This window comes from Nocardiopsis alba (assembly GCF_000710955.1).
GTDB classification, from domain to species: Bacteria; Actinomycetota; Actinomycetes; order Streptosporangiales; family Streptosporangiaceae; genus Nocardiopsis; species Nocardiopsis alba.
Genome location: NZ_BAZE01000009.1, coordinates 114,299 through 171,969, shown reverse-complemented (window position 1 = coordinate 171,969; position 57,671 = coordinate 114,299). Strand labels below are relative to the sequence as shown.

43 protein-coding genes (2 of these 43 running past the window's edge) are annotated in these 57,671 nt (G+C 69.3%); 17 read left to right on the top strand and 26 right to left on the bottom strand.

The genetic code is table 11. The annotated features are described in order from the left end of the window. From TR33_RS17475 to TR33_RS17455, 5 genes are all read left to right on the top strand, one after another. Window positions 1–926: the 3' portion of an outer membrane protein assembly factor BamB family protein gene (locus tag TR33_RS17475; RefSeq protein WP_234305872.1), read on the top strand. The gene continues 280 nt to the left of window position 1, outside the view; 926 of the gene's 1,206 nt are visible here — the last part of the coding sequence; its start codon lies off the left edge, out of view; it ends in the stop codon at window positions 924–926. Between the two features lie 488 nt (window positions 927–1,414). Continuing rightward, entirely contained in the window at window positions 1,415–1,762 is a 348-nt protein-coding gene (locus tag TR33_RS17470) for a hypothetical protein (RefSeq protein ID WP_042284184.1), read from the top strand. A 216-nt stretch (window positions 1,763–1,978) separates the two neighbouring features. Next, window positions 1,979–3,058, top strand: coding sequence for a VldE C-terminal domain-containing protein (locus tag TR33_RS17465; protein WP_234305871.1), 1,080 nt, complete (start codon window positions 1,979–1,981; stop codon window positions 3,056–3,058). A 187-nt stretch (window positions 3,059–3,245) separates the two neighbouring features. After that, window positions 3,246–4,103 carry a type IV toxin-antitoxin system AbiEi family antitoxin gene (locus TR33_RS17460; RefSeq protein ID WP_234305870.1) on the top strand — a complete coding sequence of 286 codons (858 nt, stop codon included), beginning with the start codon at window positions 3,246–3,248 and terminating at the stop codon, window positions 4,101–4,103. A 188-nt stretch (window positions 4,104–4,291) separates the two neighbouring features. Continuing rightward, a complete protein-coding gene (locus TR33_RS17455) occupies window positions 4,292–5,107 on the top strand; it encodes a hypothetical protein (protein ID WP_042284180.1) in 816 nt (271 codons plus the stop codon). A 91-nt stretch (window positions 5,108–5,198) separates the two neighbouring features. Here the strand turns inward: TR33_RS17455 and TR33_RS17450 are convergent, their stop codons facing one another. The 6 genes from TR33_RS17450 to TR33_RS17425 all read right to left on the bottom strand — a co-directional run bounded on the left by TR33_RS17450 (window position 5,199) and on the right by TR33_RS17425 (window position 14,829). Beyond that, complete coding sequence (locus TR33_RS17450) at window positions 5,199–6,296, bottom strand: pectate lyase family protein (protein ID WP_042284178.1); 1,098 nt, start codon at window positions 6,294–6,296, stop codon at window positions 5,199–5,201. Between the two features lie 305 nt (window positions 6,297–6,601). Further along, window positions 6,602–8,305, bottom strand: a complete 1,704-nt coding sequence (locus TR33_RS17445) for an ABC transporter family substrate-binding protein (protein ID WP_042284176.1) — start codon at window positions 8,303–8,305, stop codon at window positions 6,602–6,604. A gap of 77 nt (window positions 8,306–8,382) precedes the next feature. After that, the gene (locus TR33_RS17440) at window positions 8,383–10,608 is read right to left on the bottom strand and encodes a dipeptide ABC transporter ATP-binding protein (RefSeq protein WP_042284174.1); all 2,226 of its coding nucleotides are present in this window, start codon (window positions 10,606–10,608) and stop codon (window positions 8,383–8,385) included. A gap of 16 nt (window positions 10,609–10,624) precedes the next feature. Continuing rightward, a complete protein-coding gene (locus TR33_RS17435) occupies window positions 10,625–11,554 on the bottom strand; it encodes an ABC transporter permease (protein WP_014912607.1) in 930 nt (309 codons plus the stop codon). Window positions 11,555–11,657: 103 nt separating this feature from the next. Continuing rightward, window positions 11,658–12,638, bottom strand: coding sequence for an ABC transporter permease (locus TR33_RS17430; RefSeq protein WP_014911571.1), 981 nt, complete (start codon window positions 12,636–12,638; stop codon window positions 11,658–11,660). A 637-nt stretch (window positions 12,639–13,275) separates the two neighbouring features. Continuing rightward, window positions 13,276–14,829 (bottom strand): glycosyltransferase, encoded by a 1,554-nt coding sequence (locus TR33_RS17425; RefSeq protein WP_042284172.1) that lies wholly within the window; start codon window positions 14,827–14,829, stop codon window positions 13,276–13,278. Between the two features lie 543 nt (window positions 14,830–15,372). On the opposite strand from TR33_RS17425, the gene TR33_RS17420 reads away from it, so the two are divergent. Then, the gene (locus TR33_RS17420) at window positions 15,373–15,927 is read left to right on the top strand and encodes an ATP-binding protein (RefSeq protein WP_014911680.1); all 555 of its coding nucleotides are present in this window, start codon (window positions 15,373–15,375) and stop codon (window positions 15,925–15,927) included. Between the two features lie 46 nt (window positions 15,928–15,973). Here TR33_RS17420 and TR33_RS17415 read toward each other — a convergent pair whose 3' ends face one another. After that, a complete protein-coding gene (locus TR33_RS17415; protein WP_014912461.1) occupies window positions 15,974–16,162 on the bottom strand; it encodes a hypothetical protein in 189 nt (62 codons plus the stop codon). Between the two features lie 357 nt (window positions 16,163–16,519). On the opposite strand from TR33_RS17415, the gene TR33_RS17410 reads away from it, so the two are divergent. Further along, entirely contained in the window at window positions 16,520–17,725 is a 1,206-nt protein-coding gene (locus TR33_RS17410; RefSeq protein ID WP_042284170.1) for an MFS transporter, read from the top strand. A 49-nt stretch (window positions 17,726–17,774) separates the two neighbouring features. After that, entirely contained in the window at window positions 17,775–18,608 is an 834-nt protein-coding gene (locus TR33_RS17405; protein ID WP_042284168.1) for an aldo/keto reductase, read from the top strand. Window positions 18,609–18,724: 116 nt separating this feature from the next. On the opposite strand, the gene TR33_RS17400 is transcribed toward TR33_RS17405, so the two are convergent. Continuing rightward, complete coding sequence (locus tag TR33_RS17400) at window positions 18,725–21,982, bottom strand: efflux RND transporter permease subunit (protein ID WP_042284167.1); 3,258 nt, start codon at window positions 21,980–21,982, stop codon at window positions 18,725–18,727. A gap of 629 nt (window positions 21,983–22,611) precedes the next feature. After that, complete coding sequence (gene cmtR, locus TR33_RS17395) at window positions 22,612–22,953, bottom strand: Cd(II)/Pb(II)-sensing metalloregulatory transcriptional regulator CmtR (RefSeq protein ID WP_187294466.1); 342 nt, start codon at window positions 22,951–22,953, stop codon at window positions 22,612–22,614. 125 nt (window positions 22,954–23,078) lie between these two features. Between cmtR and TR33_RS17390 the strand changes: the two genes are divergently transcribed. From TR33_RS17390 to TR33_RS17370, 5 genes are all read left to right on the top strand, one after another. Next, complete coding sequence (locus TR33_RS17390; RefSeq protein ID WP_042284165.1) at window positions 23,079–23,990, top strand: cation diffusion facilitator family transporter; 912 nt, start codon at window positions 23,079–23,081, stop codon at window positions 23,988–23,990. A gap of 194 nt (window positions 23,991–24,184) precedes the next feature. Continuing rightward, entirely contained in the window at window positions 24,185–25,627 is a 1,443-nt protein-coding gene (locus TR33_RS17385) for a TrkH family potassium uptake protein (RefSeq protein ID WP_202421612.1), read from the top strand. Window positions 25,628–25,683: 56 nt separating this feature from the next. Then, complete coding sequence (locus TR33_RS17380; protein WP_042284163.1) at window positions 25,684–26,364, top strand: potassium channel family protein; 681 nt, start codon at window positions 25,684–25,686, stop codon at window positions 26,362–26,364. 86 nt (window positions 26,365–26,450) lie between these two features. Beyond that, a complete protein-coding gene (locus TR33_RS17375) occupies window positions 26,451–27,425 on the top strand; it encodes a metal ABC transporter substrate-binding protein (protein WP_042284161.1) in 975 nt (324 codons plus the stop codon). Between the two features lie 339 nt (window positions 27,426–27,764). Further along, entirely contained in the window at window positions 27,765–27,998 is a 234-nt protein-coding gene (locus TR33_RS17370; protein WP_014909954.1) for a DUF397 domain-containing protein, read from the top strand. 215 nt (window positions 27,999–28,213) lie between these two features. On the opposite strand, the gene TR33_RS17365 is transcribed toward TR33_RS17370, so the two are convergent. Both TR33_RS17365 and TR33_RS17360 read right to left on the bottom strand, forming a co-directional pair. Next, window positions 28,214–29,050, bottom strand: coding sequence for a helix-turn-helix domain-containing protein (locus TR33_RS17365; protein ID WP_042284160.1), 837 nt, complete (start codon window positions 29,048–29,050; stop codon window positions 28,214–28,216). A 269-nt stretch (window positions 29,051–29,319) separates the two neighbouring features. Then, a complete protein-coding gene (locus TR33_RS17360; RefSeq protein WP_017535604.1) occupies window positions 29,320–29,817 on the bottom strand; it encodes an ATP-binding protein in 498 nt (165 codons plus the stop codon). Between the two features lie 311 nt (window positions 29,818–30,128). On the opposite strand from TR33_RS17360, the gene TR33_RS17355 reads away from it, so the two are divergent. Then, the gene (locus TR33_RS17355) at window positions 30,129–30,887 is read left to right on the top strand and encodes an SDR family oxidoreductase (protein WP_042284158.1); all 759 of its coding nucleotides are present in this window, start codon (window positions 30,129–30,131) and stop codon (window positions 30,885–30,887) included. 35 nt (window positions 30,888–30,922) lie between these two features. Here TR33_RS17355 and TR33_RS17350 read toward each other — a convergent pair whose 3' ends face one another. The 10 genes from TR33_RS17350 to TR33_RS17305 form a co-directional block, all read right to left on the bottom strand. Further along, window positions 30,923–31,864 carry an LppW family protein gene (locus TR33_RS17350; protein WP_042284156.1) on the bottom strand — a complete coding sequence of 314 codons (942 nt, stop codon included), beginning with the start codon at window positions 31,862–31,864 and terminating at the stop codon, window positions 30,923–30,925. Between the two features lie 159 nt (window positions 31,865–32,023). After that, on the bottom strand, window positions 32,024–32,650 hold the full coding sequence (locus TR33_RS17345) for an energy-coupling factor transporter transmembrane component T family protein (RefSeq protein ID WP_042284154.1): 627 nt from the start codon (window positions 32,648–32,650) through the stop codon (window positions 32,024–32,026). After that, entirely contained in the window at window positions 32,647–33,345 is a 699-nt protein-coding gene (locus tag TR33_RS17340) for an energy-coupling factor ABC transporter ATP-binding protein (RefSeq protein WP_014910212.1), read from the bottom strand. The genes TR33_RS17345 and TR33_RS17340 overlap by 4 nt, the downstream gene beginning before the upstream one ends. Continuing rightward, window positions 33,345–33,980, bottom strand: coding sequence for a biotin transporter BioY (locus TR33_RS17335; protein ID WP_042284152.1), 636 nt, complete (start codon window positions 33,978–33,980; stop codon window positions 33,345–33,347). The genes TR33_RS17340 and TR33_RS17335 overlap by 1 nt, the downstream gene beginning before the upstream one ends. Window positions 33,981–34,213: 233 nt before the next feature. Continuing rightward, window positions 34,214–34,861 carry an RraA family protein gene (locus tag TR33_RS17330; RefSeq protein WP_042284149.1) on the bottom strand — a complete coding sequence of 216 codons (648 nt, stop codon included), beginning with the start codon at window positions 34,859–34,861 and terminating at the stop codon, window positions 34,214–34,216. A 50-nt stretch (window positions 34,862–34,911) separates the two neighbouring features. Next, window positions 34,912–36,327: a TRAP transporter large permease gene (locus TR33_RS17325; protein WP_042284147.1), complete on the bottom strand. Its 1,416-nt coding sequence runs from the start codon at window positions 36,325–36,327 to the stop codon at window positions 34,912–34,914. After that, window positions 36,324–36,905, bottom strand: a complete 582-nt coding sequence (locus tag TR33_RS17320; RefSeq protein WP_042284145.1) for a TRAP transporter small permease subunit — start codon at window positions 36,903–36,905, stop codon at window positions 36,324–36,326. The genes TR33_RS17325 and TR33_RS17320 overlap by 4 nt, the downstream gene beginning before the upstream one ends. Then, window positions 36,902–38,017 carry a C4-dicarboxylate TRAP transporter substrate-binding protein gene (locus tag TR33_RS17315; RefSeq protein ID WP_042284144.1) on the bottom strand — a complete coding sequence of 372 codons (1,116 nt, stop codon included), beginning with the start codon at window positions 38,015–38,017 and terminating at the stop codon, window positions 36,902–36,904. The genes TR33_RS17320 and TR33_RS17315 overlap by 4 nt, the downstream gene beginning before the upstream one ends. Window positions 38,018–38,020: 3 nt before the next feature. Further along, entirely contained in the window at window positions 38,021–38,821 is an 801-nt protein-coding gene (locus TR33_RS17310) for a carbon-nitrogen hydrolase family protein (protein WP_017535597.1), read from the bottom strand. After that, window positions 38,821–39,567, bottom strand: coding sequence for an HpcH/HpaI aldolase family protein (locus TR33_RS17305; RefSeq protein ID WP_042284142.1), 747 nt, complete (start codon window positions 39,565–39,567; stop codon window positions 38,821–38,823). The genes TR33_RS17310 and TR33_RS17305 overlap by 1 nt, the downstream gene beginning before the upstream one ends. 113 nt (window positions 39,568–39,680) lie before the next feature. On the opposite strand from TR33_RS17305, the gene TR33_RS17300 reads away from it, so the two are divergent. Then, window positions 39,681–40,355: a GntR family transcriptional regulator gene (locus TR33_RS17300; protein ID WP_084570270.1), complete on the top strand. Its 675-nt coding sequence runs from the start codon at window positions 39,681–39,683 to the stop codon at window positions 40,353–40,355. Between the two features lie 73 nt (window positions 40,356–40,428). Here TR33_RS17300 and TR33_RS17295 read toward each other — a convergent pair whose 3' ends face one another. Both TR33_RS17295 and TR33_RS17290 read right to left on the bottom strand, forming a co-directional pair. Continuing rightward, window positions 40,429–41,628, bottom strand: coding sequence for a lactonase family protein (locus TR33_RS17295; RefSeq protein WP_042284136.1), 1,200 nt, complete (start codon window positions 41,626–41,628; stop codon window positions 40,429–40,431). A 108-nt stretch (window positions 41,629–41,736) separates the two neighbouring features. Continuing rightward, complete coding sequence (locus tag TR33_RS17290; protein ID WP_234305868.1) at window positions 41,737–42,558, bottom strand: SDR family NAD(P)-dependent oxidoreductase; 822 nt, start codon at window positions 42,556–42,558, stop codon at window positions 41,737–41,739. Between the two features lie 492 nt (window positions 42,559–43,050). Here TR33_RS17290 and TR33_RS17285 point away from each other — a divergent pair, with 492 nt between their 5' ends. Together TR33_RS17285 and TR33_RS17280 are read left to right on the top strand one after the other, a co-directional pair. After that, window positions 43,051–43,539, top strand: coding sequence for a globin domain-containing protein (locus TR33_RS17285; RefSeq protein ID WP_017535595.1), 489 nt, complete (start codon window positions 43,051–43,053; stop codon window positions 43,537–43,539). Window positions 43,540–43,594: 55 nt separating this feature from the next. After that, window positions 43,595–44,335 (top strand): pyridoxamine 5'-phosphate oxidase family protein, encoded by a 741-nt coding sequence (locus TR33_RS17280; protein WP_017535594.1) that lies wholly within the window; start codon window positions 43,595–43,597, stop codon window positions 44,333–44,335. Between the two features lie 50 nt (window positions 44,336–44,385). Here TR33_RS17280 and hrpA read toward each other — a convergent pair whose 3' ends face one another. The 3 genes from hrpA to TR33_RS17265 form a co-directional block, all read right to left on the bottom strand. After that, a complete protein-coding gene (gene hrpA, locus TR33_RS17275; RefSeq protein ID WP_042284131.1) occupies window positions 44,386–48,372 on the bottom strand; it encodes an ATP-dependent RNA helicase HrpA in 3,987 nt (1,328 codons plus the stop codon). A 225-nt stretch (window positions 48,373–48,597) separates the two neighbouring features. Next, a complete protein-coding gene (locus TR33_RS17270) occupies window positions 48,598–54,744 on the bottom strand; it encodes a type I polyketide synthase (protein ID WP_042284128.1) in 6,147 nt (2,048 codons plus the stop codon). 85 nt (window positions 54,745–54,829) lie between these two features. Further along, window positions 54,830–57,671: the 3' portion of a type I polyketide synthase gene (locus tag TR33_RS17265; protein ID WP_042284126.1), read on the bottom strand. It continues 476 nt past the right edge of the window; 2,842 of the gene's 3,318 nt are visible here — the last part of the coding sequence; its start codon lies off the right edge, out of view; its stop codon occupies window positions 54,830–54,832.

Below are 57,671 nucleotides of genomic sequence, written 5' to 3'. Positions count from 1 at the left end.
CGGGGCGGGTTCTCGCCGAACACGAGGATGGTACGGGTGAGATCTTCCAACGGACGGTGGAGCTCACTTCGGACGCGGCGATCGTCGCCTCGAAGGAACCTGGAAGTCCGGTGGAGACCTTCTCCCTCATGGAAGGGGAACGGCTCTGGTCCTTCGAACCACCCGAGCGCGGGGCGGGGGTGGTCGTCGAGAAGGTGCTGAGCTTCGAGGACACCGTCGTGCTCATCATGGCCTACAACGACGGCGGCCTACGGGACGACTCGGTCGACACCAGCGAGCAGGGGATGCTCGTGATCGGGTTGGACGCGACCACGGGAGAGCCCCGTTGGGAGCTGGAGCAGGGGTTCACCGACACGGTTCGCCGTGTGGCCGACCACGAGCTCGCACCGAACGGTAGGGCGCTCCTTCTCCAGGTGGGTTCCGGGAATCAGCGTCATGAGTTCCTCATCGACCCGGTCACGGGCGAGGAGATCGAGGGTGAGGCCTACCGGGTACAGGAGCGGGACCCGGTCGGGTTGCTCGACGACGGTTACGTGGAGACCTCCATCGACGATGACGAGTCCACGGTCGACTACTGGTACACGTCCTTTACGGGTGAGGAGGTGGCCCACTTCGAGGTACCGGAACGCCCTGGCGAAGGCGACGACATCGGTCGGGGGCTTCTCCTGGAGGAGGGTGTGCTCCGACTGGATCCGCTGACGGATCCGGACCTGGAGCGAGGGCCGGTCGGGGTGGAGTTCGCACGGTGGGAGGGCTCCGAGACCCCTGTCCATCTGGACGCGGACCTGACCGTGAACGAGGAGATACGCGCTGTTCCGGAGGGGGCCGTCGACTCTCCCTACCTTCCGGTGGCGACGCTCATGCCGGGCGCGGTCGTGGTCACCGAGAAGGACCCCGGGTTCTGGGGCGTGGTGGGGGTGGTCTGAGGGGGTTCGGGGAAAGAGGGGACGCCTCGCCGGGAGGACGTCCCCCACTTGCGCGGCGTCGGGCTCTAGGGTGATGCGGGATGGTGGCGAAGCGCCGCCGTCGATTCCGTCGACCCTTGCACGGAATCCATCACCATTTCGGTTCCGGACCTGGTGGCCTGGCCGCCGGGTTCGGTTCTGAGTGCTGCCCGAAAACTGGCTCTGGATACCAGGTTGGCGTCTGCACTGGTCAACCCACATCTCTAACCTGGCCACCAGGTCGCCAGGTCTTCTCGCCGCCGCCCTTCAGGCACTCACGAGATACGGCCGGCCAATACGAAGGTATGGACACATACCCGTATAACACCGGCCGGAAGAGGCCGCCCTTTCCCGACGGAACATCCCAGGGGGGAGTTTTCCCCAGGTTCCGGGATCTCGCTTGTACCGCCCCTGGGAACAGCGCATGCTCGGTCCAGGGTTCTTCTCCCCCAGTGAAGAGGTGAGTCGCTTTGATCCGCGAACCCCTACGGTCGAAACCCCCGGTCGGCGACCTCGAGGACTCGGTCCTGCGCGCCGCCGTCCTCCGTGTGGCCCCCGATGCCCTCACCACCTTCGACACCCAACAGCATCACGTCCGCGATCTGTGCTCCCGTAGCGGGGATCCGGCTCCGGTCCGTATGTTCCTCCGTCGTTGGGGCATGTTCGTGGAACTGCGCAGCTGCCCACGCCGGGCCGCCCGACTGGCCCGACTGGAACTGGCGGTCTCCGAGGCGACCGACATCGAGGCCGCGCGGGCCGCCGCGCAGGAGATCGCCCTCATCCTCGACGGGGCCGCCCGCCGATCGCCCGCTCCCTGAGCGTCCCCTTCCGGAGTGGAACGCTTTCGTCCTCGGCCGCACCGCTCCGACCTCGGACGACCCCGAGAATCGTCCACAGATGAGGGAGTTCCCCCTGTACCCGGGGTATGAGGCGGACTAAGCTGCCCGAAGCAGGGGTCTGTGCGAGAGGGTCTCTCCCGCCCCACGACCCGCCCCGACCGTGCCCGCCCCGCGGGATCGACCCCCCGGACCACCATGCGACGGACCTCCCCCCGAACGGACCGCGGACGCCTCCTCCAGGGCCGCCGCGACGACGGCCAGGCCAGTATCCTCCTGATCTTCGGCATGGTCATCGCGTTGCTCTCGCTCACCGTGTTGTTCGTCCGCGTGGGCGCGGCCAACGACCAGCGTTCCCAGGCCCAGACCGCGGCCGACGCCGCGGCCCTGGCGGCGGTGGGGGCGCTCCGGGACCACGCGGCCCGGCAGCTCGCCGACGGCGTCTTCCCGATGCCCCGCTACGACGAGGAGATCGCCAGAGAGCGGGCCGAGGCCTACGCCCGGGAGAACGGGGCGGTGCTCACCGACATCCAGGCCAGCGACAACGTGATGGGCCGCTCCGGCAACATCGTCCGGGTCGAGGTCCGGGGCGCGCTCTGTCAGAAGGAGCTGGAGCCGGACGGTTCCCGGGACTGGAACGACATCGTCTGCGACGGAGAGGACGATTCGGGGTCGACGGCGGTGGGCAACGCGTCGGCGATCGCGATCATCGAGATGGGGTCGGGCTGTGGTCGCCAGGACATGGAACTGACCTGTGACGGCGCGTCCGTGGACGATGTGGACCAGGCCTCGGGCTACTTCGACGTCTACCTCATCGACCGGGTCGGAGAGTACGCGTTCGACCCGAACGCCGTGTTCGGCGGCGGCGCGATCGTGGACTGTGCCGACCTGGGACGGCTGGACCCGGCCATGTGCGCGACCCACAAGGTCCTCAACGATGAGTTCCCGGGTTTCTACATCAGCGCGGGGGGCTATCGCGACGAGGGGACCAGCGACCACGGTTACGGCCAGGCCGTCGACTACATGATGGCCGACCTCGGAGGGGTTCCGACCCCGGAGATGGACGCCACCGCCCTCCAGGTGATCGACTTCCTCATCCAGAACCACCGGGAACTGGAGGTCAAGGGGATCATCTACAACTACCGCATCTGGAACCCGGCCAAGGACGCGGTCGGTCCGTGGTCGAGCGTGAGCCGACCCGCCGGCGAGCGCGGCAGCAACACCCAGAACCACGTGGACCACGTCCACCTGTCCGTGGGCCCCCCGCCCTTCCGTTAGGCGGAGTCCGTCGGGGAGCGGGGCCGTCCACAGGTTCGAGAAGGGGCTTGCCCGGCGCCGGGCCCGGGCCGAACCTGGAGGTATGGCCTCGGACCCTCTTCGTCCCGATCCGAACATCCCTCTCTTCGCCATCCCTCGCGTCGTCCCTCCTCCCCCTCCACCGCGTCCTTCGGGGCCCTCCATCTCCTTGACGGCCTCACCACCCGGTCGGGATCTGCTCCTGCGGACCCTGCGCCCGATCCTGTCGGAACTGTCCGCCGATGCCCTCGCCTTCGGTCGGACCGCCGCCTATCTGTGGGGGGTGGACGTGCATCCGCGGGGCACCTCGGTCACGCGGGAACGGTTGCGCGTAGCACTCCCTCCCGGGGTGCGAGGGGCCTCACGGCATGGTGTGGTCGTCCACCGTGAGCTGATCCCGTACCCGGACCGTTCGTTGATCGAGGGGGTGCGGGTGACCGCCCCGGCCCGTACCGCCCTGGACCTGGCCGCGGAGGCCGGCTGTCCGTATCGGGCCACCGCGCTCCTGGATCGTTTTCTGGCACGGGGAGCGCTACGGAGGGGGCGACTGCTCTCGACGCTACGCCGCCATCCTCGTTCGAGCCTCCCGGGGCTGGCCCTGGCCGTCGGGCTCTCCGACGGGGGCAGCGGTTCTCCGGCGGAGAGCTGGGCCCGGGTGTTGCTGTACCGGGCGGGGCTGCCCAGACCGGTCACCCAGTGCCGGGTCGAGACCGCCCGGGGACGCTTCCACGCCGATCTGGGGTGGCCCGACCAGAGGGTGGCGTTGGAGTACGACAGCGCCGAACACCATTCCTCCCGTGTCGAACGCGAACGAGACCGGCGACGGTACTCGGCCATGACCCACGCCGGTTGGGAGGTGGTGTCGATCGGGATGCACGACCTGCGTACGCACCCAGAGCGTCTGCTGCGCCGAGTCCGGAACCTTCTGCTCGACCGTGGCTGGCGCCCTTCCCCCACGGCCCGGGAGAGGGTCCGGCGCGCCGTCCGACGGATCGAACGCGATCCGCCGCGTCTGGACGAGGGATGAGGACGGCAGCCCGTTCGGATCGAGATCGCCGGGTCGGTCGCCACGTTCGCGGCCCGTTTCGTCACTGCCTGTCGAGATTATGTGTCGGCGACGCTCGAACAGAGAGGACGGTCCCCGCGTCGTAACCACCGTAAGCGGTCCCCCACCTACCGAGCCGCAGAAGCGAGGCGTTGTCAGTGTCGACATCGATGCCGTTCTCCGGACCGGAGCCGACGGAAGACGACCCCGGCCGTCCCAACTGGCCTTTGGCCCTGATCGTGGTCCTGACCTGCCTGGCGGTGATCGCCAGCGGATGGGTCGTCGCCCGCCTCACCCTGGAGGACGACACGGTGGCCCCCCTGGCCGAACCGTCCGAGCAGGCCCGTCCCCCGCGGGAGCGTTCGGAGAGCGTCGACCCCGACGACGCCGAGGCCTTCCTGACGTTGGCCGCCCGGGGTCTGCGAGCCGCCCCTTCCCTGTCCGTGAGCTACACGCAACGAGAGGAGGGCGAGGAGGCCGGGCGGGGTTGGGCCCGGCGGGGCGTGGAGGCCGATGTGGCCTTCGAGCACCACTTCACCACGGCCGAGGGGGTCGAGGTGTACCGGTACGAGTTGGACGACACCGGCTACCTGATGACCGCCGAACGCGGGATGACCGGGATGAGCCTGTTGAACCCGCCCTCGGAGGCGGATCGACGGCTGTGCTCGATCGAGTTCGCCCTGTCCCCCTTGGACGACCTGGTGGACTCCGCCTCCGACCTGGTGTGGGAGGGCACAGAGGAGATCACGCTCCCCGAGGGCCTGGACGGGTCTCCCGAGAGTTCCTACACCGCCTACCGCTACACGGGCGACTTCACCGCGGTGATGGGCGGTTACGAGGAGGAGAGCGGGCACAACACGCTGACCGTGCTGCCCGAGACCGAGTTCAGCCTCTGGATCGACGAGGAGGGGTACCCCCGCAGGCTCGAGTACGACACCGGGGAGGGCCTCGGGGAGACCTACGACTACCGACCGACCCTCGACTGATCGGACGCGCCTCGCCTCCCGGCCGGACACCAGGCCCCCCGTGGGAAGGAGGATGTCCCCGTCCTTCCCGGGGGGACGGGGACACGGCTCCCTAGTGGGCTCCGGCTCGGCTGCCGACCAGATCGGGGATGGTGACGGTGTCGTCGAGCTCGTAGGCGTAGGGCGGGTCGGGGACCTCGCCGCGTAGTTCGGGCTGGTCGGAGTCGACGAGAAGGTTGTCGCGGGTGGCGACATTGCCGGGTTCGTCGTCCTTCTCGGTGGCGACCGACAGGGGTGTGCGTTCGAAGTAGTTGCCCTCGACCAGCACGTTGGCCCCGTCCGCCGAGCTCACCCCGTACTCGGGGTTGTCGCGGAAGTAGTTGTTGAACACGTGGACGTGTTCGGCGTTGAGGGCCCGGGGGTGCCGGGCCGTGGTGCCGTCGAAGAAGTTGTGGTGGACGGTCACCCGGGGGGCCCGCTCCCGCTCCTCGTCGTCCCCCCCATCGATGAGGATGGCCGCTTCGGCGTCGGTGAAGCGATTCCAGGACACGGTGACGTGGTCGGCGTCGTCGGTCACCGAGACGAGGGGGTCGCCGTCCCCTCCGGAGAAGGTGGAGCCGTCCACCCACACGTGGTGGGCGCCCTCTCCGATGCTCACGGCGGTCTCGTCGACCGTCATGGTCACGTTGGCGATGATGACGTTGGCGGCCTCTTCGACGACGAGTGCGCCGCCGGTCAGTTCGGCGCCCTCTCCGACACCCAGGAGCGTCTTGTCCGATCCGACACGGATCCGGCCGTCGAGGTCGATGTCGCCTTCGATCTCCACGGTGAGGGGCTCGTCGGTCCGGAGGTGCTCGGCGAGTTCGTCGGCGTCCTTCGCGGTGACCGTCTCTCCCCCGGCTCCGCCGGTCACGGCCGTGTGCTCCTCGGGGTCGTCGACCTCCTCACCGTCGTCCTCGTCCTCATCCGGTTCCTCGGTCTCCTCGACCTGCCCCGGGTGGCCCGCCCAACCGACCGGTGTACCGAAGGGAGGCTCCTCCTCGGATTCCTCCGAGGGCGTTCCGGTCTCCTCCGTCTCCTCCGGTTCGGGGTCGACGGCGGCTCCGGCGGTGGGTTCGGCGTTCCGGCCGTCGTCCTCACGGGAGCAGGAGGTGAGTGCCGCGCACATCAGGGCCGCCACGCAGGCGGCGACGAGAGGGTGGGGTCGCATGTGGGACTTTCCAACGAGCGGGGAGGGAGGGGTGGGGTCGAACGGTACCGATTCTGTCAGGCCCCGGAAGGTTTCGGACACACCGCTCTCGGTAGGCGCGGAAGCCGACGGGGCCGTGTTCGTCGGGCTCGGACGTCGACCGGGCACGCCGAAGGGCGCCGGCCCCGTTCGGGGGGCCGACGCCCTCGGTCACCAGTGGTGGAGTGCTCACGCGGTGGGCCGCCGGCCCGGACGCTCATCGCGTCCGGGGGAGGGTCCCGGCCACGTCGGAGGGTGCGGGGCTTCGCCCGCCACCCGCCGTGCGGCTACTCCTTGGCCCAGCCGATGTCCTCGTAGACGTAGTCCGAGGCCAGACCGAACTCACCCCAGTTGTGCAGGTTCTCGTTGACGGCGTAGAGGCCGGGACGCTCGAACATCGGGATGGTCACGACCTCCTCCCACAGGAGACGGTCGATCTCGTTGGCGAGCTCGGCGTAACGGTCGGGGTCGGTCTCCGCCATGAGCTCGTCGAACTTCTCGTCGATCTCCTCGGTGGAGACGCGGGCGAGGTTGTTGCCCCACTCGCCGTCCTCGGTGGGCATACCGTAGTTGCCCTTGCTGTCACCGGCGTAGGGGTTGACACCGGTCAGGACGTAGCTGGCCATCTCGTAGTTACCGGGGATGACGTACTCGGGGAAGAGGGAGTTGCCCGGCACCTGCTGGACCTTCACCTCGACGCCGATCTCGGACAGCATGTCGCTGGCGATGTCGCCCTCGTCCTGGGCGACGGCGAGGTCGTCGGAGACGACCCAGTCCAGGGTCAGGGTGTCGCCGTCCTCGTTGGTGCGGACGGTCTCGCCCTCTTCGAGGGTCCAGCCGGCCTCGTCGAGGAGTTCACCGGCGCGCTCGGGGTCGTACTCGCCGTAGCCCTCGCTGTTGTCCTGGTAGCCGTACTGGCTGGACCGCAGCAGACGGTTGACCTCACCGGTGATGGGCCAGTCGACGGCGTCGAGGCTGACCTCGGAGAGGACGTCGGTGTCGATGCCGAGGGAGATCGCGTGGCGGACGCGGACGTCCTCCAGGCGGGGGCTGCCGCCGTTCAGCGAGATGAAGCGGTGGCCGTGGTTGACGGCCTCGGTGAAGTAGGTGCCCTCGCGGTCCTTGATCAGCTCGTAGCCCGCGGCGTCGTAGCCGAGGTAGAAGCCGTCGACCTCACCGTTGTTGAAGGCGCCGGCCTGGGCGTCGCTGCCCATGGCGTCGAAGATGATCTCGTCGAGCAGCGCCGGGGTGCCCCACCAGTCCTCGTTCTTGCTGACGGTGATGCGCTCGGAGACGTCGTCGAACTCCACGTCACCGAAGGGGCCGGCGGTGACCGGGTAGTCCTTCTGGTAACCCTCCTCGAACAGCTCCTCGTCCTCCATGTACTCCTTGGGGTACAGGGGGCTGAAGAGGCCGGGCCACTCGGAGAAGGGCTCCTCGAACTTCAGGGTGAAGGAGTAGTCGTCGTCGGAGACGAACTCCTTGACCAGGTCGTAGCCGCTGGTGGAGCCGAGCTGGAAGTCGCCGTCGCGCTGGCCGGAGATGGTCAGCCAGTTGGCCTCGTAGTCCTCCGCGGTGATGGGCTCACCGTCGGACCAGACCGCGTCCTCGTTGAGCTCGTACCAGACCTCGAGGCCGTCGTCGCTGACCCCGTAGTCGAGGACGTAGTCGGTCAGCGGGGAGTTGGTGCCGTCGGCGGCGTAACGGCTGGTCCTGGGCATGACCGCCGCGGCGGTACGGCGCACATTGGCCAGGTTGCCGTTGGTGTGCCACATGTTGTGCTGCTCGGCGTACTCGTTGAGGGCCCACACGAAGGTGCCGCCCTCCTGAAGGTCCTCACGAGGCGCGGGGTTGAGGTCCTCGGCGGGCAGTTCCGCGACCTCTTGCTGCGCGGCCTCGGTGTCATTGCCGTCGTCGCTGTCGGCGCAGGCGCTGGCCAGCAGGACCAGGGCAGCGGCCGGGGCGAGATAACGCACCTTCCCGATTCGCATGGGGATCTTTCCTCCTTGAGTGTTCCAGCCAGTACGCGGGGCGGTACTGGCCTGTGCCAAATCGAACTTCCGGCTCCTCAGCTGACCGTCAGCCGTTCGGCGTAGTGGCAGGCGGTCCCCTGGTCCCCACCGTTGGTGGGCTGGATCGTCGGTTCGTCGCTCACGCACCGCTCCCGTTCGGAGTCCGAGAGGGTGATGAACTTCTGGCACCTGGTCCGGAACCTGCAACCCGAGGGCGGGTTGGCGGGGCTGGGCAGGTCGCCGTCCAAGACGATGTGCGTGCGGGCGCGTTCCTTCTCCGGGTCGGGGATGGGGATCGCGGACAGCAACGCCTGGGTGTAGGGGTGGGCGGGGCGGGTGTAGATCGACGTGGTGTCGCCGATCTCCACGATCTTGCCGAGGTACATCACGGCCACCCGGTCGGCGATGTGCCGGACCACGGACAGGTCGTGCGCCACGAAGAGGTAGGCGAGACCGAGCTTGGCCTGGAGTTCCTCCAGCAGGTTGACCACACCGGCCTGGATGGAGACGTCCAGTGCCGACACCGGCTCGTCGAGCACCAGCAGCTTCGGTTCCAGGGCCAGGGCCCGGGCGATCCCGATGCGCTGACGCTGGCCGCCGGAGAACTCCGAGGGGAAGCGGGTCGCGTGCTCGGTGTTGAGGCCGACCAGTCGGATCAGTTCGTATACGCGCTCGACGACCTCGGCCGCAGGGACGTCGTGGGCGCGCAGGGGCTCGGCGATGATGTCGAAGACCGGCATACGCGGATCCAGGGAGCTCATCGGGTCCTGGAAGACGATCTGCATGTCCCGGCGCAGGGCGAAGCGGTCGCGTTTTCCGAGGGTCGCGGTGCTCTTGCCCATGACCTCGATCGTGCCGCGCTGGGGCTTCTCCAGCCCCATGATCTCCATGAGGGTGGAAGACTTGCCGCACCCGGACTCGCCGACGAGGGCGAGGGTCTCTCCCTCGCGGATGTCGAAACCGACCCCGTCGACCGCGTACACCGTACCGACACGGCGCTTGAAGACCGCGCCCTTCATCAACGGGTGGTGCTTGATGAGGTCGTCGACGCGCAGCATCTCCGCGCGGTCCTCGCGGGCCTGGGAGGAGGCCTCCACCTCGGGGATCTCGGGGACCGGATAGATGTCCCGGGCGGTCCAGTCGTTGGTGTCGATCTCGCCGGAGCGGATGCAGGCGGCCCTGCGTACACCGGTGTCGTGGATCCTCTCCTCGGGGTCCTTCTCCCGCGCGCCTGCCGAGGCGTCCTCGTGGGCCACGGCGAGTTCCCGGATCCTCTCCGCGGAGGGCTGTCCACCGATGGTGAGCAGTTCCGGTTCGGCGAGTTCGCATTCGGGCTGCGCGATGGGGCAGCGCGGCGCGAAGGGGCAGCCGGGCGGCAGCGCGCTGAGCGAGGGCGGGTTGCCCTTGATCGGGACGAGGGCGCCCTGACGCTCTTGGTCCATACGGGGCACGGCGCCGAGCAGCCCCATGGTGTAGGGCATGCGGCTCTTGTAGTAGATCTCGTCGACGTCGCCGATCTCCACGGGGCGTCCGGCGTACATGACCAGGAGACGGTCGACGAACCCGGCGACGACACCGAGGTCGTGGGTGATCATGACGATCGCGGCGCCGGTCTCGCGCTGCGCGGTGCGCAGCAGGTCCAGGATCTGCGCCTGGATGGTGACGTCCAGGGCCGTGGTGGGCTCGTCGCAGATGATGACGTCGGGGTCGTTGGCCATGGCCATGGCGATCATGACGCGCTGGCGCATACCGCCGGAGAACTCGTGCGGGAAGGAGCGGTAGCGCTCCTCCGGCCGGGGGATGCCCACCAGAGAGAGCAGTTCGATGGCACGGGCGCGCGCCTTGTCCTTGCCCGCCTTGGGGTCGTGGACCAGGACCGCCTCGGCGAGCTGATCGCCGACGGTGTACACGGGGGTGAGCCCGGAGAGCGGGTCCTGGAAGACCATGGAGATGACCTTGCCGCGCTTGCGCGCCATCTCCTTGTCCTTCTTGCCGAGGATCTCCTCGCCGTGCAGACGCACGGAGCCGGTGATCACGGCGTGGTCGGGCAGCAATCCCATCGCGGCCATGGAGGAGACGGACTTGCCGGAGCCGGACTCGCCGACGATGCCCAGCACCTCTCCTCTGTGGACGGCGTAGCTGACGCCGCGCACCGCGTGGACGTCGGGGTTGCCGCCGAGTCCTTGGAAGGTGACGTTGAGGTCGGTGACCTCCAGGACGGGGACCTCGGAGGTCGGTTCGTCCGTGGTGTTCTCGGTGGCCTCGGCCGTGTCGATGCTCATGTTCGTGTCCCCTCCCCTAGGACCGACGCGACTTGGAGTGCGGGTCGAGGGCGTCGCGCAGCCCGTCCCCGATCATGTTCACGGCGAGGACCAGGACCACCAGCAGAACCGTGGGGAACAGGAACACCCAGGGGGCGGTGGTGGCGTACGGGGCTCCGTTCGCGATGACCACACCGAGACTGACGTCCGGAGGCTGGACGCCCAGCCCGAAGTAGCTCAACGCGGTCTCGCCGATGATGGCGGTGCTGACCATGATGGTGGCGTCGGCGATGAGCAGGGACGACATGTTCGGCAGGATGTGCCGCAGGATGATCTTGTGCGGGGGGACGCCCATGAATCGGGCCGCGTGGATGTACTCGCGTTCGCGCAGTGAGATGGTCAGACCGCGCACCATCTTGGAGGTGACCATCCAGCTGAACGCGGCCAACAGGATGACCAGGATGAGCCAGCCGCCCTGGCCGACGAAGTGGGTGGACAGGATCGCCAGGATGACGAAGCTGGGCAGGACCAGGGCCAGGTCGGCGACCCACATCAGGACCCGGTCGGTGATACCCCCGAAGTAGCCGGCGAAGGAGCCGACGAGCGCTGCGATGACGGTGGAACCGAGCGCGACGAGCAGACCGATGAGCAGCGACTTCTGCAAACCGGCGGTGGACTGGGTGAAGATGTCCTGACCGGTGTGGTTGGTACCGAACCAGTGGTCGGGCGAGATCCCCTCCAGACGCGCGGTGAAGTCGCGTTCGCCGATCCCCCACTGGCTGATGACGGGGCCGAGGAAGGCCAGAGCGGCCAGCAGGGCGATCAGGACGAGCCCGATGATGACCCGCCGGGTCCTCAGAAGCTGGAGCAGCACGTCCTTGGCCCGGTTGGGCATGGGCGGGATGGACGGCGTCTCTTCGGCCCCATCGGGGCGCTCGGACTCCGTGAGGTCTTCGGTCTGGCTCATGACGTGGTCTCCAGCTGGGCTGCCGCGGCGGGACGCGGAACGTACGGGAAGGGACGGGGGGCCATGGCCCCCGTGGCGACGAGGGCGGAGGTGTGCGTCATGGTCACACCCGCACTCTCGGGTCGAGCCAGGCGTAGAGGATGTCGGAGAGGAAGGACGCGGCCATGATGGTGATCGCCATGAACCAGGAGACGGCCGCGACCACGTGGACGTCGTGTCGGGCGATGGAGTCGATCAGCCAGGCGCCCATACCGTGCCAGCCGTAGATCTTCTCGGTGAAGGTCGCTCCGGAGACCAGGGCACCGAAGGTGAACGTGAAATAGGTGATCGTGGGGATCAGCGCGGTGCGCAGGGCGTGCTTGAACAGGGCCTTGCGTCGAGTGAGCCCCTTGGCCATCGCGGTCCGCACGAAGTCGGCGCCCAGGACGTCCAACATCATGTTGCGTTGGTATCGGGCGAAGGCGGCGAACAGCGCGACGGCCAGCACGAGTGTGGGCAGCAACGCGTGGTAGACGCGGTTGAGCAGGAGTTCGTACCACTCTCCGCTGAAGCCGGCCGTGTACTCGCCCGAATAGCGCAACAGTTGGAACCCGGCCAGGTCGTTGATGCTGACGGCGAGTACCTGGACGACGATCGCGATGACCACGGTGGGGACCGAGAGCACGAAGAAGGAGACCGCGGTGGCGGACTTGTCGAAGGCCCGGTACTGACGGATGGCGGCGTAGGCGCCGATCGCGATCCCCAGGAAGCTGCCGAGGAGGGTGGCGACGGTGATGAGGCGGAGGGTGACTCCGGCCTTCATCCACATCTGGGAGGCGACGTCGCCGCCCTGGATGGTCTTACCGAAGTCACCGGTGAAGATCCCGCCGAGCCAGGTGAGGTAACGCTGGGCGATCGGGGTCTGGTCGTTGAGGTTCAGCGCGTCGAGCTGAGCGTTGACCGCTTCGGGCGATGGCGGAGGCTGCATCTGCTCGAAGTAACCGCGCGGGTACAGGTTGGTGGCGGCGAGCAGGTACGCGAAGCTCGTCGCCAGGAAAATCAGTACGACGTAGTTCAGCAGCCGCCTGGCCAGGAACTTGCCCAAAACTATCTCCGAACCTCAACAGCCGAGCCCGGCGCTTGATCTGTGGTTGCGAGTCGCCGACACGGGGAGTGAGCCGGGGTGAGCAGGGCTTCACTCATGCCCGGATGGTTAGTCCGGTTAAGCATTCGCGAGTCGCCGACACCATGAGGATTACTCCATGTGACTGCCGAAACACACTGACTTCCGATTCACGGTCAGTGACCGGAATGTCAAGAGTGTGCGGGATGATGAGACACTTGGCGGTAACCACTCCATCAAGAAAAGACAACGGTGATGATTCGAGCCACAGATTTCCGCTCCATTGTCAAACACCACACTCGCCGCACTCGAGGCATCACTCAAAGTGAGAAAATGCGCCATACCCTGCCCAAACAAGCAACTTCGTCCCACATCTCGTAAACAACGTTTACCCAAAAGCCTCTTTTTCTCGGGCCAATAACACGACCGAGATCTCCGCGCAACACCCCGGAAACAACCCTCGGACCTCCGAAGACACCGCGTGACCAGAACCACCCGAAAATAGTCACACAGAGTAATGAAATGCCCGAGGGGGACCCCTTCGCCCTTCCTCCGATCCCGACGATATCGTCACACGGAGTGACGCATGTTAACTCTCGCTAACATGACTCCCCTAGGGCTACTTGGCCCGAGAGCCCTCGGCACCCGCCCCCACCTGGGGTGATTCCAGTGACGTGGAGAACAACGGCGATCGAACGCGGGGGATCAGCGGGGCGAGAGAACCCGAGCGGGCCACTCCCCACCACGTACCGAGCGCACACGCCGCGTCCCCGGCGACCGCCAGCGCCGTCCACCCCAGAGGGCCCACCGTGGCCGTGCCGCGACGGCGACGCCAGGAGGCGAGATGCGGCACGGTCAACACCGCCCCGGCCAGAAACGCCCCCCGGACGAGCCCCCTCCGCCGACCGCCCGCCCCCGCGGCGGCCCCGGCGACCACCATGCCCGCGAGCACCGGCCACCAGGTCGTTCGCGCCGTACGGGCCCCGGCCCGGACCGCGCTCGTCAGGTCGACGACCGCGGGGCGTACCGCTTCCAGGGTCGGGGCGCCGGCCTCCCCGGTCAGGCCTCGGGCGGTGAGCGCCGCCCCGGCCGCGCCGATCACGAGACCGCTCACGGGTCGGCCCCCGAGCACCGAGAGCAGGGCCACCAGTCCGTGCGGCGACATCTCCGGGCCCGTCGCCCACCGTCCGTACCGGCGCGCCGTCGCTCCCCCCTCGGCCGCGTGAACGAAGCGTGAGCGCAGATAGGTCCCGATCCCGTCCGGCATCGGGAGCCGGACCCTCGACCGGGGTTCGTAACGCACCGACCACCCCTCCTCCGCCGCGCGCCATACGAGGTCGGTACCGGCGAGTTCTCCCGCGTCGTGGGAGACCCGGACGGCCGCGCGACGTGCCACCAGGACGCGGACGGGCTCCAGGGGGTCGGCCGCGCCGTGCTCCTCCGGAGGCGAGGGGCGACCTCGCCCTCGATGTCCGTGCCCCCAGGGCAGGACGGGCGCGGGGTCGGCCCCCCGGTCGGCTCGTAGGGCGTGCAGTGCGGCCACCGTCATGCCCGAGGGGCCGAGGGGACGGCGGACCGCGAGGGTCCTGGGGATCACCGCGGCGACATCGGGGTCGACGAAGTGTCCGAGCGCGTTCTCCAGCCACCCTGGAGAGGGTTCGGCCCCCGCTTCCAGAAGCGCGAGGAACTCACCGTCGCAGACGGCCAGCGCGGCGGCCAGGGCCCCGGGACCCCCTGTGGGCCCGTCGACCGTGCGGGCGCCTCTCGCGCGAGCCGTACGCGCCGCGATCCCGGTGGCCCCGACCACGAGGGGACGTGCGCCGGGGTGGTGTTCGGCGATCAGGTCCAGCGTGGTGATCAGCGCGGCGGGGTCGATGGCGCCGCCTCGGCCGATCAGGACGATCCGTGTCCTCTCGTCGAGGGCGGCGGGGGCGGGGCGGGGGTGGGCCAGACCGGTCTCCACCAGGGTCCGGGCGAGGATCCGCTCGTCGAGGTCGGTGGGACGCGCACCGCTGATCCCGCGGATCACGGAACCGACACCCGTCGCGGGCAGCCGAAGAGCACGTGGAGGTGTGCCTCCGACGAGGACGTGTCCCTCATCGGTGAACCGGACGGAACGGTCGATCTCGATGCCGAGGCCCCTGGGAAGGGGGGCGGGGGTGGGCCGGGCCATGCCCCTACCTTGACGTGTGGGAGAGGACACGCGCAAGAGTGGACGAAGTGGTTAAATTCGACCCGCGTTCACCATATTGTTATCCGACGCGGGGGAGATCGTAGGTCGTCCGCCTTCGTCGACGATCGCCCCAGAAGGGGCTCATCGACTCTCCTCATCCCCTCTTTATCCAGTTCAGGCATGGTGGAACTGTCGAAAGCAGGCCGGTCGGGTTTCCAGAAAGGCACGAAGCGTATGCTGAGCGCGAGTAGGCCCTTCAGCGCCGTAGGGCACACCTCTTAGCCGCCATGACGATCTTCCACGGCCGACGCACAGGCCCCACCACCGTCCTCTCAGTGAAGCTTCGCGGCTTCTCCCCCGCCCTATGTCGCCGTCCTCGTACCGTCCCCCCACCGGTACCGAGCCGCTTCCCTCCCTGTTCCCGGGGGCTCCGCCCCGTACATCCACGACGCGCCGTGACCCCTTCCCGGGCATGGACGCCGCGTGGTACCGGCCCGGCTCCGCCCTGCCCGCGCACCCACTTCTCCAGGGGAGTGAACCCACATGAGTGAGACCACCACCCCTCGTTCCGCGCCTTCGGACCCGCTCCTGACGACGTCGGCCCCTCTCATCCGTCCCCAACGCCCGGCGAGACCCATGGAAGAGCCCAACAGCATCGGACAGGCCACCGCCCACCACGGCGGCGCCGTCCCTCTGTCCGCACAGCGACGTTTTCCCGGACTGCCGAGCCAGATCGCCTACGTACGCCGGTTCGTGGCGCGTCGACTGGCCGACTCGCCGGAACTGACCACGGCGACCTTGCTGGCCAGCGAACTGGCGACCAACGCCATCACCCACAGCGCCTCGGGACGCGCCACCGGCAAGTTCGAGGTATGCGTGCTCCAGGCCCCTGGTTGGGCACGAGTGGAGGTCCGCGACCTGGGCAGCACCACCGAAGAGCCCGAGCCTCAGCATCGTGACCCCTACGACACCGCCGAACACGGCCGTGGTCTGGATCTGGTGGAGGCGCTGTCGAGCTCCTGGGGCACCGAACCGCGCAAGGACGGCCGAGGCCGCCAGGTGTGGTTCGAGATCGTGTGGGACGGCGACGACCGCTAGGAAGACCAGGAGAACGTCGCCGTACCGGGTGGCACTACGGCTCCGTTCACTCCTCCGTTCCCGGTGAGCCGGTTCGACCGGTCACGGTGTCGGTGGAGTCGTTCGGGGTGGTCTCGTCGAGCGGCAACCGGTAACGCTCGTAGAGGCGGCGTGCGTAGTCCTTCGCCTCCTGCGAGGGCTCGTCGCCGAGCTCGTCGCGCAGTAGGTCCTCGAGGCTTTTCTTGGCTTCATCCATGCAACGCAGACTGCCTGGAGTGCGCGGATAGCACAAATCGACAGTCCGGTGACAGAGGGGAAAGTCCCGAAGAGCCCAGGGGACGGACGTCGTGGCGCCCGGATCCCGGTCCGCGCGGGTGATCGCGGGGTTCGAAGCGTACCCTCACCCCTTCCCGGCGAACGATCCGACGAGTCTCGCCCGAGAGCACGGGGTCGGCCGTTACCGGGGTTCCCGGCGCTCCACCGCCCGTGATGCCCCTGTGAGCACCCTCTCATATTAGTTGCTTGCGCTGGTTATTTGCACATGCAATCATAACTTGCACCCACGGGAACAACGCGCGTGCAACTATTTTTCTCAGCCTATCAGGAGCCTCCCATGCCACTCGGTCTCGTCGCGCTCGCCATCGGCGCGTTCGGTATCGGACTCACCGAGTTCGTCATCATGGGCCTGCTGCCCGACGTCGCCGCCGACTTCGCCGTGTCGGAGGCCACCGCGGGATGGCTCATCTCCGGATACGCGTTGAGCGTGGTCGTCGGCGCGCTGGGGATCACCGCGGCCACCGTTCGACTCCCCAGGAAACCCGTGCTCATGGGTCTCCTCGTCCTCTTCGTCATCGGGAACGTCCTCACGGCCGCCGCCCCGGACTACACGGTCGCGATGATCGGACGGATCGTGGCGGCCCTGTGCCACGGCGCGTTCTTCGGGATCGGCGCCGTCGTCGCCTCCGGTCTCGTCCCCGCCGCGAAGAGGGCCGGTGCCGTGGCGGTCATGTTCACCGGCCTGACCGCCGCGAACGTGCTCGGCGTTCCCTTCGGCACCTTCCTCGGCCAACAGATGGGCTGGCGTTCGACCTTCTGGGCGATCTCGATCATCGGCGTCCTCGCCCTCATCGGTATCGCCGCCCTCGTACCCGCCGTACGCGGTGCCGGGCCCGAGGTGAGCCTGCGCGGCGAACTGAGCGCCTTCCGCTCCGGCCAGGTCTGGTTGTCGCTCCTGGTGACCATGCTCGCCTTCGGCGGCATGTTCGGAGCGTTCACCTATATCGCCTACACCCTCACCGAGGTGACGGGCTTCGCCTCCGGCACCGTGCCGTGGCTGCTCGTCGTCTTCGGTACCGGGTTGCTCGTCGGCAACTGGGCGGGCGGCAGACTCGCCGACCGTTCCATCGACGGCACCCTCGTCACCTTCGTGGCCGTACTCGCCGTGATCCTCGGCGTGTTCGGACCACTCGCCGGATCCCCGGCCGCGACGGTCGTGATCCTGTTCCTCATGGGCGGGTTCGGGTTCGGCACCGTGCCGGGCCTCCAGACCCGGATCATGCGCTACGCGGGCGGGGCCCCGACCCTGGCCTCCGGCGCGAACATCGGCGCCTTCAACGCGGGCAACGCGCTCGGCGCCTGGGCCGGCGGCGTCGGTATCGGCGCGGGCCTCGGCTACACCTCGCCGATCTGGATCGGGGCGGCGCTCACGAGTACCGCCCTGATCGTCATGGTCCTCGCGGCGGTCGCCGCGCGCCGGAGCCGGCCCGCGGAGCCTCGGAGCGGGGCCCCGGAGCCCGTCGACACCGTCCCCGCCCACTGAACGACGGACACTCGCCCGTCCACTTCCACGTCCACTTCCAAGGAGAACCATGTCCACCATCGAGGTACCCCGGATCACCCTGAACAACGGCGTTCGGATGCCACGGCTCGGTTTCGGCGTCTTCCAGGTACCGGACACCGAGACCACCGCCGCGGTGACCTCCGCGCTGAAGGCCGGATACCGGGCCATCGACACCGCCTCCGTCTATGGCAACGAGGAGGGTGTGGGGCGCGCGATCGCCGCATCGGAGGTCGCCCGCGAGGAACTCTTCGTCACCTCCAAGCTCTGGAACTCCGACCACGGGTACGACCACACGCTCCGTGCCTACGACGAGAGCCTCGCCCGGCTCGGCCTGGACCACCTCGACCTCTACCTGATCCACTGGCCGGCCCCCGCGAACGACCTCTACGTCCAGACGTGGCGGGCCCTGGAGCGGCTCTACGCCGACGGTCGGGTCCGTGCCATCGGAGTGTCGAACTTCCAGCCCGCCCATCTGGAGCGTCTCGTCGAGGAGAGCGAGATCGTGCCGGCGGTCAACCAGGTGGAACTGCACCCGGCTCTCCAGAACCGCGAGCTCGTCGCCGCGAACACCGCTCACGGTGTGGTCACCGAGGCCTGGAGCCCGCTGGCGCAGGGGGCCGTACTCGGCCAGGAGGAGGTCGTCGCGATCGCGCGCCGGCACGGGAGGTCCCCGGCCCAGGTGGTACTCCGTTGGCATCTCCAGCAGGGCCGTGTCGTCATTCCCAAGTCGGTGACGCCCTCGCGGATCGTCTCGAACATCGACGTGTTCGACTTCGAGCTCACCGCCGACGAGATCGCGACCATCGACACCCTGGAGCGCGGCGGGCGCACCGGCCCGCACCCGGACGAGTTCTCCGGCTGAGACGACGGGGCCGCCCACGACGGGAGGCGGGGTCTTCGGCCCCGTCTCCATACGAAGGGCGCCCCCGCACCGTGCGGTGCGGGGGCGCCCTTCTCGTCCTTCACGGGCTTCGACCGTTACCGGCCGACGGGTTCCTCGGAGTCCTCGTCCCGCCGGTCCTCGGGCACGTCGCCCACCGTCGCCGCGGAGGCGGAACCGTTGCTCGCGGCGTTCGCCCCGGCCTTGGCACGGGCCCTGGCCCTGCGACGTTCACGACGCGCCTCGGCCTTGGCCTCGCGCTTCAGACGGCGTACCTCCACCAGCTGGTAGAGGACCGGGACCAGGATCAGGGTCAGCAACGTCGAGGTGATCAGACCGCCGATCACCACGAGGGCGACCGGGGCGGAGACGAACGCGCCGCCACCGGCCATGCCCGTCGCCATCGGGATCAGGGCGGCGATGGTGCCGACCGCCGTCATCAGGATGGGCCGCAGACGGTGCCGGGCGCCCTCGACGATGGCCTCGCCGAGCTCCATCCCCTTCGCCCGGTTCTGGTTGATCAGGTCCATCAGCACGATGGCGTTGGTGATCACGATGCCGATGAGCATCAGCATGCCGATCAGGGCCGCCGCGCCGACCGGGGTCCCGGTCATCAGCAGCAGGGCCAGCGACCCGGTGGCGGCGAACGGGATCGAGATGAGCAGCATGAGCGGCTGTAGCAGGCTCTTGAACGTCGCGACCATGATCAGGTAGCAGATGACGATCGCGGCGAGCATGGCCAGCCCGAGCTGGGCGAAACCCTCGGTCTGGTCCTGGCTGACGCCGCCCAGGGAGGCGGTGGCCCCCGACGGGAGGTCGAGGCCGTCCAGGGCGGTCATGATCTCGCCGCTGACCGCGCCCAGGTCGGACGCGCTCGGGTTGGCCGTGACCGTGGTGCTGGTGACACCGTCGATGCGGGTGAGCTCCGGAGGCTGTTGGACCTCGGTGACCTCCGCGACGTCGGCGAGCTCGATCTCCCGCCCGGTGGGCGTGGTGATCGGCAGCTCCTCCAGCTCCGCCACGGTCTGGGGCGCGTCCTGGACCAGGACGACCACGTCGCGGCGGATGTCCTCGATGGTGGCGGTGCCGACGTTACGGCCGTTGAAGGCCGCGGAGACGGTCTGGCCGATCATGGACTCGCTCAGGCCCTCTTCGACGGCCTTCTCGCCGTCCACGTGGACCTCGAGCGCGGGCTGCGAGGCGGAGATGCCGCTGGTGACGTCATCGGCTCCGTCGATGGAGCGCAGTTCGTCCTCGACCATGCCGGCGGCCTCGGCCAGGGTGTCCTGGTCCTCGGCGGTCACCTGGACCTCGATGCCCGATCCGCCCATGCCGCCCATGGAGTCGAGCCGGGGCTCGTACTCGGTGTCGAGGTCGGCGAAGGTGTCGCGCAGGACGTCGCGGTTGCGGATCTGGTCGGTGTCGGGGTCGGCGGTGATCGTGTAGTCGATCTGGGAGGAGCCGCCGCCCATCATCGGATTGCCGCCGATGTTGACCTGGTAGGTATCGATCCAGGCCATCCCCGCGAGCGCCTCCTCGACCTTGACGGCCTCGGCGTCGGCGGTCTCCAGGGAGGTGCCCGGGTCGAGTTCCTGGACGACGGTGTAGGTGTTCTCCTCGGCCTCCCCGAGCCAGTCGGTCTGGGAGTTCGCGGCCAGGGCGATCGTGCCGACGAAGACGAGGACCGAGGCGGCCAGGGTGACCACGGTGGCGGTCCGACGCTTGGTCGTGATCCAGCGGATGATCGGCAGGTAGGCACGCTGCATCGGGCTGCGCATCTCGCGCTCGTGCGCCTTGCGCTCGATCTCCTCGCGGGTGCTGTCGCCGACCTCGGCGGGCCGCAGGAACCAGTAGCACAGCACCGGGGTGATGGTGAGGGCGACGATCAGCGAGCCGCCCAGGGCCAGGGAGCTGGTCACGGCGAAGGGCATGAAGAGCTCGCCGACCATGCCGCCGACGAACGCCAACGGCAGGAAGACGGCGATCGTGGCGAAGGACGAGGAGGCCACGGCCGTGGCGACCTCACGGACGCCGTCCTTGACGGCGGCCATCCGTTCCTTGCCGTAGTCCATGTGCCTACGGATGTTCTCCAGGACGACGATGGAGTCGTCCACCACCCGGCCGATCGCGATGGTGATCGCGGCCAGGGTGAGCATGTTGAGGGTGAAGCCGAAGGCCTGCATACCGACGAAGGCCACCAGGACCGACACCGGGATGGACACCGCCACCACGAGGGTGGAGCGGATGGAGAGCATGAAGACCAGGATCACGATGACCGAGGCGACCAGGCCGTAGCCTCCGGCCTCGAACATGTCGGTGATCGAGTCGTTGATGAAGGGCGCCTGGTCGAACACGACCGAGAGGGAGACGTCGTCGCCGAGCAGGTCGGACTGTTCGTCCAGCACCTTCTGGACGCCCTCGGAGATCTCGACGGTGTTGCCGTCGGGGGTCGCCATGACCATGAGGGCGACGCTCGGGTCGCCGTCGAGACGGGCGATGGAGGTGGCGGCCTCGGGCACCAACTCGACGTCGGCGATCTCGGAGACCTGGACCGGGGAGGGCGCCGGAGCGGGCGGGGCGCCGGGGAGTGCCGCCGAGGGGTCGGCCCCGGCGGAGGGCCGCACCCACAGGTCCTCGATCTCCCCGAGGTCGGTGAGCTGGTCACCGGTGGTGACGCTGAGGCTGCGACCGTCCTCGTCGATGGTGCCGCCGGCCATGAGCAGGCCGCTCGCCTCCAGGGCGTCGGCCAGGTCCTGGACGCCGATCCCGGCCTTGTCCAGCTCGTCCTCGTCGGGGGTGACCTCGACGCGATCGGCCGGCAGGCCGGTCAGGTTGGCCGAGCGGACCCCGGGCACCGACTCCAGTTCGGGGATCAGGACGTTCTCGATGGTCGAGGCCATCGCCTGCTGGTCGAGGTTCTCGGAGCTGGCGGCCAGCAGCATCACGGGCATCATGTCCGTGCTCATGGCCATGACCGAGGTGTCGACGTCGTCGGGCAGCATCGGGGCGATCTGGTCGACGGCGACCTGGGTCTCGCGGACCAGGGCGTCCTGGTCGCGGCCGTAGTCGAACTCCGCCATGATCTGCGTCGAGCCGGTACTGGACGTGGAGGTGACCGTGTCGATGCCCTCCACCCCCTGGAGGGCCTGTTCCAGGGGTTCGGTGACCTGTCCCTCGACCACCTGTGGTGTGGCGCCCTGGTACTGGGCGGAGACCATCACCATCGGCAGGGACATCTCGGGGAAGAGTTCCCGTTTGGCCGAGAGCGCGGCGACGACGCCGAAGAACAGCACCGCCAGAGTGATGAGCAGGACCAACGCCCGGTTTCCGAGCGACATGACCGAAAGGCGGTTCACGCGTTCGTTCCTTCCGCGTGGGGGGCGGTGTCCCGGCCCGGGGACCGGTCCGCTCCAAGGGCCGTTGTGGCCGTTCTGGACATGAGAGGTGCTCGCTCCTAGCTCGACGGGTGTGGGACGGTCCGGCCCATGGGTGAGGAGCGCGTGTCGAACGCGCGCTCGCCTGCATGGCCTCGGTCCGGTCCGCGAGGTCGTGTGGTGCGGGGGATGCCGGGTCACCCGCCCGTGGGAGGTCGTGTTCTCCACGGACCGGTGGTCGTCCGGGGCGGGCCCTGTCGATGGGCCTCGTCTCCTCCGGGCGCACTCTCACCATACGTCGCGTTATATCTGGAGTGCGGCCGGATCCGGCTACTTCAGGGAACTCTCAGGGTCATATCCACCTTCTGTCGGGGACGACCCCGACCAAAGTCGGAGCAGGACGCGAGGATCGAGGGGGACTCTTCGCGAAGCGGCCCCGAACAGCGCCGATACCCCACCACCGAAGTAACGGACGTCACAGGGAAAAATTTCGGACACCCGGAAAAACGCACGCTGAGCGCACACCGAGAGCGTCCACCGCCTCACGAAGGGTGGAGAGGGCACCGGCGCGGCCCTCACGCCACCCCGTACGAACGGCGCGGCGCGGTGACTCAGACCGCCCGGGACTGTTCCTCTGGAGAGGAGAGGGCCTCGTGGGGCTGAGCGGTCCCCCAGACCACCTGGAGCAGATCCTCCAGGGCGTGGGCGAGGGAGTCGTCGACGAGTTCGTAACTGACCTGGCGCCCACGGGCATGGGTCCTGACGAGACCGCAGTCGCGCAGGCAGGCGAGGTGGTTGGAGACGTTCTGCCGGGTGAGGCCGAGCCGGTCGGCCAGACCCGCGGGGTAGTCGGGCCCTTCCAGGAGGGTCAACAGCAGGCGGCAGCGCGTGGGGTCGGACAGGGCTCGTCCCAGGCGCTGGATCGCGGCGAGACGCTGTTCGGAGGTCAACATGAAAACCATTGTACATAGCTTGCTGTATAGACAGCGATGGCTGTATAAACAGTCTTGAATGTATGGACAGCCGACGCTGTACTGAATCGTGAAGACCTCCACGACACTTCCGAACAGGGGGAACGATGGGTGCGGGACACGACCACGGCACGATCACCGCCGGGGCCGCCAATAGCAAGAGACTCGCGTTGGTTCTGGGCATGATGCTCAGCGTCGCGGTCGTCCAGGTCACGGGCGCCGCCTTCAGCGGCAGTCTCGCCCTGCTCGCCGACGCCGGGCACACCGTCACCGATTCCTTCGGGGTCGCCCTCGCCCTGGCCGCCGTATGGATCGCCGCCCGACCGGCCACCGCCCAACGGACCTTCGGATTCCAGCGCGCCGAGATCCTCGCCGCGGCCGTCAACGCGATCGTCCTGTTCCTCCTGTGCGGGTTCATCGTCATGGAGGCGATCGACCGATTCCGGGAACCCGCCGAGGTCTCCGGCATGGGGATGATCCTGGTCGCCGGGTTCGGCCTGGTCATGAACATCGCGGCCATGTTCGTCCTGCGGTCGGGGGCCGAGGAGAGCCTCAACGTCAAGGGCGCCTACCTGGAGGTGATGAGCGACGCCCTGGCCTCGGTGGGCGTGATCGTGGGCGGTCTGATCGTCCTGTTCACCGGCTGGCAGCAGGCCGACACCCTCGTCTCCCTCGCCATCGCCGCGATCATCGTGCCCCGCGCCTGGTCCCTGTTGAAGGAGGCCGTGCACATCCTGCTGGAGGCCACACCCAAGAACGTGGACCTGGCCGAGGTCCGCTCCCACCTGATGGGCCACCCCGCCGTCATCGACGTCCACGACCTGCACGCCTGGACCATCACCTCCGGGGTCCCCGTGATGTCCGCCCACGTCGTCGTCGCCGAGGAGGATCTCCGGGACACCGGGAAGATGCTCGACGAACTCCATTCCTGCCTGACCGGCCACTTCGACGTCGAACACTCGACCCTCCAGCTGGAGCCGCCCGGCCACGCCGACCATGAGGGCGCCCGGCACCCCTGATCCCGACCGGCCGCCACCGCTCCTCTCCCGCTCATCCGCCCGCACCTCCTCGAACACCCCCGACCGGGAGACACGGATCATTCCGCCGATAGGTGAGAACGCTCCCGCTCCTTGGCACAATTGACCGGGTCCGTGTGCGAGGAGGTGCAGGCGGAGATGGCGTACGACGACGCCTGGGCGGAAACGAACGCCCTATGAACGGGACCGGGGAAAGGCCCCTGACACGGTGGTGGCGGAGCCTGCCCTGGCCCATCAGACGACGGAGCGGGCGCTTTCACGTCACCGAACCCGGGGTCGCCCAACGTGAGATCGGCGCCTGGCGCAAGCCGGCCCGGGTGTTCCTCACCATCTTCCTCATGGTGAACCTGGCCGGCACCCTCCTGCTGATGCTCCCGGTCTCCACCACGGACGGCCGGGGGCTGGACTTCGTCCCCGCGCTGTTCACCTCGACCACGTCCCTGGCCGTGTGCGGACTGAGCGTGATCTCCGTGGGGCACGATCTGAGCGTCTTCGGCCAGGTGGTGCTCATGGTGCTGATGCAGGTCGGCGGTATGGGCATCATGACCCTGGCCGCGATCCTCGGCACGGCGGTCATCCACCGTTTCGGGTTGCGTATGCAACTCAACGTGCAGGCCGAGACGCGGAGTCTGTGGGTCGGCGAGGTCAGCGGACTGGTCCGTCGTGTGGCGATCATCTTCCTGGTCGTTCAGACCTGCGTGTTCCTGATGATCGCCCCGCGCATGTGGCTCGCCTACGACATGGACCCGCTCCAGGCCGCGTACTCGGCGCTGTTCCACGCGGTCTCCTCGTTCAACAACGCGGGCCTGTCCCTGTACGACGACAGCATGACGCGCTTCTCCGGGGACGCGTTCATCCTGTTGCCCATCGCCCTGGCGGTGATCCTCGGCGGCATCGGCTTCCCCGTCATCATCGAACTGTGGCGGAGCATGCGCAGGCGTGAACGCTGGTCCCTGCACACCAAGCTCACCGTCACCACGAGCGCCGTCCTCATCGTGGCCGGGGTCGTCCTCGTCACCCTGATGGAATGGAGCAACCCCTCCACCCTGGGAGGCCTCCACTGGTGGGCCAGGCTCACCGACGGTTTCTTCCATGGAGTGGTACCGCGCAGCGGGGGGCTCAACGCCGTCCCCACCGGGGAGATGCGCGACTCCACCCTGCTGCTCACCATCATGCTGATGTTCGTGGGCGGCGGCAGCGCCGGAACGGCCGGCGGGATCAAGGTCGCCACCCTGGCGGTGCTGTTCCTCGTGGTGCTGTCGGAGGTGCGTGCACATGACAACGTGCACGCCTTCGGCCGTTCCCTCCCCTCCACGGTGATCCGCCAGTCGTTGAGCCTGGTGTTCCTCTCCGCCTCGGTGGTCGCCTTCGGCACGCTGCTCATCCTGCGCACCACCGCGTTCGACTTCATGCAGGTGCTGTTCGAGGTCGTCTCCGCGGTCGGCGTGGTGGGCCTGTCCACCGGTATCACCCCGGACCTGCCCCCGTGGATCCAGGTCCTGCTCGCGGCGTTCATGGTCGCCGGCCGAATCGGCCCCATCACCTTCGTGACGGCCCTGGCCTTCCGTGATCGCAACCGCCACTACACCTTCCCCCAGGCCCGCCCCATCATCGGCTGAACCACGACCGTCCGGGGCGGGCGGCAGCGCCCCGCCCACCGCCTTGAGGAGAGATCTTGCCCAACCACGAGAGAAAAGACGACGAGAAACGCATCCTGGTGATCGGCCTGGGACGTTTCGGCAGTTCACTGGCGTTGGAACTGGCCCGACGCGGGTGGGAGGTCCTGGGCATGGACTCCAACCCCCGTCTGGTCCAGACCTACGCCGACGCCCTCACTCACACCGTCATCGCCGATTCCACCGACGAGGAGGCGCTGCGTCAGGTGGGGGCCCACCAGTTCGCCCGGGCCGTGGTGGCCATCGGCACCCACCTGGAGGAGAGCATCCTCACCACGTCCCTGCTGGTCGACATGGGCGTCGGCAACATCTGGGCGAAGGCCACCAGTCGCAGGCACGGACGGATCCTGGAGCAGGTCGGCGCCCACCATGTGGTCCTGCCCGAGCACGACATGGGCGAGCGCGTGGCCCACCTGGTCTCCGGCCGGATGCTGGACTACGTGGAGCTGGAGGAGGGCTTCGCGTTGGGCAAGACCAAGGCCCCCAAGGAGCTTCTGGGCCGGACCCTACAGGAGACCCGGGTGCGTCAGCGCTACGGGATCACCGTGGTGTCGGTCAAGCGGGTGGGGGCCTCCTTCACCTACGCCACCCAGGAGACGATCCTCCACAAGGGCGACCAGATCGTCGTGGCCGGCCGGACCGACGACGTGGAGAGGTTCGCCGAGAGCCAGCGTCCCTGAGGTCGCGGGCTCGGCGAAGGGGGTCCCGAGCCCGGACAAAGCAGGCAAATTGACAACCGTTTTCATTTTCCCTCATGATGGACCCCATGCGAACTGGGACCATCGTGCGTGCCGCCGCCCTCGGCACCACCGCGCTCATGCTCATCACCGGCTGCGGGAACGGCGGGACGGACACCGGAGGGGGGACCTCCCCGGCCGACGCCGACCTCACCGTCGTCACCGGCGTCTACCCCCTGGAATGGTTGGCCAGGGAGATCGGCGGCGACACCACCGCCGTCGTCCAGCTGACCGAACCCGGCGCCGAACCGCACGACCTGGAACTCACCGGACGGCAGATCGCCGAGGTGGACGAGGCCGACCTCGTGTTCTACGTCGAGGGCCTCCAGCCGGCCGTCGACGAGGCCGTCGCCCAGCAGGCGTCGGACTCCGCGCTGAACGTCGCCGACGTCGTCCACCTCCGCCCGGCCGACCCGGGAGCCGAGGACGATCACGACCATGATCACGAGCACGAGCATGAGGAGGAGGGGCACGACCACGGCGACCACGACCCCCACTTCTGGCTCGACGTGGAGCTCATGTCCGAGGCCGCCGAGGCTCTCGCCGACCGGATGGCCGAGGCCCACCCGGAAGGGGCCTCGACCTACCGACAGGAGGCCGAGCGGGTCACCGGGGAGCTGACCGACCTCGGCGAGGAGTACGAGCGGTCCCTCTCCTCCTGCGAGCACCGTGAGGTGGTCGTCGGCCACACCGCCTTCACCTATCTGACCGACCGCTACGACCTGGAGCAGATCGGCGTCAGCGGGGTCGACCCCGACACCGAGCCCTCACCCTCGCAGATCGCCGCGATCACCGACGTCGTCAAGGAACGCGACATCACCACGATCTTCACCGAGCCCCTGATGCCGGAGGCCACCGCGGACACCATTGCCGCGGAGACCGGGGCCGAGGTGAAGGTGCTCGACCCACTGGAGGGCGTGACCGAACGTTCCCCCGGCGACGACTACCCCTCCATCATGCGCGGCAACCTCGAAGCCCTCTCCTCGGCGCTCGTCTGCTCATGAACCCGGCACTTCTCTCCTATATCCGATGACACGGAAGAGGGCCCCGTCGACATGATCGTCGACGGGGCCCTCTTCTTGTTCGATCACGACCTTCCGGACCCGTTATCGACCAAGGTCCCCAAAACCACCGAACCTGCCCTGACCAGGCAGAACAAAGAGAAGTACGGTCCCGTGAATCGCATCCCGATTACATGGCGCTTACATCCCGCCAAACCCTCGGACAGGGCGCTCCCATCACGCTATGCTCGTGAGAGTGCTGGTGCCGATGCACGTGCATTTGTTAGTGCATCAGCAAGCACGTCTTCCCCTCTGTGCAAGATTCAAGGAGCGACTGGAACCATGACCGCACACAACGGTATCCGCGCCACCGAGCTGACCGAGGCCGCCTGGCAGAAGGCCAAGCGCAGCAATTCGCAGGGCGCCTGCGTAGAGATGGCCCGCCTTCACGACGGATCGATCGCCGTCCGCAACTCGCGCTTCCCGTCCGGCCCGGCCCTGGTCTACACCCAGGAGGAGATCGACTGCCTCATCCTGGGCGCCAAGGACGGCGACTTCGACAACCTGCTCGGCTAGGGCCGAGAGAGCGGACGCGCCTCGGGACGGCGCGTTCAACGAGAATCGAACCCTTGCGCCCCCGCTTCCCGAGCGGGCGAACGGAGGGCTCCGCCGACCGCGCGGAGCCCTCCGAACCGTTCCCTCCGGACATCGAAGAGGGCACCGCCCTTCGGGGTCGGTGCCGAACCGGGGCCCACCGCCCCGTCACCGTGTCGATCGACGTCGACGAGGCCTCACTCCTCGTCGAGGTCCCTCAACATCTCCTCCAGCATCGCGAGCGTCTCGTCCGGCGTGGCCGCGGAGACGCTGAGCTTGGTCATCGCCTTGGTGTAGGCCTCGACGGTGGCCCGTTTGTCCACGATGTCACCGTCGGTCAGATGCTCCAGGTAGAGGATGTCGGAGAGCTCGAAGTCGGAGTAGCGCAGCAGCGTGAAGGAACCGGCCTCCGCCGCGTGCGCGCCCACCGAGAAGGGGACGATCTGCAGGGTGATGTTGTTCCGATCGCGGCAGATGTCGATCAGGTGGCTCAGCTGGCCACGCATGATCTCCTTGCCCCGTTCCCTTCCCCCGATCGGCCTGCGCACGGCGGCCTCGTCGAGGATGATCCACATCTTCTTGCCGCGCTCCAGGTGTTCCTGTCTCTTCAGTCTGGCCTGGATGCGCTGTTCGGTGACCTCGTCGGTGTCGACCCCACCGGAGATGACCTCTCGGGCGTACTCCTCGGTCTGGAGAAGACCGGGAACGAACTGGGATTCGTAGATGCGGATCTGGTCGGCGGCCTCTTCGAAGCCCACGTAGCGGATGAACCACTTGTGGAGCGCGTCGCCGTACTCCTTCCACCATCCCGGCTTGTTGGATTCGAGGGCGAGTTCCTTGAATTCCTTCAGAAGCTTGCGGTCGGTGACCCCGTACAACTTCAGGAGGTCCTCGATATCCCGGGCCTTGAAACCGACCCGGCCGAGTTCCATACGGCTGATCTTGGAGGCCGAGGCGCGAATCTTCTCACCGGCGTCCTCCCGGGAGATCCCACAGCGCGTACGGTACTGCCGGAGCTGGTCGCCCAGGAGCATGCGGCGCACGGTGGGGCCACTCCCCTGACGCAAATGAGCGATATCCACGTTCGCCGCCTCTCTGTCCATTCTCCGCACCAGGGTATCGGCTTCGGTCCGGCCCCTTTGCCGTGCGACCGGGACACCACACGTACACGATATCGGCCGCGTCCCGTTACTCCCACGGGGTGTCCCCGCGGTCCCCACCGCCCCCTCCCCGGGGCGGCGCCCGTCCGTTCTCCCCGCCTTCGAGCGGCGAAGCGTCCGACAACGGGCTTCCTGACATCGACTCACACGAATTGCGCCCAAACGAACTTTCCGCCGGACGGTGTGGGAATCACACCCCACTCTTGCGCGAAAGCACTCACGAGGGCAAGCCCTCTGCCGCCCTCCATCCCGACCTCCGCTTCCCTTCTGCGCGGCAAGTGATCTCCCCCGTCACGAACCGCACAGATGAATTCACGACCACTGCGCATCAGGGAGAGCTGAATACCGGACTCACCCGGCCTGGTCAAGGCCACAGGTCCCCCATGACGTACGGCATTGGTGACCAATTCGGAAACGACGACCGAGACATCCTCCGACAAGTGCTCCATGCCCCATTCCAGGAGCAGGGCTCCGGAAATCTCCCGGGCCGCGCCCACCGCTCGGGCGCGAGGCTCGAAGCTCCATGTGACGGCGTCGTGCCTGTCACCGCAGACGGGGGTGTTCCAGCGGCGGGACCCGTGTGTCAGGACTTTGAGCCACCAAGCACCGGTCGGCTCCGCCACCGCCTCCGCACACTCCATGCCCTTCAACTCCTCACTGACGCGCCGCGCCCTACCACCCTCGGGCGGAAGCTCGTGCTACTGCACGGCTCGAATGCACGTGCATCTCAGTCTTGGTGGTAATCGTAAGCCAAGCCCGGACAATGTGCAGGCAAATGAGCACACAGAACCGCTCGGAGCGGTGCGATCGCAGGTGAGAAGCCTTGTGGAAAGGGGATTCCGGTGAAGCGCGCCCGGAAGGGGGCACCGTCGACACCCCGAGTACGTACCGACCGGTAGGCATGCCGATAGGATTCCCCCGCGCCCATCACGTGAACAATGGAGGTAACCCCATGTCCCCGACATCTCGTGTGGCGATCGTGACCGGAGCGGCCCGCGGTATCGGCGCCGCCACCGCCGAACGTCTGGCCCGCGAGGGTCGTGCCGTCGCCGTGCTCGACCTCCGGGAGTCCGATGCACAGGAGGTCGTCGATCGGATCACGGCCGACGGCGGTCGAGCCGTCGCGGTGGGCTGTGACGTCTCCGACGCCGAGCAGGTGGACGCCGCCGTCGCCACGGTGGCGGAACGGCTCGGTCCGCCCGCGATCCTGGTCAACAACGCCGGTGTGCTCCGTGACAACCTCCTGTTCAAGATGTCCCCGGACGACTGGGACACCGTGATCAACGTCCACCTGCGCGGCGCGTTCCTGATGAGCCGGGCCGCCCAGGCCCACATGACCGACGCCGGGTGGGGCCGGATCGTGAACCTGTCCAGTTCCTCGGCCCTGGGCAACCGCGGCCAGGCCAACTACGCGGCGGCCAAGGCCGGTATCCAGGGCTTCACCAAGACCCTCGCGATCGAGCTGGGGAAGTTCGGTGTCACCTGCAACTCGGTGGCCCCCGGTTTCGTGGAGACCGCGATGACCCGGTCCACCGCCGAACGCATCGGGATCGCCTACGACGACATGAAGGCCTTCAAGGAGGCCGAGATCCCGGTACGGCGCGTGGGATACCCCGAGGACATCGCGAACGCGGTGGCCTTCTTCACCGGTGAGGACGCCGGTTACGTCTCCGGTCAGGTCCTGTACGTGGCCGGCGGGCCGCTGGACTGACGCCCGTCCGCCGGCCCCGTCCACCGCGGACGGGGTCAGCGGGCGAAGGTGTCCCCGGCCGATGTCCTCCCCCGTTCCCCCGCGCCCTCGATCGTCTCGATCACCTCGGTGATCAGGTCCTCCACCGTTTCCACCCCGGAGGCGTAGTCCGCATGTCCTCGGCTGAGCACCGCCACCAGGTACTCCCGATCGGGCCCCACCACATAACCGACGGTGCCGAGGGCCCACCGGTCGCCGTCGGACGGACGTGGCGTCCATCCGTTCTTGAGTCCGACGGTGTCCTCCGGTCCCGCCACGACGGACACGCCCCAGGCCTGCTCCGGGGCCACCGTCTCCATGAGGTCGAGGACGTGGGAACGGGAGTCGTCGGTGATCGGTCCCTCCCCCGAGTACAGGACGCGCAGCAGACGGAGCTGGTCGGCGGGGGTGCTCATGGTGGAGCCCCAGGAGCCGGAGGGGTGGGGCTCGGTAGCGGTGAACCCGAGCTCCGCGGCGTATCGTTCGAAACCCTCGATGTACCCCATACGCGTGTAGAGGCCGTCGGTGACCTCGTTGTCGCTGTGGCGGATCATCCGTTCGGCACGGGAGAGCTCGTCCGAGGTGAGCCCGCCGCCCTCCTCCTCCACGCACATGTACAGCATGGTCAGGATCGTCAGCTTGGCCACGCTCGCGGTGGGCAGGGCCCGTTCCGCGTCATGCCCGTAGGCGATCCCCGTCCGCAGGTCCTGGACCGCGATGCCGAACTCCACCTCCCGTCCCAGCTCGGTGATCCGCCGGTCGAGGTCCCGACGTTCGTCGATCGAGAGCGCGGGGCCGGACGAAGGCGGTGTGGTCGCCGGTGCGAGCGAGCCCGCCGGAGGAGAGGGCATCGCCGCGCCCCGGTCCGGCGGACGGGCGGCGAAGGACGTCGCGACGGTTCCGGTCACGACCGATCCGGGCAGGGTCAGGGCGATACCCAGGGTGAGCAGGACGGACATGGCACAGGACCAGGTCCGTCTTTCGGCGGGGGGACGCCGGAGCACACGATCACCGGTTCGTTCTACACCTGAGGGGTACAACTCGTACCGGTGATTATCCCCAGATAAGACACATATGGCACCTGTCCGACATTCGATCGATACGGGCGCTCTCTCCGGTCACGCCCGTTCGACCCGTTCGTCCTCGTCGATCCCTCGGGCCGCCAGAGCCTCTCCCGTCGCCTCGGCCATCCTGAGCAGGTGCACGATCACCGGCACCACCATCAGGTGCGGGCGCCCGACGATCCCACGTGCGCGATAGCCCTCGCGGGCGGAGTTCAGGGCCACCGCCACCATCGGGATGGACCGGATCGTCAACGACAGGACCAGCGCGACCCGGTCCGGTGAGACGCCCACGTGCCGGAGCGGCCCGGCCAGCCGCTCGAACAGCCCCAGCATCTCGCGCACCCGGGTGGTGAGGGTGATCGCGTTGGCGAGCAGGACCAGAGCGGCGAGCTGGGCGCACAGCCGCGCGCCCTCGGTCCAGGCGCCCACGAAGAGGGCCTGGAAGAGCCCGATCGCCAACAGGAAGGGCCACAGCACCCGCAGCGCCCGCCACGCCCTGCGCGCGCCCAGCCCCACGGCCGGATACAGGAGCAGGGCGAAGACCAGGGCGCCCACGGAGAGCCACAGGTGGGAGGCGATGATCAGGACCGCGCCCAGCACCAACAGGGCGAGGAGCTTGGGCCCGGCCGGGGCCCGGTGCATCGGTCCGGTGCCGGGCACGTACAGTCCGAGCACGCTCACGACGTCCCGTCCTCGTCCGCGGCGTCCATGAGCTTGAGGTAGAAGGGGACGGCGTCGGCCGGTGGACCGTCGAAGGCCACCCGGCCCGCCTCCATCACCAGGACCCGGTCGAAGCCCTCGAGCAGTTCCAGGTCGTGGGTGAACAGAAGGACCCGCTGTTCGAGCCCGGCCAGAGTACGCCGGAACATACGGGTGTTACGCAGGTCCAGCAGGGTGGTCGGCTCGTCGAAGACGAGGATCTCCGGCTCGGTCACCAGGACCGAGGCCAAGGCCAGAAGCTGCTTCTGTCCCCCGGAGAGCAGGTGACCGGGATGGTCTCGGTGGCCGTCCAGGCCGTGGCGGACGAGGATCTCGTCGACCCGGCGGGCGGTCTCGGCCTTCCCCAGCCGCAGGGAGCGCAGTCCGATCTCGACGTCCTCGACCACGGTCGGCATGATGATCTGGTTTGCGGCGTCGGAGAAGACGAAGCCGACCCGCCGCCGGATGTGTTTGGCGTGCCGCCGGGTGTCCCACTCCCCCAGCGACACACGGCCCTCGTCCGGGACGACGAGTCCGTTGAGGGTGCGGGCGAGCGTGGACTTGCCCGATCCGTTGGCCCCGATCACACCGATGCGGTGTTCGGCGAGGTCCAGGGTGACGTCGCGCAGGACGGCGCGGTCGTCGTAGGAGTGGGAGACCCCCTCGAGGCGGAGCATCAGTCCTTCTTCCCGTCCTCGATGTCCGTCACGTGGACGGGACGGCCCGCCGGCGGGATCGGGTAGGCGCGGAAGACCGTCGCGGCGATGAGCGCGGTCACCACGGCCTTGGCGATGTCCCCCGGAAGGAAGGCGGCCATGGCGGCGGTGGTGGCCAGGACCCCGTCGCCGAGGACGACCGACATCCACGGCAGGCCGATGACGTAGATGACGATGACGCCACCGAGGAGGTTGACCAGCAGCCCCTGCCAGAAGCGGTACCTGCCGTTGCGGACCATGACGTCGGTGAGCAGCCCGATGACCAGGGCGGCGAAGATCCAGCTGACGATGAAACCGCCGGTGGGGCCGGCCAGGACCGCGACGCCTCCACGCCCTCCCGCGAAGAGCGGGAGACCGGCGAGGGCCAGGGCGAGGAAGGTGGCGACGGCCAGCGTTCCGCGCTTCCAACCGAGAAGGCTCGGCGCGAGCATGATGCCCAGGGTCTGGAGGGTGATCGGTACAGGAGAGAACGGCAGGGGGATGGCGACGGTGACGCTCAGCGCGGCGATGAGCGCGGCGAACACCGCGATGAGGGCGAGGTCTCGGGAGACGAGACCTCGGTACCGGACGTTTTTCCTGGTCCCGGTGGCGGGCATACGTGATTCCCCTCAGGAGGATGGTGGGAACGGGGCACGACCCATTGTCCGCTACGTACCTCTTCCTGTAATGGGCCGGGGCGTACAGAAGGGGATGGTCGGGCCTTGTAGGCATCCACCTGAGATCCACGTCACAAGATCTCCCCGGGGTTCCACGACGAAGGCCCCGGAAACACGACGGTGGCGACCGTCGTGCTCCCGGGGCCGGTGATGTCCTCCCGCGTGGACGCGTATCAGGGGCGGTACGCGGCGGCCCCGGAGAACTCGGCGAGGGAACCTCCGGCCGAGATCGCGTCCCGGGCCGGGATCTCGGCGTCCTCCTTGGACTTCAACAGCCCGCCCAGGCCCACGGCCTCGTCGGGAGAGAGGAAGACGGCTCCGTCGGAGTCGGCGAAGACGACGTCGCCCGGGCGCACGACCGCGCCCGCGATGCCGACCGGCACGTTGATCGCGCCCTCGATCCCGGCGATACGGGTGGTCAGCGGACTGTACCCGCGCGAGATCACCGGGAAGTCGTAGGCCAGGGTCTCGTCATGGTCGTTGATCGACCCGTCGATCACCGCTCCCACGGCGCCCCGGGCCTTGGCCGTGTAGGAGACCAACCCGCCGAAACACGACCGTCGGTGGTCGCCGGACTGGTCCACGACCAGGACGTCACCGGGACGCAACATGTCGACCGCCATGTGGACGGCCGTGGAGTCCAGGTGCGGGATGCGCACCGTGACGGCCGTGCCCACGAACTTGAGCGGGCGCCTGTTCGGCTGCAGCCCGAGGGCGAAACCATGGTCCCGAAGGTGACCGAGCGTCGAAACGCACGTCTTTTCGAGTTCGGTGATGATTCGGCCGTCGATCTGTTCGGGCATGTCGTTGACGACGAACACAACTGTTCCTTTCTCGGAGGAGTCGTCCGGATGCTTCGAGGAGCGACCGGTCACTTGGCGCTGGAGAGCTCCGGAATGAAGGTCACGATGTCGGGCACCAGGATGAGGATGGCCACGACCACCAGGTCGGCGACGATGAACGGCACGATGCCCCGGAAGACCCGGCCCAGACCGGCCTCGGGCACCGCCCCGGAGTAGACGAACGCGTTCATCCCGACCGGGGGCGTGATCAGCGCCATCTCGGCGACCTTCACGATGAGCACGCCCAGCCAGAGGCCTTCGAAGCCGTACCCGGACAGGATCGGGTGCAGCAGAGGCGCCGCGACGAGGATCATCGAGATCCCGTCGAGGAACATGCCGAGCGGCAGCAGGAGCAGCAGGCACAGCACCAGTACGACGTAGGGCTCCAGGTCCGCGGCCAGGACCGCGTCCACCACCGCCGTGCTCGCCCCGGACAGGGCGAGGAAGTAGGTGAACACCCCGGCCCCGGCCATGAGCAGGAACGTCATGGCGGTCAGGCCCACGGCCTCGGTGACCGACTCCTTGATCGCGCGTGCCCACCGGGGCGGCCTGGTACGGATGAGCAGGATGACGAACGCGGACACCGCGCCGAAGGAGGCCGCCTCGGTGGCGGTGGCGACGCCCAGGTAGATCGTGCCGATCGAGACCATGAAGATGACGACGAGCAGCATGAAGCCGAACAGGTCGGGCCGATCCTGTCGGGTGCCCTCAGAGGGCTCGGTCGCCCCGGCCGCCTCGGGGAGACCCGCTCCGGCCGACGGCGAGGACGGCGCCCCACCGGCCATCGCCGGTTCCCGCTCCAGGGCCGCGTTCTCACGGGCCTTCCTGCGTCGGCCGACCAGGACCAACAGGACGATGGTGATCCCGTAGAGGAGGATCGTCAGCAGACCGGGGCCCAGCCCCGCCAGGAGCAGCTCGCCGATGCTCTCACCCGTGACGACCCCGTACAGGACGAGCACGATGGACGGCGGGATGAGCACGCCCAGTGTGCCGCCGGCGCAGACGACCCCGGCCGCCAGCCGGATCCCGTGCCCGGCCTTGACGATCGCGTCGGTGGACACCCTGGCCATGGTCGCCACGGTCGCGACGCTGGACCCGGTGACCGCGGCGAAGAGCCCCGACCCGGCCAGTGACGCGAGCGCGGAGCCTCCCGGGAGACGGCGCAGCACGCGCGCGGCGAGGTCGAACCCCGCCTGGGCCAGCCGGGCGTGAACGGCGAACACGCCCATGAGGATGAACAGCGGGATGATCGTCAGCGAGTAGTCGGCCGAGGTGGAGAAGGGCTGGTTGGCCACCGTGCTGACCGCGGCGTCGGTGCCCCGCATGAGGACGATGCCGACCAGGCCCGCCACCATGAGGGAGAGGCCCACGTGGAAGCGGATCGCGAGCAGCCCCAGGAAGAGCGCCAGGACCGCGAGGACGATGAGGAGTGTCTCGGTGGTCATGACGCGCCCTCGCCGTTCTGTCGGTGCGCGGTGGAGCGGTCCGCTTCGGGAGCCGTGTCCACCTCATCGGTCTCCGGCGTTCCACCGGAGCCGAGCGTGCGGAACTCCATGACTTCCTTCCAGACCGCCATGACGAAGAACAGGAGGAAGGACAGGAAGAGCACGAGTTTGGCGGGCCAGGTGGCCAACCGCAGGATGTCGTTGGTCGTCTCTCCGCGTTCATAGGCGCTGAGCAGGACCTCGCCCATCCCCCAGACGATGAGGGCGCCGAGGATCGCCAGCAGGACCACGCGCGCTCCGGAGAGGATCCGGCGCGTCCGGGGGCCGAAGCGCTCCTCGACGAGAGTGACCGAGACGTGCTTTCCGTCGATCTCGGCGGAGGCCAGTCCGAGGAAGGCGATGGTCACCAGGAGCAGGGTCGAGATGTCCACGGTCCCCAGGACCGACTGACCGAACGCACTGCGGCCGACCACGTCGGCGACGGTCAGGAACATCAGGGCCAGGAGCAGGAGTCCGGCTCCGAGGTTGAGCGCGGTGGCCACCGCCCCCACCGGCCGGGGAAAGCCGATGCGACTCACTCTCGATCTCCTTCCGTGCAGGCCACGAGCGGGTCGGCGTAGTCGGAGACCGGGGTCTCCTCCGCGATGATCCGCCGATAGTCGTCGAGTACGGACCGGGCGTCGTAGCCGCGTTCCTCGTAACGCGCCACCCAACGCTCGGCGACGCCGGCCTCCTCCTTCCAGGCGGCGACCTCCTCCTCCGGGAGGGAGAGGAACTCCGTTCCGTTCTCGACCATCTCCTGGCAGGCGATCTCTCCGAGCGCGTCCATCTCCTCCAGCCCGTTGGCGATGCCCTGCGCGGAGGCCTCGGTCAGCGCCTCCCGGTACTCCTCGGGCATGGACTGGAAGAGCTCCTCGTTGATGACCACGATCGACGACGAGTACGCGCCGATCCCGGGGTCGAGGAGGTACGGGGTGGTCCGCGAGAGCCCGAAGGTGGGCAGGTTCGCCAGGGCCAACGAGGTGTAGCCGTCCACGACTCCACGACTCATCGACTCGTAGATGTCGTTGGCCGTCATACCGATGGGGTTGGCGCCGGCCGCGAGCATCACGTCCGATGTCAGGCCACCGGCTCGGATGCTCCTCCCCCTCAGGTCGTCGAGGCCGGTGACCTCGTCCTGCAACCCGATGGCGGCGCTGCCGAGCGGCAGTGGGAAGAGGAGACGGACGCCCTGACGGTCGAAGTCCTCCCTGTAGACCTCGTTCTCCTCGTACAGCCGCTCGATCGCGGTCATCTGCACCTCGGGGTTGTCGGTCTCGAACGGGAGCTCGATGACCGTGAACATGGACAGGTCCGAGGCGGCGTAGATGGACCCGACCTGGGCCACGTCGGCGCGACCGTCCAGGGTCGCCTGGGCCGATTCGTCGGCGCCGACGAGACTCTCCGAGTAGTGGAGCCTGACGGTGACGCCACCGTCGGTGAGCTCCTCGACCTCCTCCGCCCACCGCTGGGCCGTACGGGACTGGTCCGACGTCGGGTTGGAGTAGGTCGTGTAGTGCAACACGTAGGTGTCGTCACCGAGAGCGGTACCGCCACAGGCGGTCAGTACCGCCAGGGCCGCGCCCGAGGCCAGGAGCCCGGTGGTGCGTACCGGGCCACCGGCTCGGGCGCGCCTTGCGCGTCTTCTCATGTCTCACGCTCCTGCTGGGGCCACGCGGTAGCGACGGAGGGACAGTGCGGGGTTGACCTTGCGGACGTGCTCGATGCGGTCGCACTCGACCACGGCCGTGCCGAGTCCGGGGGCCTCACCGACGGTGGCGATGGCGATCCCCATCGGGTCCACGACGGCGCTGTTGCCCGCGCCGGTCGGAGCGCTCTGGTCGGCGGCGAGGACGTAGACGGTGTTCTCGATCGCCCGCGCCCGCACCAGGGTGTTCCAGTGGTACTCCTTCAGCGGGCCGGGCACCCATTCGGCGGGCAGCGCGATGATGTCCGCCCCGGCGTCGACGAGGACCCGCGAGACCTCCGGGAAGCGCAGGTCGTAGCAGGTCTGCATACCCACCTTGAAACCGTCGACGTCCAGAAGGTCCGGCGTCTCCGGGTCGGCGGCCAGGACACGGTCGGACTCCTTGTAGCCGAACGCGTCGTAGAGGTGGACCTTGCGGTAGACCGCCTTGATCTCACCGTCCTGGATCCCGACCAGGGTGTTGTGGATACGGCCGCCCTCGGCCGTCTCGTTCACCCCGGCGATGACGGAGAGCCCGAGCTCGGTGGTGAGGGCGCGCAGGCGCGAGACCGTCGGGCCGTCGAGCGGCTCGGCGCTGTCGACGAACCGGTCGTCCATGGCGGGCGCGGTGAACACCGCGTACTCGGGCAGGACCGCCAGACGCACGCCGAGGTCGGCGGCCCGGCGCAGCATCCTCTCGATCTCCGCCAGGTTCTCGGCCTTGTCCTCGGCGGGCGCGAACTGTACGACTGCGACGTTCAGGGTCATCAACGGCTCCTCAGCTCGTTCTCGATCTCTCGCAGGGTTTCGAGGGCTCCGGTGAAACCGGACAGCAGCGCCCCGTACTGCATGGTGGTCACGATGGTCTCGGCGTTCTCCTCGACCGCGAGACGTTTCTCCGCGTCGCTCCAGGCGGGCAGGACCCAGGGCTTCCCTGCGGCCCCCGCCGCGCGGGCCAGGTGTCTCAGGTCCGCGAGATCGGCCTCCCCTGCGGTGTAGGCGCCCCGGTCACGACGTAGCGACAGGTCCGAGGGGCCGATGAAGATACCGTCGACGGCCGGCAGAGCGAGGATCTCCTCGATCTGCTCGAACGCCGAGGCGTCCTCGATCATGGGGTAGCAGCGGGTCCCCGTGTCCTGGCGGGCGACCCACTCGTCGGTGAACCCCCGGAAGTCGGAGGTCCGGCCGCCCGCGAAGGAACGGTCGCCCAGAGGCGGGAACTTCGCGTACCCGCAGACCTTCTCGGCGTGCGCGGCCGATTCCACGTGCGGGATGGCCACGATGTCGGCTCCGAAGTCCAGGGCCTGCTGGATCGGCCCCCTCTCCGGTCCCAACACCTTCGCGATGACGCTCATGCCCTTGGAACGGATGAGCGGGAGCAGCCAGTCCAGGGCCGCCAGGTCGAAGAGACCGTGTTCGATGTCGAGCACGACGGTCCCGTAGCCGGCCAGGTGGGCGATCTCCACCGCCGCCGCCGAAGGCTCGGAGAGCCAGATCGCGTGCCGTTTCTCCACTTGGTCGTTCACGCCGTCCCCCTTCACGGGATGTGACCCACATCCCTAAATATCTGGTGTGGACACCTTGTATACACGTAGCATCCGAGGCGTGTAAAGGTAGGATGCTCTTTGTGTCAGATCAAAGGAAGACCTCAGCCGGGAGTACTCGACCTCGACAGTCCGCGCGGGAACGCGCTTACGAGATGATCGGGGCCGCCATCCTGGTCGGGACGTTCGCCGAGGGCGAATTCCTCGACGAGGCCGTCCTGGCCAGAGAGGTCGGGACCTCACGGACCCCCGTACGCGAGGCCCTCCACCGGCTTCAGGCGGAACGCTTCGTCGACCTCGTCCCTCGACGCGGGGCCCAGGTACGGGTCGTCACCGCCACGGAGATGCGCGAGATCTATCAGGCCCGCTTCGTCATCGAGTCCGACGCCATCACCAAGATCTGCGACCGTCGACTCGGTTCTCCCCCCGACTCGGAAGAACTCATCGAGGCGATGGAGGACGCCGGCCGGAAGCGGGACTGGAACGCGCTCGCCCAGCTCGACCAGCGCTTCCACTGCTCCATCGTCCGGCACCAGGGCAACGCCGTCCTGGGCGAGATGTACGACTCCCTGCGCCCCCGTCAGGTGCGCCTGGCGGTGCGCACCATCGGCCGGGGCCCCGAACGGCTCCCCATCATCGAACGCGAACACCGCGAGCTGAAGGCCGCCCTCGACGCGCACGACGGCCCCTTGGGCACGGCGATCCTCAACGTCCACCTCCAGGAGGTGCCCGAGCTCGTCCAGGCCTTCTCGGAGTGACGCCGGGCCCCTCCACCATCGCCCGGCGCCCTCACCCCCTCGACGCCCCCGGCACGCCGGGGGCCGCCCTCCCCTACTCGGCCGTCTCGGCGCGGCGGATGCGCTTGAGCGGGATCGGCAGGACGCACACCGGGACCGGGATATCCAGGCGATGACCGGTGTCGGTGGGGATGCCGGTGTCGGGATCGATGAGCAGCGACCTGAGCTCGTCGCCGTTCTGGGCGGCGGCGACCAGGTGGTCGGGCTCGTCGCGGTGACCGCGCACGACCGTGAAGTGGCGCGGCCAGGCGCCCACCGGCGTGTCGGCCAGATGCTCCAGGCGGGCGCCGCCGTCGCGGACCGCGAAGGTCGAGATGACGTCGGCCCCCCGGTTGGAGACGTAGACACGCCCCTCGTAGGTGCTCGTCAGGGGGAGGGCATCGCCCTCGGCGATCTCGCGCCCCTCGACCTTGAGACGGTGCAGGACGATCTCGGCGGGGAAGTTGCTCCCCGCGGCCTCCTCCGCGGTGGCGGGGAGCGACCCCAGGTGTTCGCCGGCGCCGGCCACCCCGTCCCAGCGCACGACGTGCACCCGGGAGTCGAGTTCGCCCACCACGTACACGTGGTCGCCGTTGACGACCATGTGCCGGGGACCGGTGCCGGGCGGCAGCGGGACGACGGGGAAGTCGTCCTCGTTCGGCTCGGGCACCTCGTCGGTGACCTGTTCGGGCAGCGGCGTGTAGTGGTAGACGCGCAGGTCGTCGGTGCCCAGGTCGGCGGCGAGAAGGTAGCGGGCCGCCGGCTCGAAGGAGTCGAGGGCCACCGCCGTGCTGTGCGCGTGCGGTCCCTCCTGACGGTCGGCCACCGGCCCCTTCCCACGGTGGGCGAGCGACCGGATCTCCCCGGTGGGCGTCCCGTCCTCGGCGGTGGCGACGAGGGAGACCAGACCGTCGGCGTATCCGGCGACGGCCACCTCGCGCGGGCCTAGGTAGCGGACGTGGCAGGGAGAGCCGCCTCCGGTGGGCACGGAACCCAACTCGGTGAGGGAGGCGTCGCCGTGCGGCCGGAAGGCGGTGAGGGCCCCTTCGGCCCGCTCGTTGACCGCGTACACGGTGGGCGGCTCGGGCCGGTAGGCCAGGAAGGAGGGCCCGGAGGTGCGGGCGGCGACCCCTCCGTCGGTCAACTCTCCGGTGCGCGGATCGAACCAGACCCGGTGGATGCCCCGCCCCTCGCCCGGGGGATCGGAGTCGGGGGTGTAGGTCCCCACGAGCAGGAGTCGTCGTGGTGTGTCCACCGGGAGCCTCGTTTCCGTCGACTGGAGCGGACGTGTGGTCCATACCGCCCGCGGCATGCTACCCGTCCCCGTCCCCGCCCGGGAAGGGACGAGGCCGGAAACCCCGACTCAGTCGATCACGGCCCCCGCGGTGAGGTTGAGGGCCGCCCCCGAGACGTGACGGGCCCGGTCCGAGGCGAGGAAGACCGCCGCGTGCCCGGCGTCGGCGAGCGTGGGCAACGCTCCGAGCACCGTGCTCCGGGCGAGTTCGTCGAGCTCGCGCTCCGTGGTGGCCTCGTCCGAACGCGAGGAGAGCGGTACCTCCCTCCCCTCCACGATCACCTTCAGGTCTTCCCCATAGGCGTCGGCCCCCGCCACGGACTCGGCGAACCCGCCGGTGCGCAACCAGGCGACGCGCACCCCTCGCGAGCCCAGCTCACAGGCCCACTGGCGGTACATCGCCTCCACCGTCTCCCAGGCCACCCGGGTACCGCCCAGCTCCGGGGAGGGCGGGCCGTGCCCGATCACCGTCAGCACCACACCGGAGCCCCGTTCCGCCATGTGCCGGGCCGCGGCCCGGACAGGGTGGAACTGCGCGGCCAGGGCGGTCGTGACCGGGGCGGCGAAACGGTCGAAGGGCATCCGTTCCAACGGCGCCCCTTGAACGTCGCCGTAGGAGACCGCGTTGAAGACGATGTCGACGCGTCCGGCCTCGGAGACCACCGAGTCGGCGTGCCGCCCCACTTCTTCGGGGTCGGTGACGTCCAGACGGGCGATGCCGGGTTCGGGCCCACCGAGGCGGCCGATCTCCTCGGCGACGGCCGCGAGCCTCCCCTCTCTGCGACCGGTGAGGAAGAGCCGGGCCCCCTCCTCGGCGAACGCGCGCGCCACGGCGCCGCCCACGAAACCTCCCGCGCCGTGCACGATCGCGATCCTGTCCTTCAACAACACGGAACCCACCTCTTCCTGTCGGGGTCGAACGGTCCTTCCGTATCGACCTCCCCAGGGGCGAGGACTCATCGGTGCCGGCGGGGCCTCGGTGACGCTCCGGCGCGGGTGGAGGGGCAGGTGGAACGCCTGTCACCCCGCCGATCCCCCTCGTTTCGATGGCTCGGACCGGGTGGTTCGTATACGGAATGTCGTAAAACGACGACCATCCGACTCGTAGTACATCTGTTACAGTTCCTCCTCAACAGGCCGAGATGGGAAGGTAAGGGTCTCCTCCATCACACCCGTCCTGTTCGAGATCTCCGGATTCGGCTGACCGTACCGACGGGGATCGCGACCGGACGGGCGGCCTCCGGGCCCCCTCGAACAGCCGCTCCGGCCCCCGGAGGGACGACCCCGATCAAGACCTCATCCCCCCTCGGTGACGGCGAGTACGCGCGACTACGCGCGCTCGCGGACCGTGGTTCCCCGCTCACCCGAAGTCTGGACCTGCCCTTGACCCTCCGATACATCTCCGAAGTGCCGCTCCCCGACCGGGACGTCATCGATCTGGTGCGCCGGTCGTGCGCCGATGTGCCCGAGGGGTCGACCCGCCTGGCCAAGTGCTTCTACGACAATCTCTTCGCGATGGTGCCCGAGGTGCGGGACATGTTCCCCTCCGACATCCGGCCTCAGCAGCAGCGGATGGCCGACGCCCTCCTGGCCGTGGTGCGCCACCTCGACTCGCCCGACGAGATCGCGGAGTACCTCCGGCGTCTGGGGCGACAGCACCACCGGGAACTCGGTGTGCGGCCCGAGCACTATCCGCACGTCGGGCGCGCCCTCGTACGCGCGGTCAGCGAGGTCTCCCCCACCTGGACGTCCTCGATGAGCTCGGCCTGGGTGCTCGTCTATCAGTGGATCACCGCGCACATGATGGCCGGTGCCCAGGCCGACGACGGCTCCGAGGGCGCCCCCTACACACCGCGCAGGGCCCGCCGTTGACCGATGACGGCGCTCAGGCACATTCCCCCACACCCATCGTCGAAAGCCTCCGTTCATGACACAGCCCAGCCAGAACCGCCTGCCCGGCAGCGAGGGCGAGCACCACGTACAGCGGGTCATGGGTACGGCCGAACGCGCCGCCCGGTTCTACCGCGACCAGATGCTGGACCACCTGAACCCGGCGATGAAGGAGTTCATCGCCCACCAGGAGATGCTGTTCATCGCCACGGCGGACGGGCGGGGCGAGTGCGACTCCAGCTTCCGGGCCGGGCCGCCGGGGTTCGTCCACGTCATCGACGATCGCACCCTGGCCTTCCCCGAGTACCGGGGCAACGGGGTGTTCGCCAGCGCGGGCAACGTCACCCAGAACCCGCACATCGGTCTGATGTTCCTCGACTTCTTCCACAACCGGATCGGTCTGCACGTCAATGGTCGGGTGAAGATCATGGAGGACGAGGCTCTACGACCCCATGTGCCGACCCTGCCGCTGCCGCAGATGCCGGGACAGCGCGCGCAGATGTGGATGCTGGTCCAGGTGGAGGAGGCCTACATCCACTGCCGCAAGCACATCCCCCACCTGCGCAAGGTCGGCGCCGAGGAGTCCTGGGGAACCGACGACACCCTGCGCAAGGGCGGCGACTTCTTCGAGGCGAAGAAAGAGAACGAGGCCCGGCGCGAGGCGGTCGTCGCGGAGGCGCCCCGCATGGACGGTCGTCACCGTCGCGTGGAGGAGCACGCGGGGCAGGGGTACACCGTGGGCGCCGAATCGTACCGGGGATGGTACGGACGATCGTGACCCCGTGAACGCGAGGGCGCCCCGACCGATGTGCTCGGTCGGGGCGCGTCCTATTTCCCGTCGGCGGTCTTGACCGCTTCGAGGGCCTTCATGATGCGTTTGTCGGACACCGGGTAGGCGGTCCGCAGTTCCTGGGCGAACAGGCTGACGCGGTACTCCTCCAGCATCCAGCCCAGTTCCACCACGTCGGGGTCCTCGGCACGACCCGCCTTGAGAACCCCTCGGACCTTGGTCACGGCCTGGCGCATCTGTTCGACCTTGGCCATGTTGACCTGATCGCGGCGCGGGTTCTCCGCGAGTTTGCCCAGCCGGTACTCGATGCCCCGCAGGTAGCGGTGCAGATCGTCCAGGCGGGAGAGCCCGGCCCGGGTGATGAACCCGTCCCCGACCAGACCGGCGAGCTGCCCCTGGACGTCGTTGAGCGAGGGCAGCACCGCCAGGGAGGTGGTCCCCTTGATCTTCTTGGACACCTTGCGCCACAGGACCAGGACCCGGGCGACCTTGTCGAGGACCTCGGCGAGGGTATCGCCCAGGTCGGCCCGGATCCGGTCGGCGAGCCGGGCGAAGTCCTCGCCGTTCCACACCGGCCCTCCCTCACGGGTGAGCAGGTGGTCGACGGCCGCGGCCTCGGCGTCGGCCAGCATCTTCTTGATCGAACCGTGCGGGTTATCGGCCAGGGCGAGCTTGTCCGGGTTGTTCAGCCCCTTGCTCACGACCGTCGCCGGGGACGGGATCGTGAGCATGAGCAGGCGACGGGTGCCCGCGCGCATGGCGGCGCGCTGTTCCGGGCGGGTGTCGAAGATACGGATGGCGACGCTCTCGCCCTCGTCCACCAGCGCCGGATAGCCCTTGACCTTGGGACCGAGCGCCTTGCGCTCCAGGGTCCGTTCGAGGGGCCCGAAGTCCCAGGAGGTGATGCCCTTGCGCTCCACGCCCTTGGCCTCGGTGGCGATGGCCTCCCGCAGCCGGGGCTTGAGCGCGGCGCGCAGCCCTTCGAGGTCCTTGGACTCGGCGAGGGTGCGCTTGCGATCGTCCACCGCGCGGAAGGTGATGCGCAGGTGGTCGGGGACCCGATCGAGCTGGAAGTCCTCCGCGCGGACGCGCTCCCCGTAGGCCATGCGGGTGAGTTCGGCGGCCAGGGCCTCGGTGAGGGAGCCCTCGTACGGGACCAGGGCGCCCCGGGCCCGGGCCGCGTGGTCCGGGACGGGCACGAAGTTGCGCCGCAGCGGCTTGGGCAGCGAACGGATCATCGCGGTGATGAGTTCGTCGCGCAGACCGGGGATCTGCCAGTCGAAGCCGGTGTTCTCCACCTGGTTGAGGAACTTGACCGGGATGTGCGCGGTGACCCCGTCCGAGTCGCTGCCCGGCTCGAACTGGTAGGTGAGGGGGAAGACGAACGAACCCTGACGCCACGTGTCCGGGTAGTCGTCCTCGCTGACCACGTCCACACCGTCGTTGATGAGCTCCTCACGGGTGAAGTCGAGGAGCTTCGGGTCGGCGCGGTGGGCCTTCTTCCACCAGGAGTCGAAGTGGGCGGCCGAGATCGCCGACTCGTCGACGCGACGGTCGTAGAAGTCGAAGAGGGTGTCGTCGTCCACGACGATGTCACGGCGTCGGGCCCGGTGTTCCAGGTCCTCCACCTCGTCGAGGAGTCTGCGGTTCTCGTGGAAGAAGCGGTGGCGGGTCTCCCAGTCGCCCTCGACGAGGGCACGCCGGATGAAGAGCTCACGGGAGAGCTCGGGGTCGATCCGGCCGTAGGAGACCTTGCGCTGGACCACGATCGGCACCCCGTACAGGGTGACCCGTTCGAAGGCCATGACGGCGCCGCGTTTACGTTCCCAGTGCGGCTCGCTGTAGGAGCGCTTGACGATGTCCGCGCCGAGCTCCTCGGCCCACTCGGGCTCGATCCTGGCGACCATGCGACCCCAGAGCTTGGAGGTCTCCACCAGTTCGGCGGCCATCACGTAGCGCGGTTGCTTCTTGAACAGGGCCGATCCGGGGAAGATCGCGAAGCGCGCCCCTCGTCCGCCCAGGTACTCGTGCTTCTCCGGGTCCTTCAGACCGACGTGGGAGAGCAGACCGGCCAACAGCGACATGTGGACGGCGCGCGGGTCGGCGGCCTCCTCGCGCAGGGGCGGCACCTCGATGTCCATCTGCCGCAGGACCTGCTTGAGCTGGGAGTGGATGTCCTGCCACTCACGGACGCGCAGATAGTTCAGGAACTCCTCACGGCATTCCTTGCGGAACCGGTTGCCGGACAGCTCGCGCTGCCGTTCGCGCAGATGGTTCCAGAGGTTGAGGAAGGCCAGGAAGTCCGATTCCTTGTCGACGAACCGGGCGTGGGCCTGTTGGGCCTGTTGCTGCTTCTCGGTGGGGCGCTCGCGCGGATCCTGGATGGACAGCGCCGAGGTGATGACCATGACCTCGGCCAGACAGTCGCGCTTCTCGGCCTCCAGGACCATACGGCCCAGGCGAGGGTCGATGGGCAACTGGGCCAGGCGGCGACCCGTCGGGGTGAGGCGGCGCTTCCGCCCCTGCCCGCCCGCGGGTTCGGGGTGCAGGGCCCCCAGTTCGGTGAGGAGGTTGACGCCGTCCTTGATCTGACGGTGGTCGGGGCCGTCCACGAACGGGAAGGCGGCGACGTCGCCCAGCCCGAGGGAGGCCATCTGGAGGATGACCGAGGCCAGGTTGGTGCGCAGGATCTCGGGGTCGGTGTACTCCGGGCGGGAGAGGAAGTCCTCCTCGGAGTACAGCCGGATGCAGATGCCCTCGGACACACGACCACAGCGGCCCTTGCGCTGGTTGGCCGAGGCCTGGGAGATCGCCTCGATCGGCAGCCGCTGCACCTTGGTGCGATGGGAGTAGCGGGAGATGCGCGCGGTGCCCGGGTCGATGACATACTTGATGCCCGGCACCGTCAACGAGGTCTCGGCGACGTTGGTGGCCAGGACGATGCGGCGTCCTCCGTGCGAGGACCAGACGCGCCGCTGCTCGGCCACCGACAGGCGGGCGTAGAGGGGGAGGATCTCGGTGCCGCGGAGTCTCTTCTTCTCCAGGGCCTCGGCGGTGTCGCGGATCTCGCGTTCCCCGCTGAGGAAGACCAGGATGTCGCCGGGGGCCTCCCCCGACAGCTCGTCGACGGCCTCGAGGATGGCCTGGGTCTGGTCCTTGTCGGTGCCCCCGCCCGGGTTCTTCTCGTCCGGGTCGAGGATCTCGTCGGTGATCGGCCGGTAGCGGACCTCGACGGGGTAGGTGCGCCCGGAGACCTCGACGATGGGGGCGTCGTCGAAGTGGCGGGAGAACCGTTCGGGGTCGATGGTGGCCGAGGTGATGATCACCTTGAGGTCGGGACGCTTGGGCAGGAGCTGCTTGAGGTACCCGAGCAGGAAGTCGATGTTGAGGCTGCGTTCGTGCGCCTCGTCGATGATGAGGGTGTCGTACTGGCGCAGCATCCGGTCGTGCTGGATCTCGGCGAGCAGGATGCCGTCGGTCATCAGCTTGACGAGGGTGTTGTCGCCGGAGGAGTCGGTGAAGCGGACCTTGTAGCCGACCGTCTCGCCCAGGGGGGTGCCGATCTCGTCGGCGATGCGCTCGGCGACCGTGCGGGCGGCCAGCCGACGCGGCTGGGTGTGACCGACCGTGCCCATGACGCCGCGGCCCAGCTCCAGACAGATCTTGGGGAGCTGGGTGGTCTTTCCCGAGCCGGTCTCACCGGCGACGATGACGACCTGATGGTCGCGGATCGCCTCGGCGATGTCCTCGCGGCGGGCGCTGACCGGCAGCGCCTCGGGGTAGTGGAGTTCGGGGACGGACTCACGACGCGACTCGACGCGGACCCGCGCTCGGTCGATGTCCTCGGCGATGTCGTTCCGCACGGAGGCGCGGCGGCGCTCGTCGCGGATCTTGGCCAGTCCGTCGATACGTCGACGGAGCCGGTGACGGTCCGCGGGCATGAGGCCCCGCAACCGGGAGCGGAGAGGATCCGCGTCGGAGGAGGATGTGTGCGCGGACGAGCGCGCGGGCGTGGTGGTGCTCATCAGTACTCAAGGTTAAGAGGGACCGCAACCGGTTTTCCCGGTGGGCGGGCCGACACGGGGCCGGCCGGTGGAGCCGGACGGCGCGGGCGGCTCCGGGCCGGGGGCGGCCCCCGGGCGCACCTCGTTGAGAACGCCTCCGAGGGACGGTTTGTTCCGTCGGGGGCGGGCGACCGTACCGGGGGGCGTCCTCTCGACGGATCCGTCGAGAGGACGCCCCCGACCGTGTTACGAGGTGTGCTCCTCGACCCAGGCGTGAACGAGCGCGGCGGTGCTCTCGCCGTGCTCCTCCAGCATGCTGATGTGGTCGCCCTCGGCGTCGACGGCGACGTGCGGCAGGGACCACTCGAACCGCCAGTCGTCGCCGCCGATGCGGGTCCCGTCGGCGGTGCGCATGGGACCGCCCGGGCGCACCGCCAGGGTGGGCACCTCGGTGCGCCGAGGTGCCCAGTCGGCGCACAGGCTCATGTAGCGGCCCATGGCGGTGACCCGGGTGCCGTCCATCAGCCCGAAGCGGGTCTCGCGTTCGAGCACCCCGGCCTGGATGATGGGCCCGGCGGTCGGTTCGTCCGGCATGGGGGTGTCCATGAGCACGACCGCCTCGGGCGCCCGGCCTCGGGCCTCCAAGAGGGTGGTGACCCCGTGCGCGGTCCATCCACCCGAGGAACGGCTGACCACGACGAACGGTTCGTCGCCCACCACCTCCAGGACGGCGCGGGCCTGGAGTTCCATGGCGGCCTCCAGCGTCGCGGGCAACGGGTCGCCCGGGGTGAAGCCGGGCTGGGGCAGTACCACGACCTCGCGTCGCCCCTGGAAGTAGGCGCCGAAGCGGGCGTACTCCTGGACCCCGGAGACCATCACCAGCGACGGCAGGCACACCAGTCGGGGCCCGATCGGGCCTCGGGCGACGGTGACGGGCCGGGGCAGGGGACCGAAGTCGTCGGGGCCGTCGAAGGTGGGCCGCAGATGCGCCGCGGCCTGGATGAGGGCGAGCCCATCGTGGACGCGTCCCTGCACGCAGGCCTCGCGGAACAGCGGGACCGAGGCCTCGATCGGGTCGCCGACGGCGGCCGGCCGTTCGGGGGCCGGCGCTCCGTGCTCGGGGAGTTCGGCGGCCAGGAACGCGGCCAGACGTCGGGGGGTGGCGTGGTTGAGCACCACCGAGGCGGGAAGGCGCAGTTCGGTGGCGTCCCTCAGCTCGTTGCGCAGTTCCACGGCGGTCAACGAGTCCATGCCCAGTTCGAGGAAGTTCTGGTCGGGATCGAGCTCTTCGCCCGCGGACCGTCCCAGGACCTCCAGGGTGCGTGAGCCGACCAGGTCCAGCAGCGCCCGATCCCGGTCGTCCCCGGTGAGGGAGCGCAGGTCGGGGCCGGCCGAACCGATCGCGGCGGCCTTGCGACGCGGGGGCCGGACCAGTCCGCGGAACAGCGGCGGAAGGTGACCGGTACGGGCGGCCCGGGAACGCACGGCCCCCAGGTCGAGCGGCATCGGTACGAGGTGGGCGTCGGTCGCGGCCAGCGCGGCGTCGAGTAGGGCGAGCCCTTCGTCGTGGCCGAGAGGGCGGGCCATGCCCAGGCGACGCAGTCGGGAGATGTCGGTGTCGGCCAGGTGGGATCCGGACTCGCCCAGCCGCTCCCAAAGGCCCCAGCCCAGAGAGAGGCCGGCCAGCCCTTGGGCGCGGCGGTGGTGGACCAGTCCGTCGAGGAAGACGTTGGCGGCGGCGTAGTTGGCCTGTCCCGGACTGCCCAGCACACCGGCGGCGGAGGAGAACAGCACGAAGGCCGTCAACTCCAGGTGCCGGGTGAGTCGGTGCAGGTGGAAGGCTGCGTCGGCCTTGGGACGCAGGACGGTGTCGATCCGTTCGGGGGTCAGGGCCGTGAGCACGCCGTCGTCGATGGTGCCGGCGATGTGCACCACCGCCGTGGGCGGATACGCCTCGATGACCTCGGCCAGCGCGTCGGAATCGGTGACGTCGCAGGCCACGAAGGTGCTCTGGGCTCCGAGTCCGGCGAGTTCGGCGCGCAGGTCGGCCGCGCCGGGGCTCTGTTCACCACGACGGCTCAGCAGCAGCAGGTCGCGGGCGCCGTGGTGGGCCGCCAGGTGGCGGGCGATCGCCGAGCCGAGGACACCGGTGGCGCCGGTGACCAGGACGCGACCGCCGGCGAACCCGCTCGGGGCGGCCTCGTCGGGGATCTCGGCGGCGGTGAACCGGGGCGCCCGAACCTCTTCGGAACGCAGGGCCATCTGCGGTTCCCCCGTGGCGAGGGCCCGCGGCAACAGGGCGACGCCCTCCTCCCCGAGACCGGGGGCGAGGTCGACGAGGACGAAACGGTCGGGCTGTTCCACCTGTGCCGACCTGAGCAGCCCCCAGAGCGGGGCGTTCGCCACGTCGTCGACCCCCTCCTCACCGACGGCGACCGCTCCGCGGGTGACGATGACGAGCCGCCGATCGACGGTGCGTTCGTCGGCCAGCCAGGTCTGAAGCAGATCCAGGACCCGGTGCAGGGCCCGTCGCGCCTCGCCGGACAGGTCCTCGGGGTCGGGTGAGACGGAGACGCACGGGACCAGGACGGTGGCGTCGTCGGTCAGCTCGTCGAGACTCCCGATCGAACGTGTCCGCAGCCCCGCCCCGGTCAGGGCGTCGGCGACCCCGGCGGGGTCCTCTCCCAGGACCGTGAACGCGGTGTCGGCCGGCACGGCGGGCAGGTCGAGGGCGGGCCAGGTCAGGGCGTACAGCTCTCGGGACTCCGCGCGGCGGGCGCTCTCCTCGATCCGGTCGGCGGCGACCGCGCGGACCTCCAGCGCGTCGGCGGTCAGCACCAGGTGTCCCGTGCCGTCGGTGACGGTGAGGGCGTACTCGTCCTCGCCGACACGGGCGGTGTGCACACGTACCGAGGTCGCGCCCGTGGCGTGCGAGGTCACCCCGGTCCAGTTGAACGGCAGCCGTACCTTGTCGTCCTCGTCCGCGAGGAGGGCGATGGTGTGCAGAGAGGCGTCGAGCAGAGCGGGGTGGACGTCGTGACCGTCCACGGCGACGCCCTCGGGAAGCGCCACCTCCGCCCAGACCTCGTCCTCGTCACGCCAGGCCGCGCGCAGCCCTTGGAAGACGGGACCGTAGCCGTAGCCTCGGGAGGCCAGGCGCGGATAGAGGTTGTCGACGGGCAGCGGCGCCGCCGAAGGCGGCCACACCCCCTGGTCGACAACGGGTGTGGGCCGCTCCGGGGTGAGCACGCCCTCGGCGTGCTCCGTCCAGGTCCCGCCCGCGCGCCCGTGCACACGCACCGTGCGACGACCGTCGGCGTCGGCTTCTCCGACGGTGACGTGGACGCGGACGTCCTCGTCGGGCCGTAGAACCAGGGGCGCGTTGAGGGTCAGTTCCGCCACCCCGCCGGCGCCGACGTGTTCGGCGGCGTGCAGGACCAGATCCAGATGGGCCGCCCCGGGCAGGATGACGGTGCTGCCCACCGCGTGGTCGGCCAGCCAGGGGTGGTCGCTCAGGGAGAGCAGCCCGGTGAACAGGTGTCCGGCGTCGTCGGGGAGTTCGACGGCCGCGCCCAGCAACGGATGCGGGACGGGGTCGACGCCGCTGCCGGAGACGTCCGCGGAACGGGTCGGGGCCGACCAGAAGCGGTCCCGTTGGAAGGCGTAGGTGGGCAGGTCGACCAGCCCGGGACGGTACGGGTCGTACAGGGGAGCCCAGTCCACGGCCACGCCGCTCACGTGCGCGCGGGCCAGTGCCAGGAGCGCGTCAGTGGGCGTTCCCTGGTCTCGACGCAGGGTCGACAGGACCGCCGTGGTCTCGTCCCCCGCGGCCTCCACGGTCTGCTGGATTCCGTAGGTGGTGACGGGGTGGGCGCTGACCTCGACGAACGCACTGAACCCGGCATCGTGCAGGGCGCGGACGCCCGGCTCGAACAGAACGGTCCGGCGCAGGTTCTCGAACCAGTGCTCCGCGTTCAGCGCGGTGCCCTCGATGCGTTCACCCGTGACGGTGGAGTAGAGCGGGACGCGGGTCGGACGGGGGGTGATGTCCGCGAGCGCGGCGAGAAGATCCTCGCGCAGGGGGTCGACGTGCGGGGAGTGACCGGCGACGTCGTCGTGGATGCGACGGACGTGCACCCCGTCGGACTCACAGGTCTCGATGAGCTCGGCGACGGCGTCCTTGTCTCCGGCGACCACCACGGTGGCGGGGCCGTTGACCACGGCCACGCCGAGTCGACCCTCCCAGGGGAGGATCCGTTCGGCCGCCTCCTCCGCGGAGATCGACAGTACGGCCATCGCGCCCTTGCCGACCAGGGAGGTGAGCAGCCTGCTGCGGGCGATCACCACCAGGGCGGCGTCCTCCAGGTCGAGCGCCCCGGCCACGTGCGCGGCGGCGATCTCACCCTGGGAGTGGCCGATGAGCGCCGAGGGGCGCAGGCCGTGACGTCGCCACAGGTCGGCGAGGGCGACCATGACGGCGAAGAGGACGGGCTGGACGACGTCGATCCGGTCCAGGCCGGGCGCCCCCGGCTCACCGCGCAGTACGTCGGTGAGCGACCAGTCCACATGGGCCGCGAAGGCCTTCTCGCATTCGTCGATACGAGCGGCGAAGGCCGGGTCTGAGTCCATGAGGGGGACCGCCATACCGCTCCATTGGGAGCCCTGGCCGGGGAAGACCAGGGCGGTGCGGGCCTGTTCGCGTACACGGCCGCGCACCACGGAGTCGTGGTCGGCCCCCTCGGCGACGGCGCGCAGGGCCTCGACCAGTCCGTCGGTGTCGGATCCCACGACGACGGCGCGATCGGGCAGGTCCGCACGGGCCGTGGTGAGGGTGTGGCCGACGTCGACGGGCCGCAGGTGGGGATGGGCCTCGACGTGGTCGGCCAGACGCGCGGCCTGGGCGGCCAAGGCCTCGGCGCCGCGCGCCGAGAGCGGCCAGGCGACGGGGCCCGTCCGCTCGGGCGCCGGTTCCGGGGCGGCGTCCGGCAGGGGTGCCTCTTCGAGGATGGCGTGGGCGTTGGTTCCGCTCATGCCGAACGAGGACACGCAGGCGCGGCGCACGTGGCCCTCTTCTCGCGGCCACTCGTGGGCCCGACGCAGAGGGACGACGGTACCGGCCGACCAGTCCACGCGCGGAGTGGGCGTGTTCAGGTGGAGGGAACGGGGCAGCAGCCCGTGCCGGAGGGCGAGCACCATCTTGATCACGCCGGAGATACCGGCGGCGGCGACGGTGTGCCCGATGTTGGACTTGAGCGAGCCGAGCAGCAGTGGACGGTCGGGGGTGCGGGCCCGGCCATAGGTGTTGATGAGCGCCTCGGCCTCGATGGGGTCGCCGAGCGGTGTGCCGGTACCGTGCGCCTCGGCGGCGTCGATGTCGGCGGCCTCCAGCCCGGCGTTCTCCAGAGCCTGTCGGATGACCTTGCGCTGGGCGGAGCCGTTGGGCGCGGTCAGCCCACTGGAGGCACCGTCCTGGTTGACCGCGCAGCCGCGCACCAGGGCCAGGATCGGACGCCCGGCGCGGCGGGCGTCGGAGAGGCGTTCGATGACCAGGACACCGCAGCCCTCGCTCCAGCCTGTGCCGTCCGCGGCCTCGTCGAAGGCCTTGCTGCGCCCGTCCGGGCTCAGCGCCCGCTGTCCGCTGAGGCCGGCGAACTCCGAGGGGTCGGTGACGACGCTGACCCCGCCGACCAGGGCTCGTTCGCACTCGCCCCGGCGCAGCGACTCCACCGCCGTGTGCAGTGCGGTGAGAGAGGAGGAACAGGCGGTGTCGATGCTGACCGCGGGCCCCTCCAGCCCCAGGATGTAGGAGATGCGGCCCACCGAGACGCTGGGCGCGGTACCGGTGACCAGGTGGCCGGCGCTGCCGTCGGTGGTGTCCACGGCCCGGGGACCGTACTCGGTGGCGATGACCCCGGCGAACACCCCGGTACGACTACCGCGCAGGCTCGTCGGGTCGGTGCCGGAACGTTCCAGGGCCTCCCAGGCGCACTCCAGCAGCAACCGCTGCTGGGGATCCATGGCCGTGGCCTCCTTCGGCGAGATACCGAAGAACGAGGCGTCGAAGTCGGCGACGTCCTTGAGGAAGGAGGCGTTGCGGACGTAACTGTGGCCGTGGTGGTCGGGATCGTCGTCGAACAGGTCCCGCAGGTCCCATTCACGGTCGGTGGGAAAACCCGACACGGTCTCGCGTTCGTCGACCAACAGCTCCCATAGCCGCTCCGGTGTGTCGATACCACCGGGGAAACGGCAGCTCATCGCGGTGATGGCCATCGGTTCGGAGGCGGCCTCGCTCAACCGCCGGTTCTCTTCGCGCAGACGTTCGTTGTCCTTGATGGAGGCGCGTAGGGCCTCCACCACCCGGCCGTCGGGACGGCCGGTGGCGGTGTCGTGCATCGTGTCCCTCGATCGCTCAGGGTCTTCGGCGCGGTAAGGGCGCGCCGTCGTGTGGAGAAGGTCGGCTCGTGGGAGTCCCGGCGGGTCAGTCCCGCCCGTAGACCATGCGCACCAGGTCGTCGACGTCCATGGAGTCGACGTCCGCGCCCTCCTCGGCCGCGGCGGGCGGATCGGACGCCTCTGCTCCGTTCCCATCGCCGGCGTCGGCCGGGGCCAGGGCGAGCACGGCCTCAAGGAGGCCGGCGGCGCGCAGGGCCTCCAGAGGAACGGAGTTCAGGGCGGCCCTGAGCCGCTCCTCCTCGGCCTCGGGGTCGATCTCCCGAACGTCGGTGTACTCCCCCGCCAGGTGTTCGGCGAGAACCCGTGGGGAGGGGTGGTCGAAGACCGTGGTGGCGGAGACCTCCAGGCCGGTCAGGGAGCTGATCCGAGCCCCGAGTCGGACGGCGCCGCGCGAGTCCAGCCCCATGTCGAGGAAGCCCTGTTCGGCGAGGACGTCCCGGGGAGAGGCGTGGCCGAGCAGGGCCGCGGTCTCGTCGCGCACCAGGTCCAGAAGGGTCTCGGTCCGCTCGTGACCGTCCATGCCGGACAGGTCGAGCCGGACCGTGGGCGCCGGGGCGGCCTCGGGTGCGCCTCCTCCGGTCTCGACGATCACGCGCCCCTCCACCGGCGGGTTCATCCAGAACCGGCGTCGACGGAAGGGATAGGTCGGCAGGTCGGAGAGGAGTCGCCCCTCGGGGAAGAGCGCCGTCCATTCCACGTGTGTTCCACGCGTGTGCAGGGCCGCCAGGCCTTCGGTGAGCTCGTGCGTCTCGGAGCGGGTGCCGCCGAGCAGGGCGGTGACCTCGGCGTTCTCGGTTCCGGACAGACAGGACTGCACCATGGAGGCCAGGACTCCGTCCGGTCCCACTTCGACGAACTCGGTGATCCCGGCGTCGCGCAGCCGGCCGATACCGTCCCCGAACCGGACCGCCTCGCGTACGTGTCGCACCCAGTAGTGGCCGTCGAGGATCTCGTCCCCGGCGCGACCACCGGTCAGGTTGGACACCAGCGGGATCCGGGGGGCGTGGTAGGAGACCCGTGAGGCGGCCTCGGCGAAGGGGCCCAGGACCGGGTCCATGAGGGCCGAGTGGAAGGCGCGGCGCACCGGCAGACGGCGGGTCCGTCGTCCTCGAGCGGCGAACGCCTCGGCCACGGTGAGCACGGCCCTCTCCTCGCCGGACAGCACCACGCCCTCGGGCGAGTTGACGGCGGCGAGCGAGACCACCCCCTCGGCCTCGTCGAGGGCTTCGCGGATCTCCCCCTCCCCCGCCTGGACGGCGACCATGACGCCGCCCTCGGGCAGGTCCTGCATGATGCGGCCCCGAACGGAGACCAGCTCGACGGCGTCCTCCAGGGAGAACACCCCGGCCACGTACGCGGCCGCCAGTTCGCCGATGGAGTGGCCCACCACGTGGTCGGGCGTGACACCGACCGATTCGAGCAGACGGGTGAGGGCGACCTCGACCGCGAACACCCCGGCCTGGGTGTAGAGGGTCTCGTCGAGCAGGGCCGCCTCGGGGCTCCCCTCCTCGGCCCACATCACCGAGCGCAGCGGGCGTTCCAGACGCCGATCGAAGGCGTCGACGACCTCGTCGAGGGCCTCGGCGAACACCGGGTGGGCCCGGTACAGGTCGCGGCCCATACCCGGCCGTTGCGACCCCTGGCCCGAGTAGACGAAGGCGACGACCCCGTCGGGGCGCTCCCGCCCGTGCACCACGTGCGGGGCCGGGGTCCCCTCTACGAGGGAGTCCAGGCCGGTGTCGAGGGACGGGGCGTCGGAGGCCAGGACGACCGCCCGGTGCTCCATCCGCGCCCGGCCCGAGGCCAGGGTACGGACCAGTGAGGAAAGCCGGGCGGGGTCGACGTCCCACTCGGAGAGGGTGGCGCGCAGCCGGGAGGCCTGCTCCCGTAGGGCCTCCTCGGTACGGGCCGACAGCACGAACGGCAGGGTGTCGGCGCTCTTCTCGGACTCGGGTTCCGGGTCCTCGGGGACCGCCTCGACGATGGCGTGGGCGTTGGTCCCGCTGATCCCGAAGGAGGAGACTCCGATCCGGGCCGGACGGCCCAGGTCGGGAAGTGGGGAGGCGGTGGTGGCGATCCGCGCGACCGCCTCGTCCCAGTCCACGTGCGGGCTGGGGGTGTCCGCGTGCAGGGTCGGTGGGACGACCCCCGCGCGCAGCGCGCACACGGCCTTGACCAGACCGGCGACCCCCGCCGCCGCCTGGGTGTGGCCGACGTTGGACTTGAGAGAGCCCAACAGGAGCGGCCGTTCACGGCCCGGCCCGTAGGCCTCCATCAGCGCCCCGGCCTCGATGGGATCGCCGAGGGTGGTGCCGGTGCCGTGCGCCTCCACGGCGTCCACGTCGGCGGGGGCGAGGTCGGCGTCGCTCAGGGCCGAGCGCACCACCCGCACCTGGGACGGCCCGTTGGGGGCGGTCAGCCCGTTGGAGGCGCCGTCCTGGTTCACGGCGCTGCCGCGCAGCAGGGCGAGCACCGGGTGCCCGTTGCGGCGGGCGTCGGAGAGACGTTCCAGTACGACCACCCCGGCGCCCTCGGAGAAACCGGTACCGTCGGCGTCCGCTCCGAAGGCCTTGCATCGACCGTCTCCGGCCAGGCCGTCCTTACGGGTGAACTCCGCCAGCAGCCCCGGGGAGCCCATGACGGTGGCTCCTCCGGCCAACGCCAGCGTGCACTCTCCCTCGCGCAGGGCCCGCACCGCCAGATGCACGGCCACGAGCGAGGACGAGCAGGCGGTGTCCACGGTCAGCGCCGGGCCCTCCAGGCCCAACAGGTAGGACAGTCGCCCCGACGCCACACTGGGGGTGGTGCCGGTGAGCAGATGCCCCTCCTCCGGCCCGTCCGACATGCGCGGTCCGTACTCGGCGGCG

Coding starts and splice junctions, on each gene's coding strand:
- TR33_RS17465 (WP_234305871.1), top strand. CDS start 1,979: ATGCGACGGACCTCCCCCCGAACGGACCGCGGACGCCTCCTCCAGGGC.
- TR33_RS17455 (WP_042284180.1), top strand. CDS start 4,292: ATGCCGTTCTCCGGACCGGAGCCGACGGAAGACGACCCCGGCCGTCCC.
- TR33_RS17450 (WP_042284178.1), bottom strand. CDS start 6,296: ATGCGACCCCACCCTCTCGTCGCCGCCTGCGTGGCGGCCCTGATGTGC.
- TR33_RS17445 (WP_042284176.1), bottom strand. CDS start 8,305: ATGCGAATCGGGAAGGTGCGTTATCTCGCCCCGGCCGCTGCCCTGGTC.
- TR33_RS17440 (WP_042284174.1), bottom strand. CDS start 10,608: ATGAGCATCGACACGGCCGAGGCCACCGAGAACACCACGGACGAACCG.
- TR33_RS17435 (WP_014912607.1), bottom strand. CDS start 11,554: ATGAGCCAGACCGAAGACCTCACGGAGTCCGAGCGCCCCGATGGGGCC.
- TR33_RS17425 (WP_042284172.1), bottom strand. CDS start 14,829: ATGGCCCGGCCCACCCCCGCCCCCCTTCCCAGGGGCCTCGGCATCGAG.
- TR33_RS17420 (WP_014911680.1), top strand. CDS start 15,373: ATGAGTGAGACCACCACCCCTCGTTCCGCGCCTTCGGACCCGCTCCTG.
- TR33_RS17415 (WP_014912461.1), bottom strand. CDS start 16,162: ATGGATGAAGCCAAGAAAAGCCTCGAGGACCTACTGCGCGACGAGCTC.
- TR33_RS17410 (WP_042284170.1), top strand. CDS start 16,520: ATGCCACTCGGTCTCGTCGCGCTCGCCATCGGCGCGTTCGGTATCGGA.
- TR33_RS17405 (WP_042284168.1), top strand. CDS start 17,775: ATGTCCACCATCGAGGTACCCCGGATCACCCTGAACAACGGCGTTCGG.
- cmtR (WP_187294466.1), bottom strand. CDS start 22,953: ATGTTGACCTCCGAACAGCGTCTCGCCGCGATCCAGCGCCTGGGACGA.
- TR33_RS17390 (WP_042284165.1), top strand. CDS start 23,079: ATGGGTGCGGGACACGACCACGGCACGATCACCGCCGGGGCCGCCAAT.
- TR33_RS17385 (WP_202421612.1), top strand. CDS start 24,185: ATGAACGGGACCGGGGAAAGGCCCCTGACACGGTGGTGGCGGAGCCTG.
- TR33_RS17375 (WP_042284161.1), top strand. CDS start 26,451: ATGCGAACTGGGACCATCGTGCGTGCCGCCGCCCTCGGCACCACCGCG.
- TR33_RS17370 (WP_014909954.1), top strand. CDS start 27,765: ATGACCGCACACAACGGTATCCGCGCCACCGAGCTGACCGAGGCCGCC.
- TR33_RS17365 (WP_042284160.1), bottom strand. CDS start 29,050: ATGCTCCTGGGCGACCAGCTCCGGCAGTACCGTACGCGCTGTGGGATC.
- TR33_RS17360 (WP_017535604.1), bottom strand. CDS start 29,817: ATGGAGTGTGCGGAGGCGGTGGCGGAGCCGACCGGTGCTTGGTGGCTC.
- TR33_RS17355 (WP_042284158.1), top strand. CDS start 30,129: ATGTCCCCGACATCTCGTGTGGCGATCGTGACCGGAGCGGCCCGCGGT.
- TR33_RS17350 (WP_042284156.1), bottom strand. CDS start 31,864: ATGTCCGTCCTGCTCACCCTGGGTATCGCCCTGACCCTGCCCGGATCG.
- TR33_RS17340 (WP_014910212.1), bottom strand. CDS start 33,345: ATGCTCCGCCTCGAGGGGGTCTCCCACTCCTACGACGACCGCGCCGTC.
- TR33_RS17335 (WP_042284152.1), bottom strand. CDS start 33,980: ATGCCCGCCACCGGGACCAGGAAAAACGTCCGGTACCGAGGTCTCGTC.
- TR33_RS17325 (WP_042284147.1), bottom strand. CDS start 36,327: ATGACCACCGAGACACTCCTCATCGTCCTCGCGGTCCTGGCGCTCTTC.
- TR33_RS17315 (WP_042284144.1), bottom strand. CDS start 38,017: ATGAGAAGACGCGCAAGGCGCGCCCGAGCCGGTGGCCCGGTACGCACC.
- TR33_RS17310 (WP_017535597.1), bottom strand. CDS start 38,821: ATGACCCTGAACGTCGCAGTCGTACAGTTCGCGCCCGCCGAGGACAAG.
- TR33_RS17280 (WP_017535594.1), top strand. CDS start 43,595: ATGACACAGCCCAGCCAGAACCGCCTGCCCGGCAGCGAGGGCGAGCAC.
- hrpA (WP_042284131.1), bottom strand. CDS start 48,372: ATGAGCACCACCACGCCCGCGCGCTCGTCCGCGCACACATCCTCCTCC.
- TR33_RS17270 (WP_042284128.1), bottom strand. CDS start 54,744: ATGCACGACACCGCCACCGGCCGTCCCGACGGCCGGGTGGTGGAGGCC.